The sequence below is a fragment of the Streptomyces sp. NPDC038280 genome (genome assembly GCF_055600045.1).
In genome coordinates this window covers 56,001-97,238 of sequence record NZ_JBVJYZ010000024.1, presented here as the reverse complement: position 1 = coordinate 97,238, position 41,238 = coordinate 56,001, and the positions used below count along the sequence as shown (strand labels likewise).

Annotated in this window: 30 protein-coding genes and 6 pseudogenes; 15 read left to right on the top strand and 21 right to left on the bottom strand. The window is 67.8% G+C overall.

Annotated elements, in window-relative coordinates:
* The first annotated feature begins 1,925 nt into the window (after nt 1–1,925).
* The 4 genes from ACZ7J0_RS31600 to ACZ7J0_RS31585 all read left to right on the top strand — a co-directional run bounded on the left by ACZ7J0_RS31600 (nt 1,926) and on the right by ACZ7J0_RS31585 (nt 8,439).
* On the top strand, nt 1,926–4,577 hold the full coding sequence (locus ACZ7J0_RS31600) for a helicase associated domain-containing protein (protein WP_470893145.1): 2,652 nt from the start codon (nt 1,926–1,928) through the stop codon (nt 4,575–4,577).
* 396 nt (nt 4,578–4,973) lie between these two features.
* Complete coding sequence (locus ACZ7J0_RS31595) at nt 4,974–5,252, top strand: hypothetical protein (protein WP_470893143.1); 279 nt, start codon at nt 4,974–4,976, stop codon at nt 5,250–5,252.
* Between the two features lie 340 nt (nt 5,253–5,592).
* Nucleotides 5,593–7,683: an ATP-dependent nuclease gene (locus ACZ7J0_RS31590; protein WP_470893141.1), complete on the top strand. Its 2,091-nt coding sequence runs from the start codon at nt 5,593–5,595 to the stop codon at nt 7,681–7,683.
* Nucleotides 7,684–7,881: 198 nt separating this feature from the next.
* Nucleotides 7,882–8,439 (top strand): hypothetical protein, encoded by a 558-nt coding sequence (locus ACZ7J0_RS31585; RefSeq protein ID WP_470893155.1) that lies wholly within the window; start codon nt 7,882–7,884, stop codon nt 8,437–8,439.
* Here ACZ7J0_RS31585 and ACZ7J0_RS31580 read toward each other — a convergent pair.
* The 3 genes and pseudogenes from ACZ7J0_RS31580 to ACZ7J0_RS31570 all read right to left on the bottom strand — a co-directional run.
* Nucleotides 8,380–8,645, bottom strand: a pseudogene (locus tag ACZ7J0_RS31580) (transposase); the annotation flags it as partial. The gene ACZ7J0_RS31585 and the pseudogene ACZ7J0_RS31580 overlap by 60 nt on opposite strands.
* A 63-nt stretch (nt 8,646–8,708) precedes the next feature.
* Nucleotides 8,709–9,841 (bottom strand): annotated as a pseudogene (locus ACZ7J0_RS31575) (IS630 family transposase).
* 64 nt (nt 9,842–9,905) lie between these two features.
* Entirely contained in the window at nt 9,906–10,331 is a 426-nt protein-coding gene (locus ACZ7J0_RS31570) for a hypothetical protein (protein ID WP_470893139.1), read from the bottom strand.
* A gap of 71 nt (nt 10,332–10,402) precedes the next feature.
* On the opposite strand from ACZ7J0_RS31570, the gene ACZ7J0_RS31565 reads away from it, so the two are divergent.
* Entirely contained in the window at nt 10,403–10,858 is a 456-nt protein-coding gene (locus ACZ7J0_RS31565) for a hypothetical protein (RefSeq protein ID WP_470893137.1), read from the top strand.
* A 97-nt stretch (nt 10,859–10,955) separates the two neighbouring features.
* Here ACZ7J0_RS31565 and ACZ7J0_RS31560 read toward each other — a convergent pair whose 3' ends face one another.
* The gene (locus ACZ7J0_RS31560; protein WP_470893135.1) at nt 10,956–11,132 is read right to left on the bottom strand and encodes a hypothetical protein; all 177 of its coding nucleotides are present in this window, start codon (nt 11,130–11,132) and stop codon (nt 10,956–10,958) included.
* 33 nt (nt 11,133–11,165) lie between these two features.
* On the opposite strand from ACZ7J0_RS31560, the pseudogene ACZ7J0_RS31555 reads away from it, so the two are divergent.
* Nucleotides 11,166–11,869: pseudogene (locus ACZ7J0_RS31555) on the top strand (transposase); the annotation flags it as partial.
* 110 nt (nt 11,870–11,979) lie between these two features.
* On the opposite strand, the gene ACZ7J0_RS31550 reads toward ACZ7J0_RS31555, so the two are convergent.
* Nucleotides 11,980–12,492: a hypothetical protein gene (locus ACZ7J0_RS31550; protein WP_470893133.1), complete on the bottom strand. Its 513-nt coding sequence runs from the start codon at nt 12,490–12,492 to the stop codon at nt 11,980–11,982.
* A gap of 322 nt (nt 12,493–12,814) precedes the next feature.
* Here ACZ7J0_RS31550 and ACZ7J0_RS31545 point away from each other — a divergent pair, with 322 nt between their 5' ends.
* Nucleotides 12,815–12,997: a hypothetical protein gene (locus tag ACZ7J0_RS31545; RefSeq protein WP_470893131.1), complete on the top strand. Its 183-nt coding sequence runs from the start codon at nt 12,815–12,817 to the stop codon at nt 12,995–12,997.
* A 309-nt stretch (nt 12,998–13,306) separates the two neighbouring features.
* A protein-coding gene (locus tag ACZ7J0_RS31540) for an IS5 family transposase (RefSeq protein ID WP_470893129.1) occupies nt 13,307–14,100 on the top strand; the annotation gives its coding sequence in 2 pieces (ribosomal slippage) (nt 13,307–13,649 and nt 13,649–14,100; 795 coding nt in all).
* 89 nt (nt 14,101–14,189) lie between these two features.
* On the opposite strand, the gene ACZ7J0_RS31535 is transcribed toward ACZ7J0_RS31540, so the two are convergent.
* A complete protein-coding gene (locus ACZ7J0_RS31535) occupies nt 14,190–15,491 on the bottom strand; it encodes a UvrD-helicase domain-containing protein (RefSeq protein ID WP_470893127.1) in 1,302 nt (433 codons plus the stop codon).
* Between the two features lie 4 nt (nt 15,492–15,495).
* Between ACZ7J0_RS31535 and ACZ7J0_RS31530 the strand changes: the two genes are divergently transcribed.
* Both ACZ7J0_RS31530 and ACZ7J0_RS31525 read left to right on the top strand, forming a co-directional pair.
* Complete coding sequence (locus ACZ7J0_RS31530; RefSeq protein ID WP_470893125.1) at nt 15,496–16,260, top strand: TIGR02391 family protein; 765 nt, start codon at nt 15,496–15,498, stop codon at nt 16,258–16,260.
* Between the two features lie 223 nt (nt 16,261–16,483).
* A complete protein-coding gene (locus ACZ7J0_RS31525; protein ID WP_470893123.1) occupies nt 16,484–19,021 on the top strand; it encodes an ATP-binding protein in 2,538 nt (845 codons plus the stop codon).
* A gap of 64 nt (nt 19,022–19,085) precedes the next feature.
* Here ACZ7J0_RS31525 and ACZ7J0_RS31520 read toward each other — a convergent pair.
* Both ACZ7J0_RS31520 and ACZ7J0_RS31515 read right to left on the bottom strand, forming a co-directional pair.
* A pseudogene (locus ACZ7J0_RS31520) lies at nt 19,086–19,202 on the bottom strand (toxin Doc); the annotation flags it as partial.
* 425 nt (nt 19,203–19,627) lie between these two features.
* Nucleotides 19,628–20,551: a LysR family transcriptional regulator gene (locus ACZ7J0_RS31515; protein WP_470893121.1), complete on the bottom strand. Its 924-nt coding sequence runs from the start codon at nt 20,549–20,551 to the stop codon at nt 19,628–19,630.
* Nucleotides 20,552–20,693: 142 nt separating this feature from the next.
* Here ACZ7J0_RS31515 and ACZ7J0_RS31510 point away from each other — a divergent pair, with 142 nt between their 5' ends.
* Nucleotides 20,694–21,746 (top strand): YncE family protein, encoded by a 1,053-nt coding sequence (locus ACZ7J0_RS31510; RefSeq protein ID WP_470893119.1) that lies wholly within the window; start codon nt 20,694–20,696, stop codon nt 21,744–21,746.
* A 234-nt stretch (nt 21,747–21,980) separates the two neighbouring features.
* Here the strand turns inward: ACZ7J0_RS31510 and ACZ7J0_RS31505 are convergent, their stop codons facing one another.
* Entirely contained in the window at nt 21,981–22,952 is a 972-nt protein-coding gene (locus ACZ7J0_RS31505; RefSeq protein ID WP_470893117.1) for a helix-turn-helix transcriptional regulator, read from the bottom strand.
* A 98-nt stretch (nt 22,953–23,050) separates the two neighbouring features.
* On the opposite strand from ACZ7J0_RS31505, the gene ACZ7J0_RS31500 reads away from it, so the two are divergent.
* Nucleotides 23,051–23,686 carry a TIGR03086 family metal-binding protein gene (locus ACZ7J0_RS31500; protein ID WP_470893115.1) on the top strand — a complete coding sequence of 212 codons (636 nt, stop codon included), beginning with the start codon at nt 23,051–23,053 and terminating at the stop codon, nt 23,684–23,686.
* 68 nt (nt 23,687–23,754) lie between these two features.
* Here ACZ7J0_RS31500 and ACZ7J0_RS31495 read toward each other — a convergent pair.
* Nucleotides 23,755–23,862 (bottom strand): annotated as a pseudogene (locus ACZ7J0_RS31495) (IS481 family transposase); the annotation flags it as partial.
* 216 nt (nt 23,863–24,078) lie between these two features.
* Nucleotides 24,079–24,729 (bottom strand): hypothetical protein, encoded by a 651-nt coding sequence (locus tag ACZ7J0_RS31490; protein ID WP_470893113.1) that lies wholly within the window; start codon nt 24,727–24,729, stop codon nt 24,079–24,081.
* A 331-nt stretch (nt 24,730–25,060) separates the two neighbouring features.
* On the opposite strand from ACZ7J0_RS31490, the gene ACZ7J0_RS31485 reads away from it, so the two are divergent.
* Together ACZ7J0_RS31485 and arr are read left to right on the top strand one after the other, a co-directional pair.
* Complete coding sequence (locus ACZ7J0_RS31485) at nt 25,061–25,336, top strand: hypothetical protein (protein ID WP_470893111.1); 276 nt, start codon at nt 25,061–25,063, stop codon at nt 25,334–25,336.
* Between the two features lie 28 nt (nt 25,337–25,364).
* Nucleotides 25,365–25,793, top strand: coding sequence for an NAD(+)--rifampin ADP-ribosyltransferase (gene arr / locus ACZ7J0_RS31480; protein WP_470893109.1), 429 nt, complete (start codon nt 25,365–25,367; stop codon nt 25,791–25,793).
* Nucleotides 25,794–26,026: 233 nt separating this feature from the next.
* Here the strand turns inward: arr and ACZ7J0_RS31475 are convergent, their stop codons facing one another.
* The 7 genes and pseudogenes from ACZ7J0_RS31475 to ACZ7J0_RS31445 form a co-directional block, all read right to left on the bottom strand.
* On the bottom strand, nt 26,027–26,149 hold the full coding sequence (locus ACZ7J0_RS31475) for a hypothetical protein (protein ID WP_470893107.1): 123 nt from the start codon (nt 26,147–26,149) through the stop codon (nt 26,027–26,029).
* A 145-nt stretch (nt 26,150–26,294) separates the two neighbouring features.
* Nucleotides 26,295–26,468, bottom strand: coding sequence for a Sua5 family C-terminal domain-containing protein (locus ACZ7J0_RS31470; protein WP_470893153.1), 174 nt, complete (start codon nt 26,466–26,468; stop codon nt 26,295–26,297).
* 728 nt (nt 26,469–27,196) lie between these two features.
* Complete coding sequence (locus ACZ7J0_RS31465; protein ID WP_470893105.1) at nt 27,197–27,739, bottom strand: GNAT family N-acetyltransferase; 543 nt, start codon at nt 27,737–27,739, stop codon at nt 27,197–27,199.
* Nucleotides 27,727–27,897, bottom strand: a pseudogene (locus tag ACZ7J0_RS31460) (integrase core domain-containing protein); the annotation flags it as partial. The pseudogene ACZ7J0_RS31460 and the gene ACZ7J0_RS31465, both read right to left, overlap by 13 nt.
* Nucleotides 27,898–28,008: 111 nt before the next feature.
* Nucleotides 28,009–28,230 carry a hypothetical protein gene (locus ACZ7J0_RS31455; protein WP_470893103.1) on the bottom strand — a complete coding sequence of 74 codons (222 nt, stop codon included), beginning with the start codon at nt 28,228–28,230 and terminating at the stop codon, nt 28,009–28,011.
* Nucleotides 28,231–28,543: 313 nt separating this feature from the next.
* Complete coding sequence (locus tag ACZ7J0_RS31450; RefSeq protein WP_470893101.1) at nt 28,544–28,921, bottom strand: hypothetical protein; 378 nt, start codon at nt 28,919–28,921, stop codon at nt 28,544–28,546.
* A gap of 210 nt (nt 28,922–29,131) precedes the next feature.
* Complete coding sequence (locus ACZ7J0_RS31445; protein ID WP_470893099.1) at nt 29,132–35,239, bottom strand: RHS repeat domain-containing protein; 6,108 nt, start codon at nt 35,237–35,239, stop codon at nt 29,132–29,134.
* 926 nt (nt 35,240–36,165) lie between these two features.
* Between ACZ7J0_RS31445 and ACZ7J0_RS31440 the strand changes: the two genes are divergently transcribed.
* On the top strand, nt 36,166–39,351 hold the full coding sequence (locus ACZ7J0_RS31440; RefSeq protein ID WP_470893097.1) for a hypothetical protein: 3,186 nt from the start codon (nt 36,166–36,168) through the stop codon (nt 39,349–39,351).
* Between the two features lie 240 nt (nt 39,352–39,591).
* On the opposite strand, the gene ACZ7J0_RS31435 is transcribed toward ACZ7J0_RS31440, so the two are convergent.
* Genes ACZ7J0_RS31435 through ACZ7J0_RS31425 form a run of 3 tightly spaced genes read right to left on the bottom strand, consistent with a single transcriptional unit; the run spans nt 39,592 to nt 40,516 of the window.
* Nucleotides 39,592–39,915, bottom strand: a complete 324-nt coding sequence (locus tag ACZ7J0_RS31435) for a hypothetical protein (RefSeq protein WP_470893095.1) — start codon at nt 39,913–39,915, stop codon at nt 39,592–39,594.
* The gene (locus ACZ7J0_RS31430) at nt 39,912–40,280 is read right to left on the bottom strand and encodes a DUF6247 family protein (RefSeq protein ID WP_470893093.1); all 369 of its coding nucleotides are present in this window, start codon (nt 40,278–40,280) and stop codon (nt 39,912–39,914) included. Before ACZ7J0_RS31430 ends, ACZ7J0_RS31435 begins: the two co-directional genes overlap by 4 nt.
* Nucleotides 40,281–40,312: 32 nt before the next feature.
* Entirely contained in the window at nt 40,313–40,516 is a 204-nt protein-coding gene (locus ACZ7J0_RS31425) for a type II toxin-antitoxin system prevent-host-death family antitoxin (RefSeq protein WP_470893091.1), read from the bottom strand.
* Nucleotides 40,517–41,238 lie beyond the last annotated feature (722 nt).

Here is a 41,238-nt window from a genome sequence, read left to right as displayed (position 1 = left end):
CCCGCGGAGCGGGTACCCCATCGCTGCGCGATGGGCAAGCGAACACCCGCGCTGCGCGCGGGTGTTGCGCTCCCGCGGAGCGGGAGCGCTGGTGGGACGCTGCGCGTCCCACTCAACCCGACTGCTTCGCAGTCGGGTTGATGCTCCGTTCGCTGCGCTCCCGGAGCTGGTGGGGCTTCGCCCCACGGCCGGTCTTCCGCTTCGCTTCAGGCCGGCTGTGGCGGGTCCGCTGCGCTCCCCCGCCGCGGGGGACTTTCGGCTGCGCCTTCAGTCCCTGGGCCCGCTGGCGCGGGCCAGGCTGGCTACGGGGTGAGGTTGCTCTGGGCTTGCGGGGGTTCAGGCGTTTGCGTGGGGTGATGGCTCGTCGGGGTGCGGCGTGATGCGCCGGCTTGTGCCCCGGGGCAGTCTGGAGGCGGTGCAGCCATAGGGAAGCAGTGCCGAGGAGGGCGGTGAAGACCGTCAGAAGGAGCAGGGAGACCCACATCTGCCGGCTCCCGGGATGAGTCCATCCCGTCCAGGCCGCGGCGGCCGCCCACAGCAGGACACCTGCGGTGTAGAAGTTGCGGACTCGGCGCAGTTGCCGTACGGCCCGCAGGGACATGAGGTGTTCGGTCTTCGGTGCCATGCCGGCCCGTGTACCCCGATCCGCACCATCCACCAGCAGTACGCCTTGTTCTCCCGCCTAGCGTTCTTGCGTCCACGGTCTGACGGTCGCCCAGCTGCGCCGTGAGTTCCTTGGGGATGCTGACGCGGACCGGGTCGGGGGGCTGCGAGGGTGGGGGGCTCGTTTGTGTCGGGCTTCTGGCGTGGGGCTACCTCAGGTGATGCAACATGTAGTGTTGGCAGAAGTTCGGGGCACCCTACGGGTCACATTTTCATCCTATCCATGTCCTCCATCGCATCTGGGGAGGATCACATTGTCCGGATTCTACTGCTTCTTCGATGGAATAGTTGCCGAAGTATACGCAGTCTGCGTATACCGGCTGCGTGGCGTACCAGCAGATCGCGATCAGCGTTACGAGCACCAGTGCTGAGGCCAGGTGTCTCCATGTAGGGGGTCCGGAGGTGGGGTGAATCATGCTGATGATCATACGGACGGGGTGTGAAGTGCCTTCCTCCTTACGGCAGTCCTCTGGAGGAGACCGTGGCCTGTCACCGAGAGGCCGGCTATGAGGTCCCATCAGCTAATCGGCATGGCGTCCACGTACCGTCCGCCCGGCTTCGAGGGGCGACCGCCGGTGCGTCCGGGGCGACGCTCGCCGCGGGCCGGCCTCGGGCGGCACCGTGCACGTCCAGGTCCGGCCCCCACGAGGAACAACAGGCGCGGTATCTCGCCTGAGGGATCGCTCGCCGTGTCCTTGGCCAGCGAGAATGAGGCGGGTGAAGTAGGGCGGCTGCGTGGCCCGCTCGGGTCGTCTGCGGCCTGTGCGCTTCAACGGCGGTACAGGGAGGAGGGGGATGGTGTCGGGGAGGTCCGGGGTCCGGTATGAGGACTGCTCGGTGTATGTCGATGCGCAGGACAGCTCGACGGTCATCACCTGGCTTGGTGAACGCCTCGGTCAAGGTGATGGGGGTCAGGCCCTGCGCGTGGGGCCGCTGTGGATGGCCGGCGCCTCCAACGACTACTCCACGGGCCGGAAGGCGCATCCTTGCGACTTCCTCGAGTGGTCAACCGTGCTGGAGTGCGAAGCCCCTGCAGGGGCGGAGCCCGGTGCGGTGGTGGCCGCGGTCGGGGACGTGCTGGAGCTGTTGTGGTGCGGGAGGTGGAAGGCCATGGCGGCATGTGACTTCGAAGACGAACTGCCGGCCCGCGGTGGGAGCGAGCGCTACCCCTTGCCGTCCGCCTCTGGCGGTTCGTCGCGGGAAGGAGCGGGCGGGTGGCGAAGCCTTCCGGCGCGGCGTGGGAAAGGGAAAAGGAATTCCGGGTGATTCAGCTCCGAGAACACCAATTGGACCAGAAATCTGCCTTCCGTAAATGGGCAGGATTCTCTGCAAGATCATTCGTGCCCGCTGAGGGGGCCCGGGCCATGGGCGTGTCCGCGACCGGGTCCGGGAAAACGATCACAGCCGCCGCGAGCGCTCTGGAGTGCTTCCCCGAGGGCCGGATCCTGGTCATGGTCCCCACCCTGGACCTGATCGTGCAAAGCGCACAGTCCTGGCGCCGGGTCGGGCACCGCGCGCCCATGGTCGCGGTCTGCTCGGTGGACAAGGACGAGGTCCTGGAGCAGCTCGGGGTGCGCACCACGACGAACCCGATCCAGTTCGCGCTGTGGGCGGGGTCGGGGCCGGTGGTCGTGTTCGCCACGTACGCCTCGCTGGTGGACCGCGAGGACCCGGAGGGCGCGTCGGGCCAGCGGACGGTGCGCGGGCCGTTGGAGGCGGCTCTGGCGGGCGGGGAGCGGCTGTACGGGCAGCGGATGGCGCCGTTCGACCTGGCCATTCTGGACGAGGGGCACATGACGGCGGGGGACATGGGCCGGCCGTGGGCGGCGATCCACGACAACAGCCGCATTCCCGTCGACTTCCGGCTCTACCTGACCGCGACCCCGCGGATCCTCGCCGCGCCCAGCCCGCAGCGCGGCCGGGACGGGCGGGAGCTGGTGATCGCGTCGATGGAGGACGACTCCCGCACCTACGGCACCAGGATTTTCGATCTTGGGCTGGCGGAGGCGGTGGAGCGGTCGATCCTCGCGGGCTTCGAGATCGACGTACTGGAGATCCGCGACCCGGACCCGATCCTCGGCCTTTCGGAGGACGCGCTGCGCGGCCGGCGCATGGCCCTGCTCCAGGCGGCGCTGTTGGAGCACGCGGCGCAGCAGAATCTGCACACCGTCATGACGTTCCACCAGCGGGTCGAGGAAGCCCGTGCGTTCGCCGAGCAGATGCCGTCGACGGCCGCTGAGCTGTACACCGCCGAGGCCTCCGCGGCGGCGCTGGCCGGGGCGGAGGAGCTACCCGCGTCATCGATCGACGCGCGGCTGTACGAGCTCGAGGGCAGCCGCCACGTACCCCCAGAGCGGGTGTGGGCCGACTGGCTGTGCGGCGACCACCCCATCGACCACAGGCGCGAGGTGATCCACCGGTTCGCCAACGGCATCAACGCCCAGAACCGACGCGTACACCGGGCGTTCCTCGCCTCCGTACGGGCCCTCGGGGTCGGTGTCGACATCACCGGACTGCGCGGCGTGGAAGCGGTATGCATCGTCGGCTCCCGCAGCTCCCAGATCGACATCGTCCAGAACATCGGACGCGCCCTGCGCCCGAACCCGGACGGCAGCGTGAAGACGGCGCGGATCATCATCCCGATCTTCCTCCAGCCCGGGGAGGACCCCAAGGACATGGTCGCCTCGGCCAGCTACCAGCCCCTGGTCGACATCCTCCAGGCGCTGCGCTCGCACTCGGAGCGCATGGTCGACCAGCTCGCCTCCCGCGCTCTGACACGCGGCCCCGAACGGCGGCGCATCCACGTCCGCCCCGCCGGCGCAGCGGGTATCGACGGCGGTGACGAGGTGGAGACGAGCGAGGCGCAGCAGGAGGTCGACCGGGTCACCTCGCTCGTGGTCAACTTCGCCTCCCCCCGCGACGCCGCCGACATCGCCGCCCTGACCCGCTGCCGCGTCATCCGCCCCCAGTCCCTCGTCTGGCTCGAGGGCTACCAAGCCCTCACCCGCTGGCGTACCGAACACGGGATCACCGGCCTGCACGCCGTCCCCTACGACACCGAGACCGAGGTCGGAACGACGAAGGCATTTCCGCTCGGGCGATGGGTCCACCAGCAGCGAAAATCACTACGGGCCGGTGAACTCGACCCCCACCGCAAAGAACTCCTCGACGACGCCGGCATGGTCTGGGAACCCGGCGACGAAGCATGGGAAACCAAACTCGCCGCACTCCGCTCCTACCGGCGAGCTCACGGGCACCTCGCACCCCGCCAGGACGCCGTCTGGGATGACCCGGCTGGCGGGGGCCCTGTGCCGGTGGGCCAGCACCTGGCCAACCTCCGCCGCAAGGGCGGCCTCGGGAAGGACCCGCAGCGCGCGGAGACCCGGGCCGCGCAGCTCGCGGCGATCGACCCGGACTGGAACTGCCCCTGGCCGCTGGACTGGCAACGCCACTACCGGGTGCTCGCAGACCTGGTCGACGCCGACGGCAGCCTGCCCGACATCCAGCCCGGCGTGCTTATGGACGGCGACGACATCGGACGATGGCTCCAACAGCAACGCAAGCCGGGCACCTGGGCGCAGCTGTCGACCAAGCAGCAGGAACGGCTCACCGCGCTGGGCATCAAACCGCTCGAGGCGCCAGCTCCCGCCCCGGCGGCCCCGCGTTCGACGAAGGGCCCGAACAAGGCGCAGCAGGCATTCCGACGCGGCCTCGCGGCCCTCGCACAGTGGGTCGAACGAGAAGGCCACCGGCCAGTACCACGCGGCCACAGCGAACAGATCACCATCGACGGCCAGGACGAGCCGGTGACCGTAAAGCTGGGCGTATGGACATCGAACACCCGCGCCAGGCGAGACAAGCTCACCCCCGAACAGCGGGTCACACTGAAGGAGTTGGGGGTGGAGTGGGCGTGACACGCCGCCTCGCCCGTCGTTGAGCCGGGAGGTCAGCGAAGTGGAGGCCCCGGGACGTCGACGTCGTGACTCCCGGGGCCTTCGTCTTGTCCTTCCGGCGCCGGAAGGCACGGACTGCAACATGGTCCCCTGATGGCTGCAGGCCCTGTTTGTGCAGGTCAGGGCTGCAACTCGCAGGCGCGTTGCAGCCCCGTGTTGCAGGGCCAGCCGCGGCTCCTGCTGGCGGGGCGCGGTGACGCGGGCCTCCGCCCGGACGACGCCGGTCGCCAGGTCGTGGTGCACCGGGACGATTTTCCCCTGCGGGCGCCTCCGAAGCAGCGCCGGAGTGACAACAAGGGAGTTGTTTCGCCGATAAGGGCACTCGTCCGGGCGTCCTGGTGCCCTATCGTCTGCCGGATGAGCGACAGCATCCCGGTCATCAAGATCTACGATCCCGCCGACAACCACGGCAATGTCCTGACGTTCGACTACCCGAACGGCGCGTACGTCGAGGTCGAGAGGCTGAAGGAGCGCGAAGACCCGGACGACGGGGATTCGGAAGCCCTCTTCCAGATCTCCGTGTACGCGTCCTCTCCGGAGACCGATGAAAACGCCGCGATCATCTCCAATGAGTACCGCATCACCGCGCGGCGCATGACTGAAGCTCTGGCGCAGTGGCGGACGGTCCTGGGATGACCCGCGTGACCTGGAAGGGCTGGCGCTCTCCCCTCGCTGGGCCTCGAGTGCAGCCGACCTGAGCGCCCCGGCCCCGGCCCTGACAGACGACACCTCTTCCCCTCGGCTATCGCGTGGGAAAGACACCTCATGCAGTTAAGCCGTCAAGATGCACCGTGCGATTTCATTGTCAGCATCGCCGTGATGACGCACGCGAGGATTCGCGGCCTGGCCCGGAGCATCGAGGGCCGCTGCCGTGAGGCCCTCCCAATCCCCCAGCCGCGCGCGTACCTAAAGGTCGGTAGGCTGCCGCACTACAGGCACCGTGCAACGCCGGCGCCCGGAGATTCTTGGGGGTCCCGTGGCAGTCTCCTTCGCCGTATCAAAAATCACGTTCGTCGACGGAACAGTGATGGCCCCGCCGGCCAACGGGATGACCCTGTTCATCGGACCCAACAACTGCGGCAAGACGGCGCTCCTGCGCGAACTCTCGCCCCGGATCACCAACCCAGCCGCCCTCCAACATCCGCCGCTGTGGATCCGGCAGGTCCTTTCGTCGCATGAAGGGTCGGCCGAGGACTTCCTGCTGTGGGCGAAGGGGCGGGGTCACCGTTCGTTTGATGTCTACGGCGAAGCACATCTGCGTGGGGGGACGAACGCCGCGGGCTTGCTGTCGGAATCGGACGCCAAGAACTGGTGGACCCTAGGCGAGTACGACTACCTGCAAAGCCTGCTGGTGACCGCGCAGTGGACCGACAGGCGGCTTCAAGGGCGCTCAGACTCGCAACGGTGGGACCATGCCGAGCCGGCTGCGGAACCCGTTCAGTTCCTCTATGAGGACCCCGCTCTCCTGAAGGCGTTTGCCGCGTACACCCGGGAGGCTTTCGGCGAGGAAATCTCCGTGGACTGGACAGTGCCAGGCCTCCAGCTGCGGGTGGGCGCAACCGGGATACCCGACATGGCACCACCCACGCCCGAGCTGGTTGCCGCCTACCGCCGCCTCCCCCCGCTCGTGACTCAGGGGGACGGTTTCCGGGCCTTCGTGGAGATCCTCCTGAACACCGTGCTCCGGCCTACCCCTGTCATCGTGATCGATGAGCCGGAAGCCTTCCTCCACCCCCCACAGGCGCGCTTGCTCGGGCGGATCCTGGCGCAGCTGCCGGGACAGACTCAGATGTTCGTCGCCACGCACAGCGCCGACTTCCTCGCCGGAGTCCTTGAAGCGGAACAGGGCCGCCCGGTGTCGATCGTCCGCCTCGATCGGTCATCAGGGACCTCTGCCGCCCGGCTGCTGAACCCGGACGCCGTGCAGGGCCTGCTGCGCACCCCCCTGCTGCGGTACTCGAATCTGTCCTCGGGTCTGTTCTACGACCGGGTCGTGCTCTGCGAAGCCGCCGGTGATTGCCAGTTCTACGCCGCGGCCTTCGACGCCACCAAGGATGCAGGGGCCGCACACGACAACACCCTCTTCCTCCACACCAGTGGGAAGGCGCCCCTGGCCGACACCGCGCGGCGGCTACGGCAGTGCGGTATCCCCACCGCGGTCATCGCCGACTTCGACTACCTCCGGGATGGTCTCGCCCGAGCCGTCACGAGCCTTGACGGCGTCACCGAACACCTGGACTCGGACCTCAAATGCCTCCGAGAGCATGCGGCCGGATCCCGGAGCGAGGCCTCCGCAGGCGGCTTCAAGACCGAGATGGACGCGCTCTTGAAGGGCGCCAAGGCCAGTGACCGGCTTCCGGAGCGGGTACTCGGTGAGCTCACCAAGCTGGCCAAGGGCGGTAACCGGTGGGGGGATCTCAAGAAGTCCGGCCTGGGCGGTCTCCAGGGCGATCCTTACAACGCTGCGATGCGCCTACTGCAGGCGGCTGCCGATTTCGGCCTGTTCGTGGTGCCCTGCGGTGAGCTGGAGTCCTGGGTGCGTCAGGTGCCCCGAGGCGACAAAGCGCTCTGGTCTCAGAAGGTCTTCGATGATGGGTGGTACGCAAACCCGACAGACGAGTTGGAAGCCTTCTGCAGCAGCATCCGCGCGTACCTAAGAGACGGGGCGGCGGACTACACCCGTGCCGCAGCACAGGCCATCCAGGTGAGCTCCCACCTCGACCACAGGCACGCTGTCGTCACCAACAGCAGCAACGACCCCCTAACCGAAGTACGGATCATTCGCGCCACCTACACCCACGATGGCCGCCATCACATCCAGCCGCTCTGGGGCACACCCGAAAGCAAAACCTCCCGAGCCCTCCAAGCAGGAGACGAGCTCTCCGTGCCGCTCGTCCTGCTGAGTGACGGCGAGGGACACGAGGGGTTCTTCCCGCACGACTCCACAGGCCAGGCGCTGACGGTCCACTTTCGTGACCGTGCCGGCCTGTGGTGGGAACGCATCGGCGACAAGCCTCCCGCCCGGCTGCCCTCCGGCCCTTCCGAACCCGACCCCGAGCCGCAATAGCCGGCCATGACCCCACCTCGTCGACGCACATGACGTGCCGGGCGCCGCCACCGATGTCCACCAGCCCACGCCTTCACAGTTGCGCAGGTGTCGCACCACGCCAGTGACGCTGCACCTCATGGACTCTCCAGCGGCGCCGGGGGCCTCTCAGATGCCCCCGAGTCTGCGGCATGCCGCCTCGACCAGGGCGCTGTCGGAGTGCGCGAGGGGGTCGGTCAGGACGGCGTCGATGACGTGGGCGGTGATCTGGGCGAAGGCGCGGAAGTTGCCCCGGGCGCAGCGTTCGTCGGCCCGGGCCTGGGCTCCGCCGCCTTGCACCCGGCGGTCGGGGACTGCCCGTTCGACCTTGACGAGGCCTCGGTGGAGGGACTCGATGACTGCGCCGTCCTGACCGACGGGCTTACGCCGACGGCCGCCACCGAAGTCCTCCTCGCCGCGCTGCCCTATGCGCCCACGAGGCGCGTGCTGCGCCAACGTCTGCTTGACGCGGCCAGTGCCTCCGGCCGGCTCAGGCAGGTGACTCCTAAGCTCGCCGAGATTGCCAGCGCCCAGGTCGACTCCGCCGTCATCGCGCTGGAGCTCGCGAACTGCTCACGAGTGTTTGGTGACTTCCGAACTGCTGCGATGTTCAGCGACGGAGGGCTTCTCTCGGCGTTCAGCTTCCAGTTCAGCAACCCACATGACGTTCGATTGCCACTCATCACCGGCATCGGCCTGGGCGGCACGCAGAATCCGTTCCCACGTGCCGTCCGCTGACCACCTGCGATGACGGTCATGCACCGTCTTCCACTTTCCGAAACGCGGCGGCAGGTCCCGCCACGGGGCAGACCCGTCCGCTGCCGGAACAGAATCCCGTTGATCACTCGGCGATGACACTGCCACCGTCCACCACGCCCCACGTTCCTCTGCAGATGCGCTTCGAGCCGAGCCCACTCGTCATCAGAAAGATCACCCCGTCCCACACCGAGCGCAACGATGGTTGCCCAGGTGAGTTACCTGACCATCGGACAGGACCTAGTGCCACATCAGGCAACGTTCGCCCTATTGACGAGATCGCGTAGCCGTTCGTCGGCAGCGTTCTTGTTCCTCCAGATGATGTAGCGGCGGATCATGCTGCCCTGCTCCTTGTGGCTCGCGTGGTCCGTGCCGTCGAGGGCGAAGTAGCGAAGGGCCGTGAACTGGGCCTCGATGCGGTTGAGCCAGGAAGAGTTGGTCGGGGTGTAGGCGATCTCGACGTTGTTGGCCTCGGCCCAGTCTGCGACCCGCCGGCAGCGCTTGGTGGTCAGATGCGGGGAGAAGTTGTCGCAGACGACGGCGATGCGCACGCCGGCCGGGTAGAGGCTGCGCAGGTAGCGGCAGAACTCTAAGAATTTCGAGCGGGACTTGGTCTCCTTGATGTGACCGTAGAGCTTGTCCCTGCCCAGGTCGTAGGCGGCGAGCAGGTGCCTCACCCCGTGCGGTCGGGTGTAGGTCGCCCGCCGCCTCGGCCTGGGTTCACGCTCGGGGTCCTTGTGCTTGCCGCCGCGTTCGGCCCACTGCCGACCGGGGTGTGGTTGGAGGTTTAGCGGCCCGAACTCGTCCATGCAGAAAACGACTTCAGGCTCGCCGGGCTCCGGTATGACCTCGCCGTCGGCGATCGCGTAGAGGTGCTCGACCCGGGCCTTCTTGGCCTCGTAGTCGGGGTCGCGGGAGGTTTTCCAGGTCTTCACACGTTGAAAGGAGACGCCCTCCTCGCGGAGCAGGACCCGTAGGCCCTCGTGGCTGATGTCGTCGACCACCCCCTCGGCGACCAGGAAGTCGGCCAACTTGGCCAGGCTCCAGGTTGAAAACGGCAGGTCATGCTCAGCTGGCTTTGACCTGGCGATTTTCTTGATCTCGCGTCGCTCAGGCAGGGTAAAGGTCTTGGGGCGTCCACCCTTGTACTTCGGTAAAGCGCCTCGAAACCGTCGGCGTTGAAGTCATGGATCACGTTACGAACCCGGTCCGGGCTCGTGAACGTCACCTCGGCAATCTTCGCCACGGCCATGCCCTGCACGGACAGCAGTACCATCTGCGCGCGCCGCCACGTTACGACCGAGCCAGTGCCTCTGCGGATGATCCGCAGCAGCCGTCGCCCCTCGTCGTCATCGATCTCCCGCACCCGCACCCGTTCGGCCATGCGCATCAGCCTGGCAGTGATCGGCGCCGGGATGGCAGCTCTGGCCTCGTCACGTCGTCCGGCGTTACCTCAGCTCCGCGAGCCATGCACGCACCTGCTCGTCGTCGTGCAGGTAGGTACCGCCCTTGTCCGCGGGTAGGTCGATTCCGTGGAGGAGGCTCAGCGCCCACGAGGAGATGTCGTCCCAATCAAGCCCGTCGTCGACCACCCACCGCGCGGCCCAGCGGTCGGCCTCGTCTCGGGTCAGACGACCCTCGACAAGCGCAACGAAGTGCTCTTCGATCTCGTCAAGCGTCGGCTGGCCGCCGGCATCCGTGTCCCGACCGTACATGCAGGGCAAACGTTGGCTGATGCAGCACCAGTCGCCACAGGCATCCGCAAGCCCGCTGACCTCGCCGCGCAGGCCGAGGTCGCGCCGGCGCTGACTGAGCATCGGCTCGACAACCTCCGAGAAGGTGCCTGACAGGCGGTCCCGGTCAGTCAAAGTCACCTATCCATAGGATATTTTGACTCGCCTTCTATCTCAAACCGACTATCCAGAACGAACGAACGGGGAACGCCATGAGCATCACCAGGACCGCTCGTAGGACGCGGGCCAAGATCGCCGTGTCCATCGGGGCCCTGGCCGCGGGCTCACTCATACTCACCGCCTGCAGCGGAAGCAGCGACAGCGGCAGCGGCAGCAAGCGCGACGGCACCTACTACATCAAGGACGTCAACGGCACGTCCGACCTCGGCCAGTTGGTTGTCAAGGGCAACAGCGTCTCGCATCATGAGTACGACTGCGATGGTGTCTACGAGAAGCCGGACGTGACCAGCACCGGCGAGTTCAACAAGGATCAGTCCCAGATCATCTGGACGGTCGCCGGAGAGGACAGCCGCAACAAGCGGACCGGCAGCGAGCCCATCTCGACCAGTGACACCTCGATCAGCATCAGCGGTAGCGTGTACGTACGTGACAACTCCGATGCCGGCAAGGCTCTGCTGGACGGCTTCAAGACCAAGTGCGGGAAGTGACGTCGACCTCCCACTCGGCCGGCCGAGCAGCGCGGAACCCCGTGGGCATCGCGTCCACGGGGTTGTGTTTTTCCTCGGCTGGTCAAGCCTCTGACGCCTACTCCTGAAGCTGCTGCGCCCGGTACTCCTCGATCGTCTCCGGCGGCCGGCCGTACTTCGGGACATGGTGCTCGACGAAATCGAGTTCGGCCCACGCTGCCGACCTCCGAATTCTCGACTGGGCCATCACGACGAACACCATCTCATCAAGCGTCGGCCGGCCGCTGGCGTCCATGTCCCGACCGTACATGCAGGGCAAACGTTGGCTGATGCAGCACTACACCTCCGGACCAAAGGTGCGCTCGTCCTCCTGACCCGATACCAGACGCCAGCCGCGATCAGGCGTCTCGGTGCGAAAAGGCTTGGCATGTGGCTACGCAACCGCAAGGTCTACAGCGCCGAGGACCTGGCGGCCGCGGCCCTCGCAGCGGCTGACCGCCAGCACACATCACTCCCCGGGGAGAAGCTCACCGCCTCGGTCGTGCACTCCTTGGCGAACGAGATTCAGGTACTGACGACGCAGATCACCGAGATCGATGACCAGATCGCGGAGCGCTTTCACCAGCACGCGTACGCCAAGGTGATCACCAGTCTGCCCGGCATCGGACCTCTACTCGGAGCAGAGTTCCTCGCTGCCACCGGCGGTGACATGGCCTTCTTCGCGACCCCGGACCGGCTCGCCGGCTTCGCCGGCCTGGCACCGGCGACGCCGGACTCGGGACGAGTACGCGGGAACCTCCACCGCCCCAAGCGATATCACCGGGGCGTGCAGAGGGTCTTCTACCAGTCCGCTCTCACCAGCATCCGCAGCTGCCCAGAATCACGGACCTTCTACGAGCGCAAGAGAGCGGAGGGCAAGCGCCATACCCAGGCCGTCCTCGCGCTGGCCCGTCGGCGCGTCAATGTTCTCTGGGCTCTGATCCGAGATGACCGGTGCTATGCGCCGTCCCACCGCTTCCTGCCGCCGCTTGACATCTGCATTGGGAATCTCCCCACCCATACGGCGCCTGACCTGCGGACGGACGCCACGAGGGAGGGGCCGCCCCATAACCTTCAAGCGCCGGACCAACCGGCGCACCTACTCATGTGTGGTCAACAAACCACTGCGTGCAGTAACTCGTGGACGAGTCGTGCGCCCGCATACAGGCCCGCACCGCGTACGACTTGCCACCCCACTGCAAGCGGACAGTCGGCGTTTCCAGGTAGTTCCACGACGCATTCCACCACGTCGCCTCGAACGGGCCGCACTGCTTCCACCCGCCGTTCTGTTGCACCGTCGCAGTCGACGGATGCCCCGGCGCGCTGCCCATCGTGAACAGGTTCAGGCTCCGGTCGATCCACACCTTGTCGTACCGCTGCACATCACCGCTGATCGCCCCCTTCGCGTACGCATCAGTGGCCTTCGCCGTGTACACCGTCGCCGTCAGCCGCCCCTCTGTCTGGTGCGCCGAATCCCCCACCACGTCATTGTCGCTGAGGCCATCACAGTCGCTGGCTGTCATGGCACCGGTAGAACTGGCCTGCGCAGAACCAGCCAGCCCCATCGATGTCAGCGCCAGCACCGCAGCACCCACCATCACCTGAGATGCACGCACGATCAGCTTCTCCCCTCATCCCAAGCCAGACCAGGGCAGCACCCCATGCGCCCCCGATCGGAACGCCCACAGCGTAGACAGCCCTTTCCGTCCTGAACAGCGGAACCGCGTGCTCCTCAACTGCCCTCGGCCAGCGCCACGCACATCACGGTGCGGGGCGATGCCTGGGCCCGCGTCGAGCGCGCCGTGTACGAGGCCGTCTCGGGAACCTGACATCCTGAGCCTCGGGCTTCCCCGGAAGCGCTCGCGCCCGCGGTGACTGCCAGGGTCGGTGGCGGGCGCACACTTTTGCCCTGCCTGTTCCTGGGCCACCCCCGGGCTCGTGTTCGTCACCCACCGCCCCCCCGGAACCGGCCAAGTCCTCAGGCACCGCGGCCAGCTGCTCGCCGAGCGGGACCGCTTCGATGCCCTGGTGCGGACCGTCTCCCGCACGATCGCCGAACTGGAGCGGTCCAGGAAGGACGGTGCCGATGACCAGCATCAATCGGCCGGAAAAGCTGTTTGAGGGTGTCCGGCCCGCCGTGTACGGGGAGAGTCTGCGTGATTTCCCCGAGCCGACCGAGGAGAACTGGTGGCGCGTCTCGGCGATGAGCGACGCCGAGATCGATGCGGGGGCACCGCCCGCGGACCGCGCAGATGATTCGTCTGGTCGACCTCTTGGCCGCCGATCTGCCCGCCGACGCGGACCCTGCGCAGGCCGAGGTCGACAGGCCAGTACCGGGCACTGACCGAAGCGTGCTGTCTCCGCCGACGCTCTTTCGCGGACAACGAGGCTGGCACGCGGCCTACTAGGCTCTGTCTGATAATTGATCTTGTGGTGGGTCGTGGTGAGCTGACGGATGCGGCGTGGGAGCGGATAGCGCCCCTGCTGCCGGGTGTTGATGGTCGTGGGCGGCCATGGCGGGATCACCGGCAGGTGATCAACGGGGTGTTGTGGCGGTTGCGGACCGGTGCTCCCTGGCGTGACCTGCCGGAACGCTACGGGCCGTGGCAGACGGCCTATGAACGGTTCGCCCGCTGGGAGGCGGACGGAACCTGGGCCCGCCTGCTCGAGCAGGTCCAGGTCCACGACGACTCCGTGGGAGCCGTGGAATGGACCGTGTCGGTCGACTCCTCGATCTGCCGGGCTCACCAGCATGCCGCCGGCGCCCGCAAAAAGGGGCGGAGGCGGGGGACGAACTGGAAGATCCGGCACGCGAGGCGGCTGGCCAGGCGCTCGGCCGGTCCCGCGGCGGGCTGACCACGAAGATCCACCTCGCCTGCGACGGCCGGGGCCTGCCCCTGGCCGTCGTCGTCACGCCCGGCAACGTCAACGATTCCACCGTCTTCGACGCCGTCCTGGACAGGGCGGTGATCCCGGAGCGGGCGGACCAGAAGGCCAACCGCCTGCGACGCGGACAGGCCGGCGGCAGGCCGCCGGCCTTCGACCGCGAGCTCTACAAGGCCCGCAACGTGGTCGAGCGCTGCTTCGGCCGTCTGAAGCAGTTCCGCGCGATCGCCACCCGCTTCGACAAACTCGCCGCCCGCTACACGGCCGGAGTCCACCTCGCCGCACTCATCCTCTGGCTCCGCGAACCCACCCAAGATCCATTGTCAGACAGTGCCTAGCCCTCACCCTGGCCGCACTCGAAGGACACCGGCCCTGGGGCGGTACGCAGCTGGCAGTCGATACGTCTGGAGGAGGCGGTCGGGGGTCGTCAGGGCGTTGCGGGCGGGGGCGGCGCGGTCTCGGTCTGGTGCTCGATGCCGTGCGCGTCCAGCAGTGCGGTGATGTCGCCGAAAACGGCGGCCGCCCAGGCCAACGCGATGGCGTTCTGGTCCTTCGGTAGCTGCGGAACGGGCCGGGTGCGGGCCTTGGGGACCGCGGTGTTGCGGTAGGCCAGGGCCAGGCAGTCGGCGGCGTCGATGTCCGCGTAGGCGGCCCAGGCAGTGAACGCTTCGCTGGCGTCGGTGCTGCTGGTCAGCCCGGAGATCTGCTTGCGGTGTTTGCCATACGGCAGCAGGAGCAGAGGCCGGGTGGCGTCGTGGTGGTCACCGACGGCGATGTCCGGGGTGCTGCGCTCGACGGGGCGCAGGGTGGCGGCCAGCTGGCAGATGGGAGGGCTGCTGCGCCAGTTGCCGGTGAGTTCGAGGTGATCGCTGATGTGCTGAGTGAACTCGTGGAGATCTTCAGGACGGGCATCGTTCCACTCGTAGATGCCCTGGTCGGTATCGGCGACGATCACCAGCGGGATGCCGGCTCGGTGCAGGCGGGTCAGGATGGCAAGGTCGAGTGAGGAGCAGTCCTGCGCCTCGTCGACGATGATCTCGAAGAAGCGGTGCGCGAGCAGATCGGTGCAGGCGGGGTCGCCTGCGTGCTCCAGCGCTGCGATACGTACCTCGAGCCCGGTCATGTAGCCGTTCGTCTGCCACAGCCGTTCGCGGGCGGTCCTGGCCCGGGCCAGGTAGTCGTCCTCGGTCAGCTGGGAGTTGTGCAGGTACTGGCCGGAGTTGGGCCAGGCGACGCTGGTGTGCCGGGTAGTGGGGTCGTAGCGGAACTCAAAGGCGGGCAAGGGGACTTTGCGCGGGCCTACGATGGCGCCGGGAACGTGGTCCCAGGACAGGACGTGCTGCCAGCGCGGAGCGGCAGGCAGGAAAGGTCGGACCAGGTAGCGCCACAGAAAGCTGTCGAAAGTGCCGATGTAGTGCGGGAAGACCGTCAGGTCGGTACGGCCGCCCTGACCCGTACAGCGTTCGCGCAGTTCGTCGGCGGCGACGTTGGTGAAGGACAGCAGGGCGCGCCCGGTGCGGCGCCGCCCGGGCGGGGTCTGGCAATGGCGGTCGACCAGAACCCGGGTCTTGCCGGCGCCGGGGCAGGCGCGGACGAAAAGGGGAGTCGGGGCATGGACCGCCTGCCATTGCTGGTCGCGGGCCTGGGCACGCCGTTGCGCGTGGCGCGGGTGGTAGGGGGATGGGATGGCGACGCAGAGGCTTGAGCCGTGGTCGGCGACTGTGGTCACGGCTGTGGCGGGGGTTCTCGCCGACACGGCGGACGGGCTCACGGGCCGGGAGATCGGTGACCTCCTGGCGCTCTCGGGTGTTCCGGACCAGGAGAGCTCCAGCAAGCGTGACCGGCTCGCGCGGGCGCTGTTGGCTCGTCAGGCTCGTGATCGGGCGGCGAACTGTGTGGTCGTGTTCGTGAACCATGCCATGGCTCCGGTTCGGTACGCCCAGCAGCCGCAGGTGTTCTCCCGGCGCCGTGACGATCTGAACGAGGTCCTCGTCCACATCGGTCTGCGCGTCAACGAGGAGGGCCGTATCGCCCGTGGTCCGGCTGCCGCAACGCTCAGCGACGCGGCCCGGCACGCGAGTTCCCTCCGCTCCGAGCTGCGCCGTCGCGGCACGCACCCTCAGGTGCTGCGCTACTGCACCGAGGAGATCCTCGCCAAGAACGCGTTCCACGCCAGCCTGGAGGCCGTCAAGTCGGTCGCCGACCGGCTCCGGCAGCTGACCGGCGAACAGTTCGACGGGGCGCGGCTTGTCGACGCTGTCCTCATGCCCGGCGGCGGCACCGCCCGGGTGTCCGTCAACACGGGCAGCACGCCGACGGAACTCGACGGGCAGAAAGGCCTTGCGAACCTCGTCAAGGGCCTGTGCAGCATGTACCGGAACCCGGCCGCCCACGATCCCCGGCTACACCGCACCGTCACCGACGGCGAACTCCTCGAACTGCTCACCACTCTCTCTATGGTCCACCGGCGTCTCGACGGCGCCCGCATCCAGCCTTGAAACACGGCAGGTGCCGCAGCTGCCCTGTAGATAATCTGCCGTCATGTGCGGGGACAGGCCAGTATCAGAGGGTGCTGATCACGACGAGCCACCGGAGTTCGTCGGGGGCCTCCCCCTCGATGCGGCGCAGCAGCTGCGTATTCGGGCTACCCATCGCGGATTCACGTACCAGCATCTGTATGCCGTCGGATGCCTGCTGAGGCTGCGAGATGCGGGTGCCCAGATGCTGTTGGTGGAGCGGGACGAGGACCTCGAGGTCGTGCTCCCGGGCCGGCAGCTGTATCTCCAGGTCAAGACCCGGCAAGGCGGCGTCCTGGTGTGGAGCGACATTCGCGACGCGGTCGAACAGTTCCAGAGGAAGATCCGCGCGGAGCACGGTGAAGGTCGGCGCAGCGGCAGCCCCGTACTGGTCGTGGTCAGCAACGCTCAGCCGGGCCCCGCCCTGGTGGCCAAAACCCGGACAGCGGGCTGGCCGGGCGGCGTCCAGTTGCTGTGGCCCGGGGGACCGGCAGAGCAGGACAGGTGGCTGCCTCCGCCAGCCGGGGACCTGGACGGCATGCTGCAGTGGTGCACAACAGAGGCTGAGCGAGTGCCGTTCCTTTCGCTGAAGCCGCAGACCCTGGTGGAGAAGCTGGCCGCCCGGGTGCAGTACGCGGCCACGGGGGCTCGCGGTCAGGCGTTCGTTGCAGCTGACCTGCCCTCGTTGTTTGAGCAGTTCGTCGAGGAGCTGCAGGCATTCCCTGAGGTCCCCGATATGTACCGGCCGCAGAAGAACGATCCGGAGCTGGTCGGAGAACAGCGGGTGCGGCTGGTGGTGGGGTACTCCGGTGCCGGGAAGACCACCTGGGCCGCACATGCGGCTAGGCGATGCCCTCTGTCCGTTACGTACTGCGACGTCGCAGACGGCGTGTCGACTGAGGCCGTCGCCGAGTCATTGGCCCGCGAACTCGCAGCCCGGCACCTGAGCAGCCCGGTGGGAGGGGAACTGCCCCACGGGTCGAGCGTGGAAGTCTTGCGAGCCGTCCACCTGCGGCTCACGCAAACGTCGACCATCGCCGCTGTAGTGCTCGACAACGCCCATCGGCTTCCCACGGACGGTATCCGAATACTGGTCGACGCGCTGCCTACCGTGCACTTGACCTTGCTGGCGCAGCCCTGGCCCGACCAGACAGTCCTCGAGGCCCACCTCGCAATCACCGCACAAGAGCTGCCCGGGTGGACCGTCGACACCATCGCCGAGGCATTCGCTGCCGAAGGCTGCAGTACCGACTACCCCACGGCGCAGCGCGTTTGCACACTCGCTGGCGGCCTGCCCCTGTACATCCGCCAGGCGGCCGCCCTCACCCGCAGCGAGTACGGCGCGGACGCAGCGGCCTTCTGTGATGCGTTCGAAGAGCGGACACACCTCACGTCCACTGCACAGGACCTCATCCTGGACCAAGTCTTCGAACGTCTGACCGAGAGAGCTGCGACGCTCGCCGGTCTCCTTGCCCTTGCCGAAGTGCCGTTGACGCTCAACGAGCTGCAGCAGTTGGCCGCGGAGATCGGTCTGGAGCGCGTCCCCATGAACGCACGTGCCCTTCGGGAACTCGCCGACCACGGTCTAACACAGCCGTTCGCCGACGGCCACCTCAAGCTCCACGACGCCGTGCGCCCCTTGGCTGCCTCGATGGTGGAGGAGTTCGGCGAGGAGACAGTGGACCGGGTGCTGCACACCTTGCGCCGGCTGCTCGAAGGTCACATGGGCCCTGACCGGCTGTCCCGCTGGATGCGCCTGCTGGGCTCAACCGGGCGGATAGACGAACTGATTGCCCTCACCGAGCAGGAGGGATTCTTCGAACGCGGGTATCCTCGCGAGCTGCGTGCAGTGCTCGCCGACACAGCGCACGCACACGACGCGGACACAGCTCTTCGGTTCGACGCTCACAATGCGCTCTCCGTGTGGGCGTATAGGGATGACGATCTGAACGCGGTCGCGCAGCACGTGCAGGCCATGGCAGCGCTCCACGGGACCGGGCATCCAGACTTCGGCCCGCGGGAGCGGATGCTTCTCGCTGTCAGGCAGCTCCTCCTCTACGGCGCGTCGGGCGACCTTGAGCAGATCACCAGGGCCTACGCCGAGGCCCAAGCGCAGACCCCCGTCCCGTCCCGGTACGACCGGAGCCTGCGTTACGCCTACGCAACCGCACTCTGTGCAGCCGAGCAGTACGAGGAAGCGGGACGAGTGGCCCTGGCAGTCGCCATCGCCTACATGGAGCACCTCGGCCTTGAAGACGACGATCTCCTGGCCCCGAACACCGAGCTGCACGCGAAGTGCCTGAGCACCGATACTCCCGACGACTTCAAACGGCTCGCCGACTGCTTCGGCTTGGCTGTTGTCGTCTGCCGCAAACACAACCGCATGAACTTCGGCCCCTGGGCCGTGCGAGCGCAGAATCTCTACGCCGTCTCAGGCGCAACGCGGTCAGCCATCAACTCCGCACAGGACATCGCAGACTTACTTCGCCTCACCAACCCGGGCGAGGCACTGAAGATCCTCGACACCATGCTGCTCGCAGCCGAGGAAGACAGCCTGCAGGACGTGATCATCGGGTTGCGTTCGCAGCGTGCCGAAGTCCTGGCACGCACAGGCGACATCGAGGGAGCCCGTGCCGAGATCGGCGTCCTCTCCCGGTACGACCTCACCCACGATCAAGCCATGGACATACGACATCAGAGCCAACTCATCGAAGAAGCCGCCAACCGGCAGCCACCCTCCTGACGCGACCTGCCACGGCCTGAAGATCGTTCTGAAGTGACGTGGCACAGCCTCGGCTCGATGACGGTCAGATGCGCCAGGTGCGGATACGGTCGGCAGCCTGGTAGACGGATGTCTTGCCGGCCTGGATGTCGCGCACCAGGTCGACCATCGCGCCATACGGGGGGTCGATGCCCTCGCCGGAGGCTACGCCCATGCCGTGCCGCTCCGAGTGGCGGCGCCGGCGGGTGGTGAACCGGCCGTCGGGCAGTTTGCGCAGCCAGCCGCTCGGCCCCCGGCGCGCAGCCGGCGCGCCAGCGTCCCGAGCACCAGGAGTGTGTCGTTCAGATTTCCCGCCCGGTCGTTGCGCCCCACCCTGTCCGGCCCGTCCTCGTCGAGGTCAGCCTCGCCGTCAACGACGTAATCACCGTGGAGGATTGCCCGCGCCATCGGCAACCCCCAGACCAACACCTGCGCCGCCCAGCAGAAACCTGGGTGGCGCAGCCACATCGGCGAAGCGGCCCGAGCACCGGATTCCCGGCGTCCCGCCCACATCGCTGCGGACAAAGCACAGCGTCCATGCGGTGACTGCCGCGGTTGCTCTGGTCGTGACCGGTCGGGCAGACGAGGTCAGCTGGCAGTGCGGGCGGCTGCCGCCCCCGATTCCGCGGGGGCCAGGACGACGGCGGCCAGGTGCTCGCGGAACCAGCGGTGCCCCGGATCGGTCGAGTTGCGGGGGTGCCAGGCCATCCCGAGGTCCAGGGGTGCCAGGTCCAGAGGGATGGGAAACGTTCGCAGTCCCATGGCGGTGACGGTGTCGGGGAGCCAGTCGGCCAGGCTGAGCGCGACGAGGTCGGTGTCCCGGGCGAGCATCATCGCGCTCGTATGGCTGGGCACCACGACCGCGGTCCGGCGTCGCAGCCCCAGTTCCGCGAGCGCGCTGTCGATGGGCCCGAGGCGCTTGCCGAGCCGGGAGATGCCGATGTGGTCGGCCGCGGCGAAACAGCGGGCGTCGATCGGCCCGTCGAAGAGGGGATGACCGCTGCGGGCAATACCGACCAGCGGCATCCGCGTGAGCTGCCGGGTCCGGATCTCCGGGTCCAGGTGTCCCAGGACACCCAGTTCGACGTCCACCCAGCCCTGCCGCAGCCCAGGGCCGCCCTCCACCGCCTCCGGCACGAAGACGACGTCAACCTGCGGGGCCTCCGCGTGGATCCGCTCACTCAGGCTCCCCGCCAGGCCCACCAGCAGCAGGTCGGCGGCCTGCACCGTGAAGGTGCGCTGGAGATGCACGGCATCGAAACCGGGACCGGGCCGCAGGACGTTGTCGCAGCCGCGCAGCAACGCGCCGACCTCCTCGCGGAGTTCCACGGCGCGCGGGGTCGGGACCATCCCCTGGCCGGCCCGGACCAGCAGCGGGTCGCCGACGGCACGGCGGAGCCTGGCCAGGGTACGGCTGACCGCCGCGGGCGAGGTGCCCAGGCGCTCCGCCGCGCGGGTCACGCTGTTCTCCTGGAGCAGGGCGTCCAGGGCTCGCAGCAGGTTGAGATCCACCGATGCCTCCTGAACTGCATTTTTACGCCCGAGTCAATGATTGCGTGCCGATCTTTGCATTGTCGCGGCATCATCCGGCGCGGAGAGTGGAGATGCCCGCGAAGACGCGTGGTGTTCCCTTCACCTCTTTCAAGGAGCCGCTGTGCAGCAGTCCCCCCGTGCCGGCCGGGAAGGCGACGTCCTGGCCGTCGTCAGTCAGAGCGGACCGACGGTCTCGTTCTTCGACGCCGCCTCCGACCGGCACCTCGGCGATGTGCAAGTTCCGGCCGAGCCCCACGAGTTGTGTTTCGACCCCACGCAGCGACTGCTGTGGTGCACCCTGACGTACCACTCGGGCTACTACCACGCGAACGGCGGCCGGCGCACCGAACTGGCCGTCATCGACCCGGACACCCGCCGCATCGTCGAGGTCATCGACATCGCCCCGGAACACGGGCCGCACGGACTGGCGCTGGACCAGGTGCGCGGTCGCCTCTACGTCAGTGTGGAGAGTACGGACGACCGGACCGGCGGTGTCGTGGTGATCGACACGGAGACACGCCGGCCCCTGGGCAGGATCGACACGGAAGCGCCCGGCCCGCACTGGTTCGCCATCGATCCGGCGGGGCGGACGGGCTACGCCACCAACAAGGAAGCGCCGTTCGTCTCGGTCGTCGATCTCGAACGGGGCACGCTCACCGCGAAGATCGAGGTCCCGGGCAGTGAGGGCCTCGCCGTCTCCGCCGACGGCACGCACGCCTTCGTCGCCGCGCCCTACGGCAACTTCTCCGGCACCGCCGAGGAACGGCCGCCCACCGGAATCCGGGTCATCGACGCCCGGACAGCGTCCGTCGTCGACACCTTGCCCACGGTGGACATCGTCCTGCCGGTGCACGTCACCTCGACGGGCAGGCTGCTCGCGGGCGAAGTGCGCATGGCGCCCGACGCGTTCTCCCGACTCGGGCGCCACGCACCGGGGCGCCTCACGGTTTTCTGCGCCGACACCCGTAAGCAGCTGGGCGACCTCGAGGTCGGCCTGTTCCCGCTGACCATCACCTCGTCCCCCGACGGCCGGCTGGCCTATGTGGCCTGCGTCGTCTCGTCCACCGTCGACATCATCGACCTGGAAACGCTGGAGCGCCTGGCCCGGCTGGACATCGCCAAGCTCGGCGAGCCCGGCGCGCACGGCCTCGCATACCTCCCGCGCCCGGCCTGACCGCCGCCCGGGCACACCAGACAGGGGGTGATTCAGTCGCCGCTACGGTCGCCGCTTCAGTCGTCCCTTCCAGCACCGCGATCGGGTGCGCTCATGTCTCCCATGGCGGGCGTGCCCTCGACGACCTGCTCGTGAACGCGGACGGCTTCAGCCGCATCGCGGACGGGGACTGCCCCGTGGCCCTGGTCGACGGGCTCGAGCACGATGGGCATCCCGAAAGCGGTTCACCATCGGCTACCGACCGTGCGGTGCGTGCGGTTCCTCCCCCGCGTACATCCCAGTGAGTTCGGCGGCGATCCGAGCCAGCCACTGCCGTACCTCCGGCGGCTCCAGCACCTCGACCCGCGCTCCCAGCCCGGCCAGATGCCCTGCCAGGGCCTTGGCGGCCGGGCCGTCGACCCATACCTCGGTCCAGCCGTCGGGCAGCGGACCGCCGACGCGCACGCGGCCGCCGAGGAACCGTTGCAGCAGTGCCAGCGTGTCGGGGCGGACGCGGGCCCGGGCGGTCACCGCGTGCATGCCGTCCTGGAAAGCTCCGGACAGCGTCCGCCACGCCGTGGCGAGGTCGAAGTCCGGCGGCCGGGCCACCGGTTCGCCGGTCGGCTCGACGGAGGTGACCCGGCTGAGCCGGAAGGTGCGCAGGCCCTTGTCCGTACCGGCGACCAGGTAGTCCACGCCCGCCTTGGCCACCAGCCCGAGGGGGTCGACGGTGCGTTCGCCGGCTGGTTTGCCGACGCCCGCGTACCCGAGGCGGACGCGGATCCCGTCCACGACGGCGCCTTGAAGCACGGAGCGGTGGGCAGCGTCGGCGGTGACGGCGTTGCGGGACCAGTCCGTGGCGTCGACGACCCCCGCGCGGGTCGCGGCTTGGGCCTGCGCCCGCAGGGTCGGTGGCAGGGCCCGGACCAGTTTGCGCAGGGTGGTGCGCAGCTCGGGGGTGGCCGACAGGGGGCCGGTGACGAGGAAGAGCGCCCGGATCTCGTCGGCGGTCAGCCCGGTGAGGTTGGTACGGGCCCCGCCGACGAGGGACCAGCCGCCGCCGCGGCCGCGCTGCGAGTAGACGGGGATGCCGGACGCGGCCAAGGCCTCCAGATCCCGGCGCGCGGTGCGCTCGGACACCTCCAGTTCGGCGGCCACTTCGGGGACGGTGGTGCGGCCGCGTTCTTGGAGGAAGAGCAGGGTCGCCACCAGCCGGTCGGCTCTCATGTGCCCTTCTTCCTCCTTCGGGGGTGCCGCGTCGTCGCCTTTCATTCTCTTCGGAAAACTGGCCAGAGGGTGGCCACTTTTGGTTACAGGATGAACCCATGAACAAGACCGAGCAGCTCATCGAGACCCCGTCGGACTCCACCGGTGCCGTCGCCGCCCCCTTCTCGTTCGATCCGCGGAGCGACCTCGCCGCGGCCGTCGAGCTGGCGGGCCGTACGCTGGCCGCTGTCCGGCCCGAGCAGTACGACGCCCAGACTCCCTGCGAGGAGTTCGATGTACGGCGGTTGTCGAGCCACCTCGTCGCTGTCGTGCGCCGGATCTCGGTGATCGGGCGTGGCGAGGATCCGTTCAGCGTCCCGTCTTTCGCCGACGAGATCGCCGACGGCGCATGGGCGGCGGCCTGGGTGCCGGGTGCCCGTGAGGTCGCCGAGGTATGGGCGGATCCGGGCGTCCTTGGCCGGCAGCTGCGCCTGCCGATGGGCGTGCTGCCGGGCGCGGCCGCCGCGGCCGTCTACACCCACGAACTCACGGTGCACACCTGGGACCTGGCCAGGGCGACCGGACAGGACCCGGACTGGGACCCGGCCCTCATCGAGCGTGTGATCGGCGTCGTACGCCGCGCGCTGCCGGCCGAAACCCGCGGCGGGCGGATCCCCTTCGCAGAGGTGGTGGCCGTGGACCCCGAGGCCCCGGCCATCGACCGGCTGGTGGCCTGGGCCGGACGCCGACCCTGAGGGCAACCGGTGCGAGGGGGGGGCGGCCTTCTGGGTCGGGTGGAAACACAGTCAGCCGGAAGGGGCTGCTAGGTGTATTGACCCTCAGGGTTGTTGACTCGGCTGATTGGTGGCTTGCCGTCGAGTGCGGTGTGGCAGCGGTGGTGGTTGTAGGTGTGTGGGAAGTCTGCCAGGGCTGGACGAACCTACCGCAGCCGTCGAATCCGAGACGCTCGCCGCCTTCTTACGCGCCTATCTGGCCGTCAGCAGGTTCGCCCTCGCCGCTCTGGCCACCAAGGAGGCGAGAGCGGCCATCACGCAGGCCGTCGGGGACTGGGCGAAGGCTTCCGCCTGGGGCGCTGCGGCAGCTGCCCAGCGGTGTCCCGGTCCTGCCTGCGCCGCAGGCCAGGGCCTCAGGCGGCGAACGGGTTGGTGTGGCCGGGCAACTGCTGCCCCGGGCGCAGGAACCGCTGGCTGCCCTGTTCGTCGCGCACCGCGAGAAACCCGGCGGCCGTCAGCCGCTGTGCGATCTTCCTGCGGCGGATCGCGCCCACCTTGAACGCCGCGGTGAAGAGCAGCGCGACCGCTCCGCCGGACGCGACCGCTTCGACCGGCGGCCTGTCGATGAGCAGGAGAACGGTCAGGACCGCGCAGGCGAGGTAGCCCTTCACCTTCTGGCTCCGGTCGGCGACGTACAGGGCCATGACGTCGAAGGTGATGAGGTCCTTCAGCACGGCCACGGCACCGGCCGCTTCGGGGAGCGGCTTCAGCGAGCCCTGCTCCAGCCCCGGCACCGTCCCGCCGTTGCCCGCCTGCGGATGGGCGGTGATGGTGGCCGCCTCGCGGACGCGCGCGTCGGGCTGCGGGTCCCGGTACATCCGGACCTGGACGAGCGAGTTCTTGAACCCGGTCCTGTACGCCATGCCGTACGAGTAACCGTACTGTTCCGCCACGTGCGCCAGGGCGGCCGCCTTCGGCGTGGAGCCCTGGGGGGCGATCTCGACGATGGTCTGCTGACGGGCGATCTGCTGGAGCGTCCCGGCTATGTGACGTTCTACGGACATCCTGTTCCCCGCCCCCTGGGACCCCGTGCCTGGAGCCGACCGGCGCACAGCCTAGGGGGTGCGCCGGCGATCGGAAAACGCGAGGTCCCCTGGCCGTTGGACCGGGAGACTTCGCGTCCGGCGGGGTCAGGCTCCTACGGCAGGTTGCGGGCCATGACGATGCGTTGGACCTGGTTCGTGTACTCGGCTCCAGCCGCAGGATTTCGGGGAGCCGTCCCAGAAAACCCTTGTGCAGGCCCGGGAGTGCCTGTGCGATGTCGGCGAGGTGTACCTCGGCTTTAGCGGCCTCCTGAGTCGACACCGGCGCGCTGCGCTGAAGCGCAATCAACGTGTGGAGGACCCGCAGGAAGGGCTCGCCGATGGACTCCTGGAGTTCGGGCAGGTGCCGGCAGCCGCGATCGTGAGGGCGGGCCGGTCCGAGCACAACAGCGGGATCCCGTCCTGCGGGGCGGTGAGCACGATGTCGGCCTGTGCGCCGCCCTTGCCCGGCGCACCCCACGTGCCGGCGCGCCCGGTGCACCAGCGGGAGCAGTACATGCAGGGGCGGCGGGCGGCGAGGACGGCGAACCTGGCCGCGCGGGAGGCGGCTCTTGTGGTTGTCTGTTGACCCAGCGCCCAGGCCGAAGGAGTAGCCAATGACCAGCGCCCCTGTTCCCTTCCAGGTGTACGAGGCAGGAACGTACCTGCACGGCACGAAAGCGGACCTCGCTCCGGGGGATCTACTGGTTCCCGGCTACACATCCAACTATGAGCAAGGACGCGTGTCCCGCAACGTCTACTTTTCCGAGACCCTGGATGCCGCCGTCTGGGGCGCCGAGCTCGCGGCCGGCGACGGACCGGGGCGGATCTACATAGTGGAGCCGACCGGCGTTCTGGAAGACGATCCCAACGTCACCGACAAGAAGTTCCCCGGCAACCCGACCCGCTCCTATCGCACCAGCGATCCTGTGCGCATCATCTCGGAGCTCAAAGGCTGGGTCGGTCATTCCCCCGAGCAGATCAAGGCTATGCAGGACGGGCTGGCCGACCTTCTACGCCGCGGTATCGCCACGATCCTGGACTAACGACAGTCGTCACCAGGCCCTCGGGTACGGAGCGATGGCCCACCGCAAGGAGAAGGCCACTCGCTGGACGCGCGAGGGGGTCACCCGCGAGCAGACCGCGCTGCTGGCGATAGCCCAGCCTGCAAGGCATCGACCGCGCGGACGTGGACCGGTACGGCTGGCCGGGCTTCCTGCTCCTGGCCCTCGATGACGACCGGACCGTACTGGAGTCACCGTGGACCGCAGCGGGTGAGTTATGCCAGGCGCGGGACGGTGCGGTCCCAGTTGCGCTCGCCGATGCGGTTGAACACCAGCAGGACGGGCGGGTGCACCGCATCGCCGGACCAGGTGGCCGGAGCCCTCCAGCGGTGCGCCACATCGGGCGCATCTTGCCGTCGGTGTCCTGCATCGTCTTCTTGAAGAAACGGGCGTACTTCTCCAGCTTGTCGGCGAGCTCCTCCGCAGTCTCGCGGCAGTTGTCGACCTCGATGAACAGCAGCCGCACCTTGTCCTGCGGCGCGGTCAGGACGATCCCGGCCTGGGCACCGAAGGCCGGGCCCCCGCGGCGCAGCGGAGCCGGTTGGCAATCGCCGGTCCCAGCCCCTCCTCCACCGGCAAGGACGCGACGATGAGGTCGCACCCCCGCTGGTCGAGCTCGCGCAGGAACCCGTACAGCCCGCGCGCGTAGGCGGCCATCGAACCGCGGACTGACACCACGGCATGCGCGCCCTCACCGGGGTGCCGGCGAGGGGAGGGGGAAGGAAAACGCCCACATGGTGCCCCAGTTCCTGCGCGGCCTCCGCTTCGGCGACGACTTTCTCTGCGCCTCGCGGCCCCCACAGACCCGGCCTCTGGCGGGTCTGATCGTCTTCGAGGCCCGGTGCTCGTGGGGCCCCCGAAACTCCCACGACTCCCCCTGCGCGGTGATCGTCCCGCATGAACGATGCCGGCCTGCGGCTCGGCGTAGCACCGCTCACCGCGACCCGATCGGGCCTGTGGTCCTACCGCCTACAGCGGTGTGAAGTGCACGGCCCGGTCCAGAGCGCGCAGCAGTTCCGCTCCCATTCAGTGCGGGGAATGTCGAGCGCGGCCAGTCCGCCGACCTCAACTTGTGCTGCGAGCCGGGTGAGGCTTTCGTCGACTACGCCCTGGCCCACACTGGCGTGAAGCACCAGGAGCTGACCGTACTGGCCGCACCGGTCGGAGCATGGGGCGAGAGGCTGCTCGATCCAGGGCGCGAATCGTTCGGGCAGGTCACGCAACTGAACCCCGGTTCGCACCGGGGGCAGAATCCCGCACCTGCCGGAGGTCCCGCCACCTGCCACAACGCCGGTCGCTGACCGGCAGGACCGGCGGCAGCCGCTCCCACTCGCCTCTGTCAGATCTCCCCGCCCCACGACCACTTCAACGACCCGGACAGGGAGTCATCGCATGATCGGCAACTCGACTCCGCCAGACAGGCTGAGGAGGTAGCAGTCGGTGCGGTTGCCATCCGTGTCCGCAAGCTGCTTGTCGTAGGTGAATCCTGACCGTCGCGCGACCGCTGCCGACCGGGGGTTCTCCGGATCCACCCGGATTACTCCTTGAGTCGCTCCTTCGGCTGCGGCGTACCGGCAGATCAGGCGGACAGCGCGCGTCACCAGCCCCTGACCTCGCCAGGCCGGGTAGAGCACGTAGGAGATGTTGACTTGCCCAGGCGCCAAACCTGCCATCTCGAATCGCAGATCGATGTAGCCCGCCAGAGTTGACTGGGCGCCCACACGGATCCCGAACGCATGCAACGGTCCATGGGTGGCCCATTGCTCGATGCAGTGGCGGAAGTACACCTCGGTACCGGCCCGGGTCGCCGGTTCCCCACTGAGCCACCGCACGAGCAGCTCGTCCTCGCCCGCCAGGTGCGCGTCCACGTCATCCAGGCGCAGAGGCGACAGAACTACAACCCCATCCGACAGCTTCACGTCATGCATGCAGCCACCATCGGTCCTGCGGCACCCCACTGGATGCCGCTGCGGGGTCGGTGGTAGTTGTACCAGTCGATCCAGTCCGTGAATGCTTCCTGGCGCTGGTGATCTGAGGTGTAGGGCCGCTGGTAGGCCCATTCCTCGAGCACGGTCCGGCTTGATCGCCAACCAGGATCCGCTACTCCCGCCTGCCGAGATGTTCGTGCAGCGTCTGCGGCCGAACCCTGCGGGTGGGCGTCGCATCGCGTCATGGGTGCGGCTGTTGTCGGTCGTGCTCAGCTGCCGGTGTACCGCGTCCCGTCGAATTCGTAAGGCCATGACGTCTTGGCGGCGACGGACATTTGTCCGGGGCTGGCGGGGACGTTCAGGACGGTCATCACCAGCATGCTCTGGGTGTACGCGGCCCTGCGAATACCGGTCGTCCCCGTCCAGCCGCTGGTGGCCAATTCGCTGTTCCGGCAAGGTCCCACGTCGATGGCGGTCTTGTTCACCGCCACGCACGCGACGAGAGCGCCGCCGTGCGCCACAGGGGCCCACGCGGTGTCCGGACCGGCGTGCTGGTGACGGCGACCGACGCGGCGCCGAACTGTGCACGCACCTTGTGCTCGGCCGCCGCGAACTCGGCACGACCGGCGGTGATCTCCTTGTTCCAGCGCGTCTTGTGGGCCTAGCCGTTGCTCCTGCCGGTGACGTACCACCCGGTGCAGCGGCTGCGGCTCCTGGGCCTGGTTGAGCGGGTGGCTCTGCACTCGCGCGCCCCGTCCGTCGCAGTTGAGGCGCCTGATGAGATGGCGGGCGACCTGGCGACGATCACTGGACGAGCGATTCGTATCCCAATCCGAGAGATTCCAGCAAAAGTCGCAAGGCTTGGTCGTCCGTTCCAATGCGCCGAGTCCAAATGAAAGTCTCCGGGGCGCCGCCGACAAAACTGCTTAGCGCGAAGTCCGTTCCACCGACTGCAAACATCACCACTTCGACGTACCCCAGATCCTCCCAGCTTTCTTCGATTCGCAGCTTCAGTCGGTTGGCCAATTCAGGCAGCTGGGGCTTCAGGCGGCCAATCACCCGAAAATCTCTCGTCGCATATTCCCAGGAGCTCATCTGGAGGGCCGGGTTCTTTTTCCCTCCCTGATACTCGGGAGCGGGCTCCCATTCCGGATTCGGCTCCGGTACGGCAGTAAATGTCATACTGACACCTTAATCGCTTAGGCGGATCCTATCTTATGGGCATTATACGCCTCGGTACGAATAAACTAGACCATGAGGCCGTCCGAATGGGGCTACCACTTCAGTGAGATCCCAAAATTCAAGGCCGGAAAGGGAGAGGATCTGAGCGGCACGTGATCAGATACCACGTGCCGCTCCGGCGCTCCGGCGCTCCGGTACCGAGTAAGAATTCTACTTTCTCACCTCAGTTACAACGATCGGTATTTTGGCCCAATCCGTCCCATCAAGCCGGAAAGGAGTTACGCCGGGCATGCCGTCCTCCCACGTCGCGATAGGATTTCGCGCAACGTTAACCGGCTTGGGAGCGATAGGAGTGTAAAATTCAAGACTCCCAGATATCGCGTCAAGAGGCAGAGGACCTTGGTGCGCTTGGGCCATCGGGGCACCTCCGTACCTCGAGTACGTACCCCACAACTCTTGGCCTTCGAATATTTGCTCTGCCACACGGTTCGTTTGGGTGGGAGAGCCCAGCCGGTGATACGGCCCATACAGCGTAGGCACTTCTGGGATACCTGGGGGTGCGGCTGTCAGAGCCCGCGGTCCTGAAGCGGCTTCTGCTGCACCCATCGCCGCCCGGCCGGTTGATGAAGCGCCAACGCCAATCCTGGCTACCGCGCCTTCGCCCATAGTAAAGAGGGCCAGAGCCGTCCACGCGCAGGCATCCTGCTCATGGTTGACGGCGCAGTCCTTTGCATCCACGAAGGGCTGAGTAGCTGCTTCCCACCAAAAGCTAAGGACGTACTTGGGGCCGAAGTCCTTCAGGTTTTCCTTCAGAGCGGGAACTTGGCTGCAAGGCACCATACCTCCGACAGTTCCAGGACCGCCGGGCCCTGAGCACATTGCATTTCCGCCACCGCCGCCACCGCCACCGCCGCTACCGCCGCCATTGGTGCCCTTGGCGGGCGGGCTGGAAATGGGGCCTCCCCGCGGCTTGCCGTCGCCTTGGCCCGACCTGCCGTCAGTGCGTTCGGTGTGGCCGGTTCCGTCGTCGATTCCGAGGCCGGTGGGGTCGCTGAAGGTGACGGGGTTGTTGGCGGCGTAGCCGTAGCCGTTGAGCGTTTGGGGCTTGTCGATCTCCAGCAGCGGGTCTGCGCTGATGAACTGGCCGAGGCTGGGGTCGTAGTCGCGTGCGCCGATATGGGTGAGGCTGGTGGTGGTGTCGATGTCGCCGCCGACGAAGCCCTTTTGTCCGGGCCAGAAGGCAGGGGTGGCTCCGCGCTGTCCGCCGTAGGGAAGGGTTTTGCGGCGGTTGAAGGCGAGTGTGGTGGCGCTGACGGAGAGGGTGTTGGTGTTGTGGTGGTCGGCGACGAGGAAGCGGACTCTGCCGTCGGTGCTGGTGCGGATGGCGGAGCCGCCGGGGACCGTGTAGTAGCGGGTGCCGGCCAGCGTGCTGGTTGCCTTGGTGAGGGCGAGTTCCTGTCCGCCGGGGAGGTACAGGGTGGTGGTGGCGGGTTCCCGCTTGAGGGTGCGGGTGCCTTCGGCGTCGTACAGGAATGAGGTGACGGCACCGGAGATGGTGGAGGTCTTGAGCTTGCCTTCTTCGTTCCAGGTCAGGTCTTGGACGGCGCTCTGGGCGGGGTCCTTCTTGGTGAGGTTGCCTGCCTCGTCGTAGGTGTAGGTGTCGCTTCCGGTTGCTCCGCCGGTTGCGGTGACGCTGCGTACGGCGTGGGCCTGGGCGGTACCGGGGGCCGGGTAGGTGTAGGTGCGGGTGGTGTCGGCCGTGATGGGGCCGGCCTTGTGGAGCGTTTCGGTGGCGCGCTGGCCGGTGTTGGTGAAGGCCCAGCTGGTCCAGTACGGGTCGACAGTGCCGAGGGTGGGGGTGCCGGAGCCGTTGACCGGCTTAGTGGCGCAGGCGTCGCCGGTGCTCCAGGCCTCGGTCATGCGGCGGGCCCAGTCGTAGGCGTAGCACTGGTCGTCGACGATGCTGCCGTCGTTCTGGTCGTCCCGGATGCGGGTGATGTTGCCCGCGTCGTCGTAGGTGTAGGAGCTGTTCGACAGCCTGGAGGGGCCGGCGACGTCGCGGTCCACAGCCGATCGCATCAGCCGGCGCGTGGAGGTCTCGTAGGTGAGGGTTTGATAAACGATCTTGCCGAGGTTGCCGAGCTGCGCCTGCTCGAGTTCACCGAAGGGGGTGTAGCCGGCGCCGCGCAGGTAGACCTGGGAGAGGTTGCCGTCGACGATGGCGAGCTGGTCCTGGGCCCCGTAGCGGTTGGTGACGGTTTCCGTGGGGAGCGCTGTGGTGGCGTTGGTGTTGCCGGTGCTGAAGGTGGTGGTCTTGGGCAGGCCGCTGACGGCGGTTGCGGTGGTGGCGAGGGAGTAGGTGCCTGCGAGTTCCTCTTCGCCTGTCACCGTGGGGATGGTGACGGTGGTGCCGGTGGACTGGCCTGCGGTGTCGTAGCCGGTGACGGCGGTGGTGTAGGCGGCGTTCGCGGTGATGGAGGAGTCGTAGCGGACCGAGGTGGCGGGAAGTCCCTTGCCGCCGGGGGCGGTGTCGTAGGTCCATGCGGCGAGCTTGGTGCCGGTGACGGTGCCGATGCGCAGGCTGGTCTTGCGGCCCAGTTCGTCGTAGGTCGTGGCCAGCGTCTTGCCGCGGGCGTCGGTGACGCTCTGAGGGCGGCCGTCAGTGCCGTAGACGGTGGTGCTCTCGCCCTTGTCCGGGTCGGTGGCGAAGGTCTGCCGGCCGCGCAGGTCGTAGGCGTACGTCCAGGCGTTGATTCCGGTGGCGTCGGTGAGTTTCGCCAGTCTGCCCGCCTGGTCATAGGCGCGGGAAATCTTGTCGTACTGGGTGGCCGCGTCGCCGATGAGCGGGGTGCGGTCCTTGTACTGGCGGTGCTCTGTGGTCCGACCGCGGACGTCGGCGAGGGTGAGGCTGGCTGTTCCGCCGGCCGGGGGTACGGCGGCGGTCCAGGTGACGGCATCGGTGGTGCCGTCGGTGACGCCGTAGGTGGTGGTGGTGCGCCACTTCTCCACGTTCAGCGACAGAGTGATGGAGGCGGTGGTGCGGCCACGGCCGTCGTACTCGTTGAGTGTGGCGCTGGGGATCTGGTTGTCGAAGACCGACAGGATGGTTCCGGAGACGGCGTCGCCGTTGAAGAACGGTGCGTTGGTGCGGTAGGCGCGGCCGTGGCTGTCGTAGAAGGAGTCGGAGATGACGCGGCCCGCTGTGCTGATCGCGTCCGTCTGGGTCTGGCGGCTGCGCAGCAGCGAGTCGTAGATCGTGACCGAGGTACCCCAGGTGCCGTCCTCGTACAGCTTCTTTGCCGTCACGGTGGAGGGTGACGTCGAGGAGAGGTTGTAGGTGAAGGTGGCGTTGGGCTGTTCGGTGGTGGCGCGGCCCGCGCTCCAGCCCTTGGTCAGGCGGCCGAGGGCGTCGTATTCGCTGGTGGCGGTGCGGTTGTTGGCGTCCGTGGTGGTCAAGGTCAGGCCGCGTATGCCGTCCAATGTGCTGCTGGCGACGTGTCCCTTCGGATTGGTGACGGTGATCGTGGTGGGCTGGGCGCCGGTGGCGGGGGTGTAGGCGGTGGTGGTGGTCTGTCCGTCCTGGCCCTTGCTCGTCAGGGCGCGGCCGTACTGGTCGTAGGTGCTCTGCGCGGTGATGTCCCACACCGGTGTGCCGTCGACGCCGAACTTGGACGCCTGTTCGACCTTGGTCACCTGCGCCTTGCCGGCTGCGGGTGCGGCGCCGGAGGCCTTGCTGTCGTAGTACGTGCGGGTCTTACTCGTGATCTCGCTGTTCGCCGGCGTGGCCTTGCAGTCGCTCTGGCTGCTGGTGGTGACCTCGCTGGGGTAGGAGATCAGCCAGTTGGTGGTGTCGGGCGTCACGTAGGCGGTGCGGGTGCACTTCGCCTCGACGTTCCCGGCGCCGTTGTCGCCTTGGCTGGTGACCAGGCCGTAGGTGGTGTCGTAGCCGCGGGTGGTGCTCAGCGTGCGCCAGGATGTGCCGTCGTCCAGGAGTGTGTAGTCGTTCTCGGTGACGGTCCCGGAGTAGCGGGCGGTTTTGGACGGCAGGGTGGGGGCGGGGGTGGTGGGCGTGTCGGGGTCGGTGATGCCCTTGACGGTCTGGGTTGCGGTCGCGGCCGATTCCCAGGGGACGTAGAGGGTTTTGGCGACGACCTTGCTGCTGCCGTCCTTGTCGAAGGTCCAGTCGCCTGCTGTGCGGCCGGCGAAGTCTTCACGGTCGGTGATGCCGTTGATTTTCGCGACGGTACGGGCGGTGCCGTCGGCGAGGGTGTCGCCGGCCATGCCGAGGAAGTAGGTCTTCGATGTCTTCACGCGGTTGGTCGTGCCGACGTAGGTGCGGACGGTGCCGTATCCGCGGAAGACGTTCCACGAGCGGTGCTTGTCCAGGGTGAACTCGCCGGTGTCGCGGCGCCAGTTGGGGCCGCCGACGTATTCATAGGTGGTCGTCTTGGACTCGGAGCCGGTCCCGGCGGTCGTGTCGTCTTCGACGATCTTGGTGACGAGGTACTTGTGGAACCAGTCCTTGACCGGGTCGACCGCGCCGTCGCGGGTCCACCAAGAGGGGTAGCAGCGCTTGGTGTTCGTGTCGGCGGCCGGGAGCGTGCCGGCGGTGCATTCGGCCGGGGTGTAGGTGACCAGGGTCTGGCCGCCGGTCTCGTTGGTGATCTTGGTGATGCGCTTCTTGTACAGCGGCGGGCGGCCCTCTGCCGAGTCCACGCGGTTGGCCATCATTTCGCCGCTGAAGACGGTGGCGGGCAGGGCAATGTCGCCGAGGGCTCCGGCTTTGCCGGTGCGCTTGATGGAGTCCAGCCACAGTGAGGGGGTGGAGGTGTCTCCGGTGGCCGGGAAGGACTGGGTGAGCGTCCAGGTGTCGACCGGCTGCAGCGCGGTGCCGACCAGGGAGTAGGTGTTGATGCTGGTCAGGCGCTTGCGATCCCAGAACGACGGCGAGGAATGCAGGCACTGGCTGCCGGAGGTGCAGATCAGGTCGACCGGGGTGTCGGGCCAGCTCGTGGCGTGGGCTTCGTCGAAGGTGCAGTCCGACAGGCACCGGTCGGACACGCCGAAGGTGACCCGGCCGGCCGGGTTGGTGGTGGAGTACACGGCGCCGTCGCGCAGGCCGTAGTCGATCCGGCTCAGGTAGCCGCCGCGCGTGTAGGACGTGGGCGCGTCGGTCTTGTTGTTCTGCGCGTAATAGCCCACTCCCTTGGCGTAGTACAGGGCCATCGCGTTGCCGTGCGGATCGACCACGTAGTCGAGGTTCCAGCGCCAGCCCTGCTGTTCGGCGGAGGAGGCGTAGTCGCTGGCGTGACCCTGCTCACCGGAGTGGTTGCCGTAGACGGGTGCGGTGTAGACGGAGTTCGTCTCGCTCTTGCCGCTGGACCAGCCGGGCAGGCGGTTCTTGCCGAACCAGTACTCGGTGCCGTCGAGGGTGGTCACCTTCCAGTACTCGTGGTCCTCATCGCCCGAGTTGTTCGCATCCGTGTCGCCGGCGTTGTTGGCGGGGGTGTCGTAGATGCGCTCTACGCGCGAGCCGTCGTCGCTCTCCAGCTTCCAGGTGCTCTTGGCCGCGTCCCAGATGAGTTCGTTGGAGGAGCCGTTGAGGGAGAGGGTGGCGTTTTCCGACTTCCAGCACAGGTCACCGGTCTTGACGGTGTTGTTGCCGCCCTGCTTGTCGTTCTCGCAGGGCGCGTAGCGGCGTTCGATGAAGCCGGGCGAGTACTCCCAGCCCTCACCGATCCACGAGGGCTGGTTGTTCGTCGAGGAGGTGCGGCCGTCGACGGAGGAGGAGTTGTACGACAGCTGCACCTTCGGGGACAGGCCGCCCGGAGCCGGGGGTACGTCGATGGGCACGCTCCAGCCGAAGCCGCCGGAGTTCCCGCCGGCGGACCAGGAGCCGGAAGGGGCAAGTGAGGTCGCCTTGAACGATCCCTCGTCGCCGCTGGTGCCGGCGGTGGCCGCCAGGACCGTCGCGCCGCTGGTGGTTGCGGCCATCCTCGAGGTGCTGGACGTCTTCTCGGGGCTCGCCGTCGACGTGGGAATGGTGGCGGTGAGGGTGCGGGTCTTGCTGTTGTTCTTCGTTGCCAGCGGGGTGGTCTTGCGGCAGGCGGGCTTGCTCGGGGTGGTCAGTGCGCAGGCCGGCAGGGTGACCAGCTGGAGGCGGGAGGACCAGCCGGCGCCGTAGGCGTCACGGATGCTGCTGTAGTCCACCTCGACCTGCACGGGGCCTGCCGCGGTCCGAGTGTCCACGTCCTGGACCGACATCAGCAGGCCCTTGATGCCTGCCTTCTGGGCGGACTTGCGGTCCTTCACGCTCACGCGCAGGCGCTCCGCGGCAGCCTTCGCCAGCCTGTTCGTTGCCTTCTTCGAGGGGGCGGCGGGGGTGAGCCTCAGGGGCAGTCCCCCGATCTCCGCGGAAGTCGAACGGGATGGGGAGTCGGGCAGTGTCAGATCGGCCTGTCCTGCTGTCGGCCAGGTCACCGGAGCCGGCTTCCAGCCGGCCGAGTTCCGCTTCACGAAACGGGCTCTCGGCTGAGGCAGGTCCTTGCCCTCGACTGACTTCGTCTTCGGAACAGCGGGGGGCTTGAATTCGCCTGTGGTGGCTGCCCAGGCGGGCGCGGACAGCAGAGAAACACTGAGCGCCATCGATATCGCCCCGGAAATGCCCATACGCAGACGCCGTCCCGACTGTCTGCCGGGCCGAGCGTAAAAGGGCATGGCAAAGCCACGGCGGAACGACATCAAGAAACCCCACCCCGAGGAAGCACTGAACAAGAAGAACTCCCGCATCCAACAGCATCAACCAGCTGCGCGGCAACTACTTGCTGGCCAATGCCGGCAACAGGCCGTCACCTTGGGCACCAAAACCTCACATGTGGGGATCGATCGCCCCCCTTACCTCCTCTCATCAGGCATTACATCGCGCCATCCGTGTCCGTGGCGTGGCGAACCGGCCACTCCGGAGGGCCGGTTCTCTCCCCCGGGGAGGCCAGAACCGTCATGCTGGTGGCTTTCTCCAAGGGGGTTGGTAGGAATAGGGCGGGTGAAGTCACCGCAGGGGCCGGGTGGATAGAGTCACCGGTGATGTTGGGGCGGGCGCTGTACGTAGTCTGCGGCTCGGAGATGGCGCAGGCCGGCCCCGGAAAGGAATCCCCATGAAAATCCCCGGTCTCACGCGGAATCGAAGACCGCGCCGGATTGCGGCGCTCCTGGCTCTCAGCCTTCCCCTCTCGGCAATAGCCACTTTGCCGACCTCCGTACCGGCCGTTGCCGCGGAGAGCAACACGGTTGCGGCGCAGGCGCGTCCGGAGGCCACTGCTTACGCGGAGGCGGCGAGGACCGGTCAGCGGGTGGAAATGATCGACCGGCGTGAGGAGACCCTCGAGGTTTTTGCGAATCCGGACGGGACCACGACGCGCCGCTCCTACACCACGCCCGTGTGGTCGAAGCTGGAGGGCGTGTGGCGCAGGACCGATCCGACGCTCGCCAAGCGGGCCGACGGCAGTATCGCGCCCCTGTCCCCTTCGTTCGGCATCACCTTCTCCGGCGGCGGAACCACGCCGCTGGCGACCATGGACAAGGGCGGCAAGAAGCTTTCGCTGACCTGGCCGGCGTCCCTGCCGGAGCCGGTCCTTGAGAAGAACACCGCGCTCTACCACTCGGTGCTTCCCGGTGTCGACCTGAAGGTGATCGCCGAGGTGGACGGCTTCGCCGAACACCTGGTCATCCACACCGCCGAGGCAGCGGCGAACCCGGCCCTGAAGAGCATCAAGTTCGGCATCCACACCGAGGGTGTCACCGTCGATGACGATGCCGGCGACAACCTGCTCGCCAAGGACGCGGCCGGCAACATCGTCTTCAGCGCGCCGCAGCCCAAGATGTGGGAGCAGCCCGCCACACCCGACACTGCGTCAGGCCTTGCTCCCCAGATGAGCGCAATGAGGGCGGTGGGGGAAGAGGAGACGGCTGAGCAGCCGCAGACCGCTGTGGTGGGCGCCGACGTTTCCGGCAGCACGCTTACCCTGACGCCGGACCCGGAGCTTCTGGCGTCGGCGGACCAGTTCCCGCTGATCGTGGATCCGCCGTTCACCGGCGGGTACCGGGAGCGATGGGCCGTGGTGTATTCCACCTTCCCCAGCGAGTCCTACGTGAATGGATCCGGCTGGCACTCGGACAACCCGCCGGACGAGCCGCGCGTCGGCTACAACGGCACGGGCAAGACCCGCTCCTTCTTCGCCATGAACACAACCGGGCTGGAAGGCTCGACCATCATCCACGCCACGTTCGCGGTCGAGGAGACCCACTCCTGGGGCTGCGACGCATCCGCCGCAGGGCTCACGGAGCTGTGGGCGACCGACAGCATCAACACCGCCCCCACATGGAACAGCCAGAACACCACCTCGTTCTGGAACAGCAAGCTGGACGCCGACGCCTACGCCCACGGCAACCCCACCTACTGCCCCGGTGTCCAGGGCCATGACTACCAAAGCGCGGCCCTGACCAGCTACGTGCAGATGGCAGCGAACAACAACCTCGGATACCTCACCTTCGGCATGCGCGCCGACGCCAGCCACGAGGGCGACGTGGACAGCTTCAAAAGGTTCCGCAACAACCCGGTCCTGGAGATCGACTACAACTACAAGCCGACCGTCGACACCTCCGCCGCCTTCGAAGGAACCTGGGCTCCTGGCGGCGACGGCAACAAGCAGGTCGCCTGCGGCGGCGTGATCGGCAACAACGGTCTCGCCCTGACCGCCAAGGTCACCGACAAGGACGGCGGCAACGTCGGCGCCTACTTCACCGTCCGCAACTCCAGTGGCACCGTCGTATCCTTCGGCTCAAATCCCTCGCTGGACACGGTCGCCTCCGGCCAGACCGCTTCGGTCACCATGCCGCACTCCCAGCTGGCCAACGGAACATATTCCTGGACGGTCCAGGCGAAGGACCAGGAAGGCACAGCAAGCGCCGTCACCGGCGCCTGCGCCTTCAACGTCGACCGCGTCGGGCCCGACACGCCTGTCACCGTGAGCGCGACGAAGGGGCAGAAATTGCCCAGCGACGCGGTGACATTCCCTGCCCGCGAGCCAGCCGATCTCACGCTGCACCACACGGCGAGCGACCTCGCCGGGTTCTGCTACACCATGGACTACCAGCTGTCGACGTCCAGCACCCGCTGCTACAGGGGCACCTGGGTCGACGCCGACGCAACAAGCAACACGGCGACCATCACCGTCGCCCCCACCGGAAGACCCCTCAGCAAGCTGCACGTCGTCGCCTACGACGACGCAGGCAACCATTCCCCCATCGACGGAGGCCTCGACACCGTCGACCTGCTGACAACGACGCCTGGCTTCGTCTATGGCCCGGGCACCGACCCGGGATCCCCCGGATACCGGCACGACATCCCCGGCGACGTGACCGGCGACGGCTACGCCGACCTCGTCGCCACCACCTCCGCGGCCAAGCTCCTGCTGTACGCGGGCGACGGCACCGGAAAAATCGGCTCCACCGGCAAGCAGATCGGCGACGGCGGATGGAACGGCGCCCTGGTCACCCACCGCGGCGACTTCGCCAACTTCGTCGACCCCACCTTCCTACCGGATGGCTACGAGGACTACCTCGTCCGCCTTCCCGACAACAAGCTCTGGCTCTACCCGAGCAACGGACTCGGCGTCCCCATGGTCGACAGCCGCCGGGAAATCAAGCACCCCTATGACAATGAGAAGGACTGGAACCGTCTGAAGCAGATCGTCTCCGCCGGAAACATCGACGGCAAGCCCGGCAACGACCTGGTCACCATCGAATGCACCGACGACACCTGCTCCAACGCCGAAGTGTGGCTCTACAGCGGAAATATCCTCGACGGCGACAAAACACCTGACCAGAGCGCCCTGTTCAACTTGAGCGGCCGCACCAAGATCGGCTTCAGCGGCTGGGCCTCCTACACCAACCTCTCCGTCGGTGACCTGACGGGAGACGGCATCGCCGACATCGTCGGACGCAACCCCAACATGGGCCAGTTGCTCCTCTTCGCCGGCGAAATCGTCAACGACGCCTACTCCTTCAAGCCCTACACCGTCTACGGCACCAGCGGCTGGGACAGCGCCAACAGGCCCCGCCTCACCTCACCCGGCAACATTCAGGCCAAGGTCGAACCCCGAAGCGTCACCAACCCCGACAACCCCAACGAGCCCTTGGTCTACAGCGAGTTGGTACCCACCGCCGGCGAAGGATACGGCGACATCTGGGCCACCACACCCGCCGACAGCCGCACCGTCACCTACGCCGACGACCTGGGCGCCACCAAAACAATCACCTGCCCCAACGGCTGCCTCCTCTTCTACCCAGGCTGGGCCGCCGGCGGCGCCAACCGCCTGCCCAAACTCGTCGGCACATCCGGCTGGGCCACCTCCATCACCAACATCTACTGACCCCCCGCAACCACAAGACACGGCGGCCCTCCCCGAACACACCCCGGGGAGGGCCGCCGCTGTACACCCCGCCGCCCCAGCCCCGTCCCGTCCGACGGACGGCGCCCGCGGTTCCAGCCTTGGCGACGGCCGGGGCGGTCACCGTCCACCGCCGCCACGGTGCCAGGTGGTAATGGCTCCGTGGCCCAGAGCCCTGATTGCCGAGCAATCACTTCGATCAGTGCCCGTGTGAACCCCTGGTCAGGCCCAGAAGGCGTCGGTGACGGTGATCTGGGGATCGATGTGGCGGCGGATGAAGGTGAAGATGAGCCAGCCGCGACCGCCGGCGAGGTCGGCGATGTGCAGGCCGCCTGGACTGGTCGAGGCGAGCGGGCGGACGGTGATCCAGTGCGGCAGGGACACGTCGGCGTCGATGCCCCGGTAGTAGGGGTCTGGGGCTGTGATCAGCTCGGCGCGGGCAGCCAGAACCAGCTGCTTTCCGTCCTCGGGCATGTGCTCGAATTCCTGGAGCGCCTCTGCCGTCCAGTCCATCTTCCAGGGCGGGCGTGGGAGCTCATCGGTCACAGGCCGGGCTCCACGGTGGCCGCCTGACGGCGCAGCCTGCTGTACTCGGCCAGAAGCCGGGCGGACTCTTCGGGGTCCTCGGACTTCGCAGCGCGGGCTTCGAGGTCACGTAGATGTGCTTCCAGGCCGGGATCGCGGGCGATGGCGTACTGGGTCCACCAAAGGCGCATAAAGGCCGGTACCGGGGTGAGGTTGAAGGCGTCGCCGATCGCGCGGCGCCAGTGAGCCTCGAAGTCCGGCAGCAGATGCGGGGCGTGTTCCTGAATGGCCAGGCGCAGAGCCTGGGGGGTGCGTTCGGGCATCGGCGGCACCCGGCGGGGCCGGTCACCACCAGGGCCGTCGAAGTGCACGGGCTGGGCAGTCATGACAGAAGACTCCTGATCTGCGACCCGGCCCTTTAGGCCGCGTCCCGTTCAGCCTCGGAGCCCGACGAGCGCGCCGCCATCTGCTGGAACTGTTCGAACCACTCAGCAGGCACCAGGTAGGCGACAGTCTTGCCCTTACGGGTGATCGCGGCGGCCTCACCCGCGATCCGGGTGCGATCGAGGATCTCGCCCATCCCCTTGCGCAGGTCGATCGTCGTGTACGTCTTCGTCTCCATCCCCCCAACCTACACCAACTATGACAGTTGCCATAGTTGGGCTGCCCGGAAACACTTACGGCCTGGGAGCGATTGAGATCGTGGCGTGCCGACCTGGTCGGTCGGCTGGTGGGTGATGAGCAGGCGGCCTGCCGGGCGAGCACCAGTTCGGTGCTGGTCTTGCGGCGGGTCGCCCGGCGGGCGGAGCGGTCGGAGACCAGGCCGTGATCGCGAGGTGGGTCTCGGCGTAGGTCTCGTGGCGGCCGGTGAACCGTTGCAGTGGCCACTGCTTGAACTGGTGTGCTCCACACAGATCCGGCGGGAGGACTGGAGCCGCCGCTGTTCGCGCCAGACGTGGTGCTCGCCCAGCGGCTCATCGTCCTTCGGTTTCTTCGGCGGGGCGCCGGCCTGGACGGGGAACTCGTTGGCAGGCCCCGGTAGCCCTCGTCGACCTCGGCCTTCACCTTCGGGTGCCAGCGGAACTGCTCGGCGATGCCCTCGGTGCGCACGGCGGTTAGGTCGCGCATCCGGCCCGGCCGAGCGGCTCCGCTGAACAGCGGTGCGGCCCTGGCCGTCGCTGAAGGTGGTCGTCTTGATCTGGTGTTCTGCTTCTTCTTGCCGGATACGAACGCTTTGCGGGCGGGGCGGCCCGCGCGCGGACGGCGGACCTGCACCTCGGTCCCGTCGATCCGCAGTTCAACGCCTTCCGCGTCGGCGTAGGCGAACAGGTCCTCCAGCGTGCA

Coding starts and splice junctions, on each gene's coding strand:
- arr (WP_470893109.1), top strand. CDS start 25,365: ATGACCAGCGCCCCTGTTCCCTTCCAGGTGTACGAGGCAGGAACGTAC.
- ACZ7J0_RS31450 (WP_470893101.1), bottom strand. CDS start 28,921: ATGACATTTACTGCCGTACCGGAGCCGAATCCGGAATGGGAGCCCGCT.
- ACZ7J0_RS31490 (WP_470893113.1), bottom strand. CDS start 24,729: ATGTCCGTAGAACGTCACATAGCCGGGACGCTCCAGCAGATCGCCCGT.
- ACZ7J0_RS31500 (WP_470893115.1), top strand. CDS start 23,051: ATGAACAAGACCGAGCAGCTCATCGAGACCCCGTCGGACTCCACCGGT.
- ACZ7J0_RS31525 (WP_470893123.1), top strand. CDS start 16,484: ATGCTGTTGGTGGAGCGGGACGAGGACCTCGAGGTCGTGCTCCCGGGC.
- ACZ7J0_RS31565 (WP_470893137.1), top strand. CDS start 10,403: ATGAGCATCACCAGGACCGCTCGTAGGACGCGGGCCAAGATCGCCGTG.
- ACZ7J0_RS31505 (WP_470893117.1), bottom strand. CDS start 22,952: ATGAGAGCCGACCGGCTGGTGGCGACCCTGCTCTTCCTCCAAGAACGC.
- ACZ7J0_RS31425 (WP_470893091.1), bottom strand. CDS start 40,516: ATGGAGACGAAGACGTACACGACGATCGACCTGCGCAAGGGGATGGGC.
- ACZ7J0_RS31465 (WP_470893105.1), bottom strand. CDS start 27,739: ATGCATGACGTGAAGCTGTCGGATGGGGTTGTAGTTCTGTCGCCTCTG.
- ACZ7J0_RS31595 (WP_470893143.1), top strand. CDS start 4,974: ATGAGCGACAGCATCCCGGTCATCAAGATCTACGATCCCGCCGACAAC.
- ACZ7J0_RS31560 (WP_470893135.1), bottom strand. CDS start 11,132: ATGGACGCCAGCGGCCGGCCGACGCTTGATGAGATGGTGTTCGTCGTG.
- ACZ7J0_RS31430 (WP_470893093.1), bottom strand. CDS start 40,280: ATGACTGCCCAGCCCGTGCACTTCGACGGCCCTGGTGGTGACCGGCCC.
- ACZ7J0_RS31470 (WP_470893153.1), bottom strand. CDS start 26,468: ATGGCCGCCTACGCGCGCGGGCTGTACGGGTTCCTGCGCGAGCTCGAC.